48 protein-coding genes (2 of these 48 only partly in view) are annotated in these 57671 nt (G+C 70.9%); 20 read left to right on the top strand and 28 right to left on the bottom strand.

Going from position 1 to position 57671, the window contains the following annotated elements:
- Positions 1-59: the 5' portion of a LysE family translocator gene (locus R3F55_08620; GenBank protein MEZ5667480.1), read on the bottom strand. Its footprint begins 547 nt before the window's first position; only the first 59 of its 606 coding nucleotides appear in the window; its start codon is at positions 57-59; its stop codon lies beyond the left edge, outside the window.
- A gap of 62 nt (positions 60-121) precedes the next feature.
- On the bottom strand, positions 122-1012 hold the full coding sequence (locus R3F55_08615) for a protein-methionine-sulfoxide reductase heme-binding subunit MsrQ (GenBank protein ID MEZ5667479.1): 891 nt from the start codon (positions 1010-1012) through the stop codon (positions 122-124).
- Positions 1013-1345: 333 nt separating this feature from the next.
- Between R3F55_08615 and R3F55_08610 the strand changes: the two genes are divergently transcribed.
- Positions 1346-2008 (top strand): hypothetical protein, encoded by a 663-nt coding sequence (locus R3F55_08610; protein ID MEZ5667478.1) that lies wholly within the window; start codon positions 1346-1348, stop codon positions 2006-2008.
- Between the two features lie 30 nt (positions 2009-2038).
- Here the strand turns inward: R3F55_08610 and R3F55_08605 are convergent, their stop codons facing one another.
- The 6 genes from R3F55_08605 to sfsA form a co-directional block, all read right to left on the bottom strand.
- Positions 2039-2230, bottom strand: coding sequence for a hypothetical protein (locus R3F55_08605; GenBank protein MEZ5667477.1), 192 nt, complete (start codon positions 2228-2230; stop codon positions 2039-2041).
- A 9-nt stretch (positions 2231-2239) separates the two neighbouring features.
- Positions 2240-3244, bottom strand: coding sequence for a dihydroxyacetone kinase subunit DhaK (dhaK, locus tag R3F55_08600; protein MEZ5667476.1), 1005 nt, complete (start codon positions 3242-3244; stop codon positions 2240-2242).
- A 49-nt stretch (positions 3245-3293) separates the two neighbouring features.
- Positions 3294-4211 carry a methylenetetrahydrofolate reductase gene (locus R3F55_08595; GenBank protein MEZ5667475.1) on the bottom strand — a complete coding sequence of 306 codons (918 nt, stop codon included), beginning with the start codon at positions 4209-4211 and terminating at the stop codon, positions 3294-3296.
- Complete coding sequence (gene radC, locus R3F55_08590) at positions 4208-4903, bottom strand: DNA repair protein RadC (protein MEZ5667474.1); 696 nt, start codon at positions 4901-4903, stop codon at positions 4208-4210. The genes R3F55_08595 and radC overlap by 4 nt, the downstream gene beginning before the upstream one ends.
- Before the next feature lie 179 nt (positions 4904-5082).
- Positions 5083-5907, bottom strand: coding sequence for a type I methionyl aminopeptidase (map, locus tag R3F55_08585; GenBank protein MEZ5667473.1), 825 nt, complete (start codon positions 5905-5907; stop codon positions 5083-5085).
- 60 nt (positions 5908-5967) lie between these two features.
- Positions 5968-6681 carry a DNA/RNA nuclease SfsA gene (sfsA, locus tag R3F55_08580; GenBank protein MEZ5667472.1) on the bottom strand — a complete coding sequence of 238 codons (714 nt, stop codon included), beginning with the start codon at positions 6679-6681 and terminating at the stop codon, positions 5968-5970.
- A 198-nt stretch (positions 6682-6879) separates the two neighbouring features.
- Here sfsA and R3F55_08575 point away from each other — a divergent pair, with 198 nt between their 5' ends.
- Together R3F55_08575 and R3F55_08570 are read left to right on the top strand one after the other, a co-directional pair.
- Positions 6880-7497 (top strand): hypothetical protein, encoded by a 618-nt coding sequence (locus R3F55_08575; protein MEZ5667471.1) that lies wholly within the window; start codon positions 6880-6882, stop codon positions 7495-7497.
- Between the two features lie 151 nt (positions 7498-7648).
- The gene (locus tag R3F55_08570) at positions 7649-8527 is read left to right on the top strand and encodes an alpha/beta hydrolase (protein MEZ5667470.1); all 879 of its coding nucleotides are present in this window, start codon (positions 7649-7651) and stop codon (positions 8525-8527) included.
- A 12-nt stretch (positions 8528-8539) separates the two neighbouring features.
- On the opposite strand, the gene R3F55_08565 is transcribed toward R3F55_08570, so the two are convergent.
- Both R3F55_08565 and R3F55_08560 read right to left on the bottom strand, forming a co-directional pair.
- Complete coding sequence (locus tag R3F55_08565) at positions 8540-9007, bottom strand: PAS domain-containing protein (GenBank protein ID MEZ5667469.1); 468 nt, start codon at positions 9005-9007, stop codon at positions 8540-8542.
- A gap of 240 nt (positions 9008-9247) precedes the next feature.
- Positions 9248-9712, bottom strand: coding sequence for a PAS domain-containing protein (locus R3F55_08560; protein ID MEZ5667468.1), 465 nt, complete (start codon positions 9710-9712; stop codon positions 9248-9250).
- A 945-nt stretch (positions 9713-10657) separates the two neighbouring features.
- Between R3F55_08560 and R3F55_08555 the strand changes: the two genes are divergently transcribed.
- From R3F55_08555 to R3F55_08540, 4 genes are all read left to right on the top strand, one after another.
- Positions 10658-11578: an SMP-30/gluconolactonase/LRE family protein gene (locus R3F55_08555; GenBank protein ID MEZ5667467.1), complete on the top strand. Its 921-nt coding sequence runs from the start codon at positions 10658-10660 to the stop codon at positions 11576-11578.
- Between the two features lie 176 nt (positions 11579-11754).
- A complete protein-coding gene (locus tag R3F55_08550; GenBank protein MEZ5667466.1) occupies positions 11755-17658 on the top strand; it encodes a hypothetical protein in 5904 nt (1967 codons plus the stop codon).
- Positions 17659-17743: 85 nt separating this feature from the next.
- Positions 17744-18577, top strand: a complete 834-nt coding sequence (locus R3F55_08545) for a phytanoyl-CoA dioxygenase family protein (protein ID MEZ5667465.1) — start codon at positions 17744-17746, stop codon at positions 18575-18577.
- A 143-nt stretch (positions 18578-18720) separates the two neighbouring features.
- On the top strand, positions 18721-19635 hold the full coding sequence (locus R3F55_08540) for a PhzF family phenazine biosynthesis protein (GenBank protein MEZ5667464.1): 915 nt from the start codon (positions 18721-18723) through the stop codon (positions 19633-19635).
- Positions 19636-19662: 27 nt separating this feature from the next.
- Here the strand turns inward: R3F55_08540 and R3F55_08535 are convergent, their stop codons facing one another.
- The 5 genes from R3F55_08535 to R3F55_08515 all read right to left on the bottom strand — a co-directional run bounded on the left by R3F55_08535 (position 19663) and on the right by R3F55_08515 (position 25392).
- A complete protein-coding gene (locus R3F55_08535) occupies positions 19663-20688 on the bottom strand; it encodes an ABC transporter permease (GenBank protein ID MEZ5667463.1) in 1026 nt (341 codons plus the stop codon).
- Between the two features lie 217 nt (positions 20689-20905).
- A complete protein-coding gene (locus R3F55_08530; GenBank protein ID MEZ5667462.1) occupies positions 20906-21937 on the bottom strand; it encodes a sugar ABC transporter substrate-binding protein in 1032 nt (343 codons plus the stop codon).
- A 49-nt stretch (positions 21938-21986) separates the two neighbouring features.
- Complete coding sequence (locus tag R3F55_08525) at positions 21987-22784, bottom strand: ATP-binding cassette domain-containing protein (protein MEZ5667461.1); 798 nt, start codon at positions 22782-22784, stop codon at positions 21987-21989.
- 93 nt (positions 22785-22877) lie between these two features.
- Positions 22878-23777: a DMT family transporter gene (locus R3F55_08520; GenBank protein ID MEZ5667460.1), complete on the bottom strand. Its 900-nt coding sequence runs from the start codon at positions 23775-23777 to the stop codon at positions 22878-22880.
- Positions 23770-25392, bottom strand: coding sequence for a tetratricopeptide repeat protein (locus R3F55_08515; protein ID MEZ5667459.1), 1623 nt, complete (start codon positions 25390-25392; stop codon positions 23770-23772). The genes R3F55_08520 and R3F55_08515 overlap by 8 nt, the downstream gene beginning before the upstream one ends.
- 174 nt (positions 25393-25566) lie before the next feature.
- On the opposite strand from R3F55_08515, the gene R3F55_08510 reads away from it, so the two are divergent.
- The 4 genes from R3F55_08510 (at position 25567) to R3F55_08495 (ending at position 31399) form a co-directional block, all read left to right on the top strand.
- A complete protein-coding gene (locus R3F55_08510) occupies positions 25567-26619 on the top strand; it encodes a sugar phosphate isomerase/epimerase (GenBank protein ID MEZ5667458.1) in 1053 nt (350 codons plus the stop codon).
- A gap of 12 nt (positions 26620-26631) precedes the next feature.
- Complete coding sequence (locus R3F55_08505; GenBank protein ID MEZ5667457.1) at positions 26632-27795, top strand: Gfo/Idh/MocA family oxidoreductase; 1164 nt, start codon at positions 26632-26634, stop codon at positions 27793-27795.
- Between the two features lie 293 nt (positions 27796-28088).
- On the top strand, positions 28089-29672 hold the full coding sequence (locus tag R3F55_08500) for a calcium-binding protein (protein MEZ5667456.1): 1584 nt from the start codon (positions 28089-28091) through the stop codon (positions 29670-29672).
- Between the two features lie 152 nt (positions 29673-29824).
- Positions 29825-31399, top strand: coding sequence for a calcium-binding protein (locus R3F55_08495; protein MEZ5667455.1), 1575 nt, complete (start codon positions 29825-29827; stop codon positions 31397-31399).
- Between the two features lie 32 nt (positions 31400-31431).
- Here R3F55_08495 and R3F55_08490 read toward each other — a convergent pair whose 3' ends face one another.
- Both R3F55_08490 and R3F55_08485 read right to left on the bottom strand, forming a co-directional pair.
- A complete protein-coding gene (locus tag R3F55_08490) occupies positions 31432-32082 on the bottom strand; it encodes a pentapeptide repeat-containing protein (GenBank protein ID MEZ5667454.1) in 651 nt (216 codons plus the stop codon).
- A 79-nt stretch (positions 32083-32161) separates the two neighbouring features.
- On the bottom strand, positions 32162-33823 hold the full coding sequence (locus R3F55_08485) for an NAD+ synthase (GenBank protein ID MEZ5667453.1): 1662 nt from the start codon (positions 33821-33823) through the stop codon (positions 32162-32164).
- 160 nt (positions 33824-33983) lie between these two features.
- Between R3F55_08485 and R3F55_08480 the strand changes: the two genes are divergently transcribed.
- On the top strand, positions 33984-34832 hold the full coding sequence (locus tag R3F55_08480) for a hypothetical protein (GenBank protein ID MEZ5667452.1): 849 nt from the start codon (positions 33984-33986) through the stop codon (positions 34830-34832).
- Positions 34833-34923: 91 nt separating this feature from the next.
- Here R3F55_08480 and R3F55_08475 read toward each other — a convergent pair whose 3' ends face one another.
- The 4 genes from R3F55_08475 to dctP form a co-directional block, all read right to left on the bottom strand.
- Positions 34924-35697: a nitrilase-related carbon-nitrogen hydrolase gene (locus tag R3F55_08475; protein MEZ5667451.1), complete on the bottom strand. Its 774-nt coding sequence runs from the start codon at positions 35695-35697 to the stop codon at positions 34924-34926.
- Between the two features lie 13 nt (positions 35698-35710).
- Positions 35711-37012, bottom strand: a complete 1302-nt coding sequence (locus tag R3F55_08470) for a TRAP transporter large permease (GenBank protein MEZ5667450.1) — start codon at positions 37010-37012, stop codon at positions 35711-35713.
- 2 nt (positions 37013-37014) lie between these two features.
- Entirely contained in the window at positions 37015-37533 is a 519-nt protein-coding gene (locus R3F55_08465; protein MEZ5667449.1) for a TRAP transporter small permease, read from the bottom strand.
- Between the two features lie 63 nt (positions 37534-37596).
- Positions 37597-38625 carry a TRAP transporter substrate-binding protein DctP gene (gene dctP / locus R3F55_08460; GenBank protein MEZ5667448.1) on the bottom strand — a complete coding sequence of 343 codons (1029 nt, stop codon included), beginning with the start codon at positions 38623-38625 and terminating at the stop codon, positions 37597-37599.
- A gap of 100 nt (positions 38626-38725) precedes the next feature.
- Between dctP and R3F55_08455 the strand changes: the two genes are divergently transcribed.
- The gene (locus R3F55_08455; GenBank protein ID MEZ5667447.1) at positions 38726-39367 is read left to right on the top strand and encodes a TetR/AcrR family transcriptional regulator; all 642 of its coding nucleotides are present in this window, start codon (positions 38726-38728) and stop codon (positions 39365-39367) included.
- A 96-nt stretch (positions 39368-39463) separates the two neighbouring features.
- On the opposite strand, the gene R3F55_08450 is transcribed toward R3F55_08455, so the two are convergent.
- The 6 genes from R3F55_08450 to R3F55_08425 all read right to left on the bottom strand — a co-directional run bounded on the left by R3F55_08450 (position 39464) and on the right by R3F55_08425 (position 47613).
- Positions 39464-41617 carry a hypothetical protein gene (locus R3F55_08450; GenBank protein MEZ5667446.1) on the bottom strand — a complete coding sequence of 718 codons (2154 nt, stop codon included), beginning with the start codon at positions 41615-41617 and terminating at the stop codon, positions 39464-39466.
- A gap of 2 nt (positions 41618-41619) precedes the next feature.
- Positions 41620-42366, bottom strand: coding sequence for a PP2C family serine/threonine-protein phosphatase (locus R3F55_08445; GenBank protein ID MEZ5667445.1), 747 nt, complete (start codon positions 42364-42366; stop codon positions 41620-41622).
- 4 nt (positions 42367-42370) lie between these two features.
- Positions 42371-43048 carry a VWA domain-containing protein gene (locus R3F55_08440; GenBank protein MEZ5667444.1) on the bottom strand — a complete coding sequence of 226 codons (678 nt, stop codon included), beginning with the start codon at positions 43046-43048 and terminating at the stop codon, positions 42371-42373.
- 478 nt (positions 43049-43526) lie between these two features.
- The gene (locus tag R3F55_08435; GenBank protein MEZ5667443.1) at positions 43527-44306 is read right to left on the bottom strand and encodes a nucleoside phosphorylase; all 780 of its coding nucleotides are present in this window, start codon (positions 44304-44306) and stop codon (positions 43527-43529) included.
- Positions 44307-44994: 688 nt separating this feature from the next.
- Positions 44995-46125, bottom strand: coding sequence for a nicotinate phosphoribosyltransferase (locus R3F55_08430; GenBank protein MEZ5667442.1), 1131 nt, complete (start codon positions 46123-46125; stop codon positions 44995-44997).
- A 114-nt stretch (positions 46126-46239) separates the two neighbouring features.
- The gene (locus tag R3F55_08425) at positions 46240-47613 is read right to left on the bottom strand and encodes a 3-deoxy-7-phosphoheptulonate synthase class II (protein ID MEZ5667441.1); all 1374 of its coding nucleotides are present in this window, start codon (positions 47611-47613) and stop codon (positions 46240-46242) included.
- A 683-nt stretch (positions 47614-48296) separates the two neighbouring features.
- Between R3F55_08425 and upp the strand changes: the two genes are divergently transcribed.
- The 5 genes from upp (at position 48297) to R3F55_08400 (ending at position 54041) form a co-directional block, all read left to right on the top strand.
- Complete coding sequence (upp, locus tag R3F55_08420) at positions 48297-48944, top strand: uracil phosphoribosyltransferase (protein ID MEZ5667440.1); 648 nt, start codon at positions 48297-48299, stop codon at positions 48942-48944.
- Entirely contained in the window at positions 48945-50492 is a 1548-nt protein-coding gene (locus R3F55_08415; GenBank protein MEZ5667439.1) for a patatin-like phospholipase family protein, read from the top strand.
- 25 nt (positions 50493-50517) lie between these two features.
- On the top strand, positions 50518-52533 hold the full coding sequence (gene asnB / locus R3F55_08410; GenBank protein MEZ5667438.1) for an asparagine synthase (glutamine-hydrolyzing): 2016 nt from the start codon (positions 50518-50520) through the stop codon (positions 52531-52533).
- On the top strand, positions 52530-52991 hold the full coding sequence (locus R3F55_08405) for an anti-virulence regulator CigR family protein (protein MEZ5667437.1): 462 nt from the start codon (positions 52530-52532) through the stop codon (positions 52989-52991). The genes asnB and R3F55_08405 overlap by 4 nt, the downstream gene beginning before the upstream one ends.
- A 111-nt stretch (positions 52992-53102) precedes the next feature.
- Positions 53103-54041, top strand: a complete 939-nt coding sequence (locus R3F55_08400) for a hypothetical protein (protein ID MEZ5667436.1) — start codon at positions 53103-53105, stop codon at positions 54039-54041.
- 10 nt (positions 54042-54051) lie between these two features.
- Here the strand turns inward: R3F55_08400 and tldD are convergent, their stop codons facing one another.
- Positions 54052-55485: a metalloprotease TldD gene (gene tldD / locus R3F55_08395; protein ID MEZ5667435.1), complete on the bottom strand. Its 1434-nt coding sequence runs from the start codon at positions 55483-55485 to the stop codon at positions 54052-54054.
- Positions 55486-55654: 169 nt separating this feature from the next.
- Between tldD and coxB the strand changes: the two genes are divergently transcribed.
- Together coxB and ctaD are read left to right on the top strand one after the other, a co-directional pair.
- A complete protein-coding gene (coxB, locus tag R3F55_08390) occupies positions 55655-56479 on the top strand; it encodes a cytochrome c oxidase subunit II (protein MEZ5667434.1) in 825 nt (274 codons plus the stop codon).
- Between the two features lie 94 nt (positions 56480-56573).
- Positions 56574-57671, top strand: the 5' portion of a protein-coding gene (gene ctaD, locus R3F55_08385) for a cytochrome c oxidase subunit I (protein ID MEZ5667433.1). The gene runs 528 nt beyond the window's last position; only the first 1098 of its 1626 coding nucleotides appear in the window; it begins with the start codon at positions 56574-56576; its stop codon lies off the right edge, out of view.

Genomic DNA, 57671 nt, shown 5'->3' with positions numbered 1-57671 from the left:
GGGCCGGGAATGGCGACGAGCACGGCGACGGCGGCGACGAAGGCGAGATACAGGGTCAAGGCGGCGAACCTGCCGTGATGCAGCCGGGGACGGCGCAGATTGCCGCGCAGCCGCGGGCCTGTCAGGCCCTATTTCGTCGCGCCGCGCCGATCGCGGGCTCGGCCAGGCGCCGCCGCCGGGCCCGCAGGCCGTTGAGGAGCAGGCGCAGCGGCAGCGGCGCCGCCATCGCCGCCAGCACCGTCCACATCGGGCCGATCCGGAACCGCAGGTCCAGGTTCGCCAGCAGCACGCGGTCGGCCGGCAGGCCGGTCATGGTGGCGTACCAGGCGTATTCGATGGCCGCGGTCGCCAGTGCCGCCAGCACGGCGACGACGACGATCGCGGCCTCGCTCCCGCCCGGCAGCCGCCGCAGGACCGGCAGCCGGTGCAGCATCAGGCCCGCGAACAGGCCGGCGCACAGCACCGGCTCGCCGACGTCGGCGCGCGATTGCAGGAAGAAATGGACCAGGGTCAGGGCGGCCAGCGGGTAGACGGCGGCATGCAATCGCTTCCAGTTGCGGCGCAGCCGGCGGATCGCGGCGTCGAACGATGTGGCCGCGAGGACGCCGAGGCCGAGCAGCGCGACGAAGCCGACGGTCAGGTAGAAGCGGCCGACGATCTCGCCGGCGGCGAGCGCGATGTCGCCGCCCTGGTCGATCAGATAGAGCGCCAGATGGGCGGCGGCATAGCAGAAGGCGGCGACGCCGAGCATCCGGCGGACGGTGGCCAGGGGCGGCCAGGCCAGCAGCCGCCGCAACGGAGTGACCGCCAGCGTGGCGACCAGCAGGTAGACCGCCCAGTCGCCGGCCCGGTGCAGCGCGGCCTCGACCGGGTCGGCGGCCACCGCCTCGCTCGCCAGCCCCCAGCCGATGCGGACACCCGGTGCGGCGACCAGCGCAAAGGCGGCCAGGCGCAACGGGTCGAAGCCGCCGCGGCGGTCGTTCCACGGCAGGTGTCGGCTCAGGCTCTGCAAAGGCGCGGCGATCGGCGTGCCCTTTCCGCGGCTGGTGGGCCCGCAGACTACGCGTAGCGCAGGCGCGGCGGCAGGCCAATCCGGATCACCGCGGTTCACGATCGCGTCCAGGCTTCGGGCAGGAGCGGCGGCAGTGCGATTAGTAAATGTAAGATCAGGAGAACCTTAATGAAAATTCTAACATAGGTTATGCGTCCGAAATTAATGTCGGGACGGTCGGAACCATCGCTGCAATTGTCCGTTCTGCGGCGACGACTTTGTCATCGCGTGCGAAGTCGAACACTTCACGGACCGGAGTCCGTCAAGTCAAATCGTTGCCGAAAGGAGCACGACATGAAACGCCTGTTGGGCACTACCGCCCTTTCCCTGTTGCTGGCCGCGCCGGCCTTCGCCCAGTCCGACTCCGCGGGCTTCTGCGCCGACGGCTGGATCGCCGCCGACACCGACAACAACGGCTATGTCAGCGCCGACGAGCATGCCGCTGCCACCGCCGGCGTCTATTCGGGCTATGACGCCGATGGCGACGGCATGGTCTCGCGCGACGAGTATCTGGGCTGCGTCACCGCCGGCGGCCAGGCCGGCGAGCCGGGCAACGACGACGAGTTCATGGCCGCCGATGCCGACGGCGACGGCATCGTCAGCGTCGACGAATACCGGATGTCGATCTCCACGTCGTACGAGCAGTCCGGTGCGGCCGACATGCCGGCCGACCAGGTCGCGGCGCGCGCGGCCGCCCACTTCCGCCTGTTCGATTCCAACGAAGACGGCAAGATTTCGCGCGAGGAGTGGACCGGCTCGCCGGACGAAACCTCGAACCGCGGGCTGGGCGGGCGCTTCGACATGATGGACACCGACCAGGACGGTCAGGTCACGCGCGCGGAATACGACGCGGCCAGCACCACCGCCTATGAGCGGGCCGGCCAGGCGGCGCGCGACGAGGGCGTCGAGACCGAGAACGGCGTCCCGGTGTTCCCCTACCACTTCTGGATCAACTGATCCGCGGGAACCGATTTGCCGGGCCGGAGCCTATCGGTCCGGCACGCAGATGGCGCGCGAGCTTTCAACTCGCGCGCCATTGGCGCATGTGTCGGTGCAGTTGCCGGCGGCGCGACAGGCCGCCCGCGCCGTGTTCTCCAGCGCGCCGGCAACGACCGAGATGCCGTCGCTGCCGCCGCAGCCGGTCGCGGCGAGAGTCAGACAGAGGGCCAGGACGCGCATCGCGCGGCCTCAGCAGCCCCAGCGCAGGCCGGCGGTGTGCACCGGCGCGTCCCAGAAGCGCGCGATCTCGTCGTCGAGCAGGGTCAGCGTGATCGAGCAGCCGGCCATTTCCAGCGACGTGACGTAGTTGCCGACCAGCGCGCGGCCGATGCCGACGCCGGCCTTGTCCAGCACCCGGCGGGCGGCATCGAACATCAGGTACAGCTCCATCGCCGCGCTGCCGCCGAACCCGTTGACCAGCAGCAGCGCCCGGTCGCCGGTCGCCGGCTTCAGGTCCGCCAGGATGGCGCCGACCATTTCCTCCGCGATCGCGTCGGCGCTGGCCAGCCTGACGCGACGACGGCCCGGCTCGCCGTGGATGCCGACGCCCATCTCCATCTCGTCCTCGCCGATCTGGAAGGTCGGCGTGCCGGCCGCCGGCACGGTGCAACTGGTCAGCGCCACGCCCATCGAGCCGGTGCGCTTGTTGGTCCTGTCGCCGAGCGCCTTGCAGGCGGCGAGGTCGGCGCCGGCTTCCGCCGCCGCCCCGACCACCTTCTCCACCACCAGCGTGCCGGCGACCCCGCGCCGGCCGGTGGTGTAGGTGCTGTCCTCGACGGCGACGTCGTCGTTGGTCAGCACGGTGGCGACCTGGGCGCCGGTGGCGTCCGCCACCATTTCCGCCGCCATGTCGAAGTTCATCACGTCGCCTTCGTAGTTCTTGACGACGAACAGGATGCCGGCGCCGCCGTTCACCGCCTCGGCGGCGGCGACCATCTGGTCGGGGGTCGGCGAGGTGAACACCTGGCCGGGGCAGGCGGCGTCGAGCATGCCCTTGCCGACCAGTCCGCCGTGCAGCGGCTCGTGCCCGCTGCCGCCGCCGGAGATCAGCGCGACCTTGCCCTGCACCGGTGCGTCGGCGCGGCAGACATAGGTCGGGTCGTGGGCGACGCGGACGATGCCGGCATGGGCGGCGGCGAAGCCGTTCAGGCTCTCGGTCAGGATGTCGTCGACGGCGTTGATCAGCTTCTTCATGGCGGCCCTCCCCCGGCGCTTTCGTTGTCGGCGACGGCGAGATTACCGATCAGGCGTCGAGCCGGTCCAGTACCCGCATCACCGCGGCGGTGCCGCCGACCGGGGCCATGATATGCACGCCGGCGACGCCGTCGATCTCGCTGAGCCCGGCGATCAGCTCGGCGCACATCGCCACCCCCTCGCCGGACGGGTCGTCGGACCGGTCGAGCCGGTCGATCCAGGCGTCCGGCACCGAGACGCCGAACAGGTTGTCGTTCATCCAGCGCGCCGAGCGGGCCGAGGCGATCGGCCCGACACCGAGCACGACCTTCAGCCGCTCGGTCAGCCCGGCGTCGACCAGCGCCGCCATGTAGCGGCGGGCGGCGGCCAGCTCGAAGCAGAACTGGGTCTGCACGAAGTCGGCGCCGGCGTCGGCCTTGGCGGCGAGGCCGCCGGGGTGCCAGCCCGGCGGCGGGTCGGTCGGCGTGTCGGCGCAGCCGATCAGCATCGCCGGCGCGGCCGCCAGCGCCCGGCCCGACGGCAGCGTGCCGTCGTCGCGCATGCCGCGCACCGCCGTCATCACCGCGCGGCTGTCGTAGTCCCACACCGGCCTGGCGTCGGGCTGGTCGCCGGTGGCGGGGTCGTCGCCATGCAGCACCAGGATGTTGCGGATGCCGAGCGCGGCGGCGCCGAGGATGTCGGACTGGATGGCGATGCGGTTGCGGTCGCGGCAGGTCATCTGCATCACCGGCTCGGCGCCGGCGCCGCGCACCAGCGCCGCGGCGGCGAGGCTGGCCATCGCGGCACGGGCGCCGGCGCCGTCGGTCAGGTTGATCGCGTCGACCCGCCCGACCAGCGGCCGCACCCGCTCAATCAGATGTTCGGGGTCGGCCGAGGCGGGCGGCGCCACCTCGACCGTCACCGCGAAGCGGCCGGCAGCGAAGGCGTCGGCCAGGGCGTTGCCGGTCGCGGTCGGCGCGCCGGTCATGTCATGTGTCCTTCGCCGCGCAGGCTGACGTGGCCGTCGCGACCGACGATCAGGTGGTCGTGCACCGCCACGCCCATCGCCTGCGCCGCCTTCTGGATGTCGCGGGTCATGGCGATGTCGGCCTGGCTCGGCGTCGGGTCGCCCGACGGGTGGTTGTGGACCAGGATGAGGGCGCTGGCGCCCAGCTCGAGCGCCCGCTTGATCACCTCGCGCGGATAGACCGGCGTGTGGTCGATCGTGCCGCGCTGCTGCACCTCGTCGGCGATCAGGCGATTCTTGCGGTCCAGGAACAGCAGGCGGAACTGCTCGGTCGGTTCGTCCGCCATGGCCCGTCGGCAGTAGTCCACCACCTTGTGCCAGGCGTTCAGCACGTCGCGGTCCTTCAGCTCGTGCCGGCCCAGGCGGATAGCCGCCGCGCGCATGGTGCGCAGCGCCGCAACCACGCCGTCGCTGACGCCGCCGAAGCGCTTCAGCTCGGCGTCCGCGGCGGCGAAGGTGCCGCCGAAGCCGAACCGGTCGACCAGCTGCTTGGCCAGCGGCTTCACATCGCGGCGCGGGATCGCCAGGAACAGGACCAGTTCCATCAGGTCGTAGTCGGACAGCTTCTCGGCATCGCCGCTGCGCAGCCGTTCCTTGGCGCGCTCGCGATGGCCGTGGAAGTGCGGCTTGTCCTGATCGGCAGCCTGGGTCACGGGCGGACTTGGATTGCCTCGGGCGCGCGCATCCCGCCCTGCCTCGTCATTGCGGGCCGCCGCCAGGCAGCGTGGACGTTCGGGGCCGCCTCACCGGCGTCGGTGCGGATGCCCTGGCTTGCCACGTCGCTTCGCTCCTCGCAATGACGGCCAGAGTGGAGCGGCCCGCGGCCCCACGCTCAGCTGTAGGGTGGCTTGTGCAGCCCGGCCGGCGAGGTTGTGAAGATCTCGCAGCCGTCGGCGGTGACGCCGACCGAATGCTCGAACTGCGCCGACAGCGAGCGGTCGCGGGTGACCGCGGTCCAGCCGTCGCCGAGGATCTTCACCTCCTTGCGGCCGGCGTTGATCATCGGCTCGACGGTGAAGAACATGCCCTCGCGCAGTTCCACCCCGGTGCCCGGCACGCCGTAGTGCAGCACGCTGGGCGCGTCGTGAAAGATGCGGCCGAGCCCGTGGCCGCAGAAATCCTCGACCACGGAGAAGCGGGCCGCCTCCGCGAAGCTCTGGATCGCATGGCCGATGTCGCCCAGCCGGGCGCCGGGCCGCACCGCCGCGATGCCGCGCATCATCGCCTCGTAGGTCACGTCGACCAGCCGCTGCGCCTTCACGCTGACGCCGTCGCCGACCGGGAACATGCGGCTGGTGTCGCCATGCCAGCCGTCCAGGATCACGGTCACGTCGATGTTCACCACGTCGCCGTCGCGCAGCACCTTGTCGCCGGGGATGCCGTGGCAGACCACGTGGTTGACCGAGGTGCAGATCGACTTCGGAAAGCCGCGGTAATTCAACGGCGCCGGGATCGCGCCGTGGTCGACGATATAGTCGTGGCACAGTTGATCGAGCCGCTCGGTGGTCACGCCCGCGGCCACGAACGGCGTGACATAGTCCAGCGTCTCCGCCGCGAGCCGGCCGGCGCGGCGCATGGCGGCGAATTCTTCCGGGCCGTGGATCTTGATCCCGACCGGACCCGTTTCGCGGCGCCGCGCTGCTGACTGCCGTCCCATTCCCATGTCCCACATCATCGCATCACCTGGTCCCGCAGCGACCGGTCATCGCTGTCCCGCTTATATGATAACGGGCACGGCGGATGCCACCCGTATCTCTTCGGTGGTGACGGTGCAGCGATAGGCCAGCGCCTCGACCCCGGCGGCGCGGGCGCGGGCGAACGCGGTCGCATAGGCCGGATCGATGTCGCCGGCCAGCGCGAAGCGGTCGCAGTCCTCGCGCTGCACGCAATAGACCATGACCGCGCGGGCGCCGGCCGCCACCATCGCCGCCAGCTCGCCCAGGTGCTTGGCCCCACGGGCGGTAACGCAGTCCGGAAACTCCGCCAGCCCGTCCGCCGCGGCATCGTCGCGGCGCAGGTGGACGTTCTTCACCTCCACATAGCAGGGCGGCCGGCCGTCGGCCTCCAGCAGCAGGTCGATGCGCGAGCCGACGCCATAGGGCACCTCGCGCCGGATGCTGTCGTAGCCGGCAAGCGGGGCGATGACCCCGGCGGCGATCGCCTCGGCGACCAGCGCATTCGGCCGGTTGGTGTTGATGCCGACCAGGCCGCCGCCGACCCGCTCCAGCTCCCAGCCATAGGGCAGCTTGCGCTTCGGGCTCGGCGCCGGCGCCAGCCAGATTTCGCCGCCCGGACGCGCCAGGCCCAGCATCGCACCCGGGTTCGGGCAATGCACTGTGGTCTCGCGGCCGTCGGCGAGGGCGACGTCGGCCAGGAAGCGCTTGTAGCGGCGCAGCAGGCGCGCCGGCACCAGGGCGGTGTCGAAGCGCAACGGCCTAGGCGCGCGGCTGGGCGGGGCGGGACTGCATCCGGCCATCTAGCCGGCCGGCAGCCGCTTCGGTCAACCGCCCAGGCAAGCGGGCGTGACGCCAGTCACCCGCCGCCACGATTCCGCCCCGGATGCGCCCCGTCCTGCCACAGTGCCTTGCCATCTGGGGTGCATCGGCAGACAGACAGGGGAGGCCGTCCAATGCCCAGCATGTCCAAGATCGCTACCTACGCCGCCTGGATCGCCGTCGCCGCGATCGCCGCCGCCGCCCGCCCGGCCGCCGCGGACGAGCTGCAGCGCGACCGCGACGCGGCCGAGATCGCCAGCGCCTTCGGCCAGCAGCGCGAGCCGTTCAACGAGGCCTACAGCTTCGCCGACGAGGACGAGGCGCAGCCCGGCGTCGCCGCCGACGCGCCGACCTTCCCGAACGGCACCGACATCGAGGATCTCGACGAGACCCTGCCGGACCAGGGCGACCGGTTCACCGCGGCCGACGACGATGCGGTGCTGCTGATCGGCACCTGGGCCTGGGAAGGCGCCATCGAGGGCGTGCCGGCCAGCATCCAGACCGCGTTCTACGAGGACGGCACCTATGAGAGCTATGCGGTCACGCCGGTGCTGGAGATGTACGAGGTCGGCTACTGGGCGCTGATCGACGGCACGCTGATGACCGAGGTCTACGACTATGCGCCGCGGGTGATCGACACGCCCTATGGCCCGCAGCCGCTGCAGATCGAACCGACCTACCAGACCTGGCTGAGCTTCGTCGACGAGGACACCGTCGAGACCGAGATCGGCCTGTCCTACCGCATCGACTGACGCCCGCTGTCAGGTTGCGCTGCGGAAGCGCCGCCGGGTCCGCCGGCGGCGCTTTCCGTTTCTGCGCCGCCCCGCCGCTTCCGCCTGCTAGAATGGGTCGACCAGTCGCCGAGCGGCGGTCGATCCGGACGGGCCGCGAGGGAGCACAGCGATGTTCGACGGGTTCGCACGGCGGCGCATCGCGGCGCCGGGGGCGGAGATCAACCTGGTCGTCGGCGGCAGCGGCCCGCCGCTGCTGCTGCTGCACGGCTATCCGCAGACCCTGGCCATCTGGCACGCGGTCGCGCCGAAGCTGGCCGAGCGCTTCACCGTGGTGTGCGCCGACCTGCGCGGCTATGGCGACAGCGGCAAGCCGCCGTCCGGCGAGGCCTATGCGAACTACAGCAAGCGGGCGATGGCGGCGGACCAGGTGGCGGCGATGCAGGCGCTCGGCTTCGACCGCTTCGGGCTGGCCGGGCACGATCGCGGCGGGCGCGTCGGCCACCGGCGGGCCGCCGACCACCCGCAACGGGTTTCGCGGCTGTGCATTATCGACATCGCGCCGACGCTGCACATGTACGAGCGCACCACCGAGGCGTTCGCCCGGGCCTACTGGCACTGGTTCTTCCTGATCCTGCCGCCGCCGGAGCCGGAGCGGATGATCGGCGCCGACCCCGAGGCCTATTGGCGGGCGAAGTGCGGCGCCGACCGGCCCGGCGCCCCGTTCGCGCCGGAGGCGCTGGCGGAGTATCTGCGCTGCTTTCGCGATCCGGCGGCGATCCGGGCCAGCTGCGACGACTATCGCGCCGCCGCCGGCATCGACCTCGCGCACGACCGCGCCGACGTCGCCGCCGGCCGCCGGCTGGCCTGCCCGGTCCACGTGCTGTGGGGCGACGACGGGATCATCGGCCGCTGCTTCGACCCGCTCGCCGCCTGGCGCGAACGGGCCGACCGGGTCAGCGGCCGCGCGCTGCCCGGCGGGCACTATCTGCCGGAGGAACGGCCGGAGCTGGTGACGGCGGCGCTGGCCGCCTTTTTCGGGGATGGCTGAGCGCGGGCCGGCTCAGCAGGCCCAGCTGCCCTTCTTCTCGTAGGCGATGGTGACGAACAGCATGTCGACACGGTCGCCGTCGCTGGACAGCGGCATGATCAGGTCTTCCGCCGAATCGTAGTCGCGGTGCGGGCCGACATAGGCGATGCGGCCGGAGGCGGGCAGGCCGCTGGCCGCCACGTCGGCGAGCGCCTGCCAGAACGCGCTGTCCCTGCCCTGGCCCGGCACCTGGCTCAGCCACTGGCCGGTGCGCGGTTCCCACAGGTGGTGGTCGACATTGGTGCCGATCAGCCGATAGCGGAAGTCGACCGGGTCGTGGGCCACATCGATCAGCACGACATGCGGCAGCAGCTCGGGGATCTCGCAGGGATCGAGGTCGGCGCGGGCCGGCATGGCGCGGCCGCCCCGCTTGGTTTCCCAATAGCGCAGCGCGGTCGCGTTGGTGGGATGGGTGGCGCGGATCGTTGTCATGTTGCTCATTGCGACACCTGCTGATGGGTCCTGACACACATGCATCGGCTGCGTGAGCGAGCCCTGCACCGCGACCGGATCCGACATGCATCCTCGTTTCGAAGTCGGCGCGCGCCCTGCGGGCCTGGAGGGGTGCTGAGGCATCCTGCCTGGGCGGGGCGGCGGGTTGTTGCTCGCCGACGATTCATGATGCCCGGTTCTACGTCGGCCGGCTGTGGCAATGATCACATTGCGGCCGCCGCGTGGCGGTCAGGGACGTTCGTCTTCCTTCTTCAGGAAGGCGACCGCGACGAACAGCATGTTCACCGTCGCGTCGTCGTCCGAAAGCGGCATGATGATGTCCTCGGCCCGCTTGTAGTCGCGGTGCGGGCCGACATAGGGGATGCTGCTCGACATCGGCTCGCGGCTGAGGGCGACCGTCTCCAGCGCGTTCCAGAAGACGCTGCCCCGCGACTGGTGCGCGATGGCGCTGACCCACTGGCCGGTGCGCGGTTCGCTCATGTGATAGTCCAGGTGGGTGCCGACCAGCCGGTAGCGGAAGTCCAGCGGGTTCCAGCGCACGTCGAACAGGATCAGGTTCGGCAGCAGCTTCGGGATCTCGCAGGGGTCGAGGTCGCAGCGCGAGGGCATGGCGCGGCCAGCCCGCTTGCCCTGCCAGTAGCTCGGCGGCGACGTTGATCGGATGCATCGGGTGTTCTTGACCGGATTGTTCATTCTGGTTCGAACGATGCAGTGCGTGCCGGGAGCGCCGGTGCCGCGCTCGTGTGGCCGGTGCCACGAACAGCTGTCCCGCCGCGCCGCTGCTGCGCACGTCACGATACCGCTTCCTCCTTCGCAGTGCGTACGGTCACAGCGGCCCCATTCGCGCCCCGATCCCGCCCGCCTTTCGCCCCGGCCAATACCGGGATCTGAACGAGATCGATTGAACGCCTTCGGCGGTCCGCGACCACCAGAGCGATCGCGCACGGCGCAAGACTAAAGGGAATTTGCACGATGTCGTACAATCATTTGTTCTGGCTGTGCCCTGGTTGCCGACCTGCGGCGGACCTGGGACCGCAATCCGATCGACACGCCGGCCCGTCGCGGCGAGAGTGCCCAGTCGGCGTTCGACCGTCTCGGCGTAGCGCAACGCCGCGTGCCGTACCGGGCACTGGGTAGCTGGCGCTGCCGGCGCAGCGCCCGAGCATGCCGGAGTAATCCACCGCACATCGGGCTGCGCCTTGCGGCGGCAGGCCTGCCCGCGCCGCATTGGCGGCGCCGCACGACTGTGGCCTTGTCGTGCGCGGGCGCTGTGGCAGGAGTGCCGGGCCTGCCCAATGCCCCTGGCCGGGAGCCGCTGGGCTGCAGCGCCGATGCTGACCGCCTGGCGCGATGGCGGCCGGATCGGCCCGGCCTGCCGCGGATCGAGATGCAGGACGCGCTGCGGATGGTCTTCGGCCCCAGCTTCGCCGTGCTGTGCCGCGAACTGGTCGGCGCCGTGCCCTTGCAGGGCCACCGACAGCTTGCCTCGTCTATGAATCGGGTTCATGCCGGCTGGCGTGCCATCACGCCAGCCGGATCGAGCATATGGCGCCCATGCAAGAGGCGCCGCTGGGCTATGCGGAGCCGGGGCGCCAGATCCCTGGCGGCATGGCGCGGCCGAACGGGGGGACCTGATCGTTGTCGCCGGACTTCGTGATCATCGACGACCGCTTCGCCGACCTGTTGCTGAAGGACGCGTGGGTGGAACGCGTGTTCACCGGCTCGATCTGGGCGGAGGGGCCGGTCTATTTCCGCAACGGCGACTACGTGCTGTGGAGCGACATCCCCAACAACCGCATGCTGCGCTGGTCGTCCGCCGACGGCGGCAGCGTGTTCCGCGAGCCGTCGAACTTCACCAACGGCCACACCCTCGATCGCCAGGGCCGGCTGGTGTCGTGCGAGCACGGCGGCAGGCGGGTCAGCCGCACATCGAAGGACGGCACCTACGAGGTGCTGGTCGACCGGTTCGAGGGCCGGCGCCTGAACTCGCCCAACGACGTCGTGGTCAAGTCCGACGGCAGCGTCTGGTTCACCGATCCGTCCTACGGAATCCTGTCCGACTGGGAAGGTTTCGCCGGCGAGATGGAATACGGCGCCTGCTACGTGTTCCGCTTCGACCCGGCGGACGGCAGCCTGTCGGTGATCAGCGACCACTTCGCCAAGCCCAACGGCCTGGCCTTCTCCCCCGACGAGCGCATCCTCTACGTCGCCGACACCGAGGCGTCGCACAACCCGGCCGGCCGGCGCGACATCTGGGCGTTCGACGTCACCGCCGACGGCCGCGGCGTCGAGAACGGCCGGCGCTTCGCGGTGTGCGACAGCGGCCTGTTCGACGGCTTCCGTATCGATGTCGAGGGCAATGTCTGGACCAGCGCCGGCGACGGGGTCCATGTCTACACGCCCGAGCCGGAAGCCAAGAAGATCGGCGCCATCCGCATCCCGGAAAGGGCGGTGGCCAATGTGGTCTTTGGCGGACCCGATGGCAACATATTGTATGTTGCTGCTACTACTTCCCTATATAGAGTAGAACTTGGCGTTGCCGGCATCCAACCTTGCTGATCGGCGGCCGACTCATTAAACATTTTCGGCCCGCTTCATTTTTCTATTTGAATCAAACGCCTGTCCCGCTACGCTGACGCGCTGAGGAATAACCGCGAGCCAACGCACGGAATTCGGTGGTTTCATCGAATACGGGGGCCTGCGCTGGCATTCGCGCCCTTTGGAGCAGATGGCCCATGGCCGATCAGGCGTCGCAACCGTCGGAACTCTCCCACTCCGCCCAGTCGGCGCGACCGTCGCAAACAGTCCAGGACGACGCCTCCGGCCCGCAGATCCGTGTCGCCTACGACGCCAACCGCGACGGCTGGCTGGCCAAGCGCGCCTTGCGGCTCAGCGGCGGCGACGTGCCGTCCGGGCCAACGCTGCCACGGCTGCGTCTCGGCGTCCTCGACGGCGGCTTCTGGTTCGCCACCGCCTGCATGGCCTTCACCACGATCTGGCTGATCGCCTGGGTCATCTACATCGACCGCAACATCGGTTTCGGCAACCTGTTCCTGCTGGAACCGTATGAGCTGGCCGGCATCGGCTCCGCCATCCTGCTGGTGCCGCTGACCGCGTGGCTGGTGGTGGTCTATCTCGCCCGCGGCCGCCGGCTGCAGTTCCAGACCGACCTGATCACGCGCCACCTCGCCGAGCTCGAGCACCCGACCGCGGAGGTCAGTGCCGAGGTCGAGGCGATGGCGCGCACGCTGCGCCTGCAGACCGACGAGTTCCGGGCGGTCAGCGAACGCGCGCTGGAGCTGGCGGAAAAGGCGGCGACGCGGTTCCAGTCGCAGCAGTCGACGATCCAGGGGCTGGCCAACGACATCGAGATGCGCACCCGCGCCGTGCTGCAGTCGCTGCAGCGCCAGGCCGACGAGATGCGCCAGGTCAGCATGATCGCCGCCGACAACGTCCGCACGGTGCAGAGCTTGGTCAACGACCAGTCGGAGGGGCTGAACAACCTGGTGCAGGATGCGATGGCCGGCACCGCCTCGGTCTGCTCAGAGCTCGACGCCCGCGCCGATGCGATGCGCGCGGTGGCCGAGCGGGCCGCCGACCAGGCCGGGATGATCGCGTCGACGTTGGACGAGCACATCGACACGCTGAACCGGGCGATGGCCGACGCGCGCGGCGGCGCCGACCGGATCAGCGGCCTGCTGACGCGCGAGACCGAGATGGTGCGCGCCGAGACCGACGGCATCCTGGCCCAGGCCAAGGCGATCGCCCCGATGCTGCGCAAGAGCGGCCGCTACATGAGCACGGCCGGCAAGTCGGCGCTGGCGCGGTTCGAGGCGCTGACCACCGCCGCCGAGGAGAAGCGGGCCGCGCTGCAGGCGGCCGCGGACGGCTATGCGGCGATCGCCGCGGCCACCGCGCGCGATTCGGACAGCAGCGTCGGCGCGCTGCGCTCGGCGGGCCAGGCGATGCAGGTGCAGACCGTCGCGCTCGGCGAGGCGACCGGACGGGCGGAGCAGCGGGTGCGCCGGCTGTCGGAGCGGCTGGCCGACGACATCGACGCGGTCGGCGCCAAATCGGCGGTCGTCGTCGGCGATATCGAGCGCGCCGGCGCGACGCTGGCCGAACACGCTGCCGCGATGGAGCGCTGCCGCGCTGCGGTCAGCGGGTGGACCGGCGACATGGCGGCTGCGCTCGGCGAGCAGCGCGCCGCCCTGGAGAACACCGCGGCGGTTGCCCGCGACCAGGCGGAACAGACGCAGGCGACGCTAGCAGCGGCGGCCGACGGGCTGTCTGCCAGCGTGGCGCGCGTCGGCGCGACGGTTGCCGAGGGCCGCGGCGCCATCGACGGCCAGACCGCCGCGTTCGACACGGCGGCCGACGCATTGCAGAAGGCTGCGGTCGCCGCCGGCGAGACCATCGGCCAGCGCACCGCCAGCCTGGCCGAGCAGGCGGCGGCCACTCTTGCGCGGATGGAAGCCGCGACGACGGCGTTCGGCGAGGCGGAGGGACGGCTGCACGACGGCACCGCCCGTGGCGTGCAGGACCTGGCCGCGGCGCGCTCTGCCGTGGACGACGGCGCCGCAAGCGGGGCGACGGCGCTGGGCACGGTCGAGAAGGCGCTGGTCGCCGCCGGCACGGCGGGCCGCGCCGAGGTGGAGGCGCTGACCCGCACGGCCGAGACCGCAGAAGCCGCGCTGAAGCAGACCGAAGCCTCGGTCCGCGCCGCGGCGGAGCTGTTCGACAGCCGCACCGGCGCACTGATCGCCCAGCTCAATGCCGGCTGCGAGGCGCTCGACCAGCAGGCCAAGGGGCTGGCCGCGCTGATGCACGAGGGCGAGCGCAGCGCCAAGGCGACCAGCGAGGGCTGGCAGGCGGCGACGCAGGTGATCCTCGATACGGCCGGCGCTGCCGATCGCAAGCTGAAGGACAGCGCTGAATCGCTTGCCGGCGTCGCGGCCGATGCCGGCCAGCGGCTGGCCGAAGCGGACGCGGCGATCGACGAGAGCGCGCGCGCGCTCGCCGGCCAGGCGCAGCGCGCCGGCGACGCCCTCGACCTCGCCGCGGCGAAGGTCGACGAGCAGGGCAGGGCGCTGGCAGCGGCCGCGAGCGAGGCGGAACGCAAGCTGGGGGACAGCGGCCGGGCACTGGATGCGCGCGCCGACGCTCTCGCCGCCCGGGCGGAAGCGCTCGGCCGGTCGCAGGAGGCGCTGGACGCGTCCGCCGAGGCGACCGCGGCCCGCATCGGCACGATGATCGAAGGCCTGCGCCGCGACATCGCCGATGCCGGCGACAGCCTGAACCGGATCGCCGGCGTGGCGGGCGGCGACATGGCGCGGCACGCCTCGGCGCTCGGCGACCATGTCGGCGCCATCGATGCGACGCTGGCGGCGCTGGCCCGGCGCGCGGAAACCGCCACCGCCGCGCAGGGCGAGGCGCTGCACGCCCATGTCGCCGAGACCGAGCGGCGGCTGTCGGCCACCATCGACGTGATTGCCGGCCGGGTCGAGGCGATGGCGGCGGCGCTGAGCGACACCACCGGCCAGGCCGGACGCGCGGTGGCCGAGTCCGCCAACGAGGCCTCCCTGAAGGTCGGTGCGGCCGCACTGAAGATGACCACCGCGCTGGAAACCGCCGACAAGGCCGTCGACGCGCTGACCGGGCGCAGCGAACAGCGGGTGACCGCGCTGGCCAAGGATCTGGCCGCGCACATGGCCGACACGGATCGGGCCGTCGACGAGCTGGCCGGCCGTTCGGAGCAACGGTCGGCGACGCTGTCCGCCAGGCTGACGGCGCATGTGGCCGGCGCCGACAAGGCAGTCGACGACATCGGCGCCGAGGCGACGCGCAAGATGGCGCAGCTGTCCGACCGGCTGCTGGCGCAGGCCGGCGAGGCCGACAGGGCCGTCGACGAACTGGCCGACCGGACCGAACGGCGGACCGCGGCGCTGGCGGCGAAGCTGTCCGCCCAGGCGGCCGAAACCGATCGGGCGGTCGCTGCGCTGATCGCCGAGAGCGAAGGGCGGGTAAGCGCGCTGGGCGAGCGGCTGACGGCCCAGGCCGCCAAGGCCGACGCTGCGCTGCGCACGGCGGGCGAGAATCTGGCGAGCGACATGGACCGGATGCTGTCGGCGACGCGCGACCGGTCCGCCGCCGCGGCGGAGGCCATGCGCCGCGCCGGCGAGGGTGCGGCCGCGCTCGCCGCCGCCGGGCTGGCCGAGGTGGAGACCGGCGGCAAGGCGATGGAAGCGCAGCTTGCCGAGGTGGTCGAGCGGTTGACCGGCCGGATCGCCGCGCTGACGGCGGCCGTGGACGAGTCCGCGACCGCGTCGTCGACGGCGATCGCCGGCAACCTGGAACGCACGCGCGCGGAACTGAAGGCCGCGGTCGAAGGTGCGGCCCGCGAGATAGAGACCGTCGAGGAGGCGATGGCCGGGCTGACCGAGCGCTCAGGGCGCCGGCTCGACGGCGTGATCGACGCGCTGGCCAGGCATTCCGACCAGACCGAGGCCGCGATGCGGACGGCGGCCGAGCAGGCGCACGCCCAGCTGCGCGCTATGGCCGGCGAGACCGAGTCCCGGGTCGGCGCGGCCGCCGGCACCGCCCGCGCGACCATCGGCGAGGCCGAGCGCGCGCTGGCCCAGCTGCACGAGAGCGAGGGCCGCCGCATCGAGGAGACCGGCGGGCGCCTGCGCCGCAGCCTGGACGAGGCGCGCGCCCATGCGTCCGGCGTCGCCGATACCGCGGTCGAGGCGATCGAAAAGGCGATGGCGGCCCTGACCGAACGCAACCGCAAGGCGCTGGAGGCCGCGATGGCCGAGCTGGCGGCGCGTTCCGGCGATGCCGATGCCGCGCTGCGCGAGGCGGCGCAGCAGGCGAACACGCAACTGCGCGAACTGGCCGCCGCGACCCGCACGCAGATCGCCGACACCGCGACGGCGGCGCAGGCGACCATCGGCGAGGCCCGGCGCGCGCTGGGCGACCTGCACGAGACCGAGGCCCGCCGCATCGACGAGGCCCGCGCGAATCTGCGCCGCGGCCTGGACGAGGCGCGGTCGCAGGCCACCGGCGTGGCCGACGCCGCCGTGCACGAGATCGAACGGGCGATGGCGACGCTGCGCGCCCAGGTGGACGACACCGCCCGCGCGGCCGGCTCGGCCGGCGGCGCGGCAGCCGAGGCGGTCGGCCGGTCGGCGCAGGCGCTGCTCGAACAGGTCGCGGCGATCCGCAAGGCCGGCGACCAGGCGCGCGACAGCATCGACAGGGTCGCCGCGACGGTCGACGAGGCCGCGGGCCGGCTCGGCACCGCCGGCGACGGTGCCGCCGATGCGCTGGGCCGGTCGGGCGCGGCGCTGGCGCGTGAGACCGCGGCGGCCACCGAAGCGGCGGCGGCCCTGTCGGCGCGGCTCGAGGAGGCCGCCGGCAAGGTCGCGGCGCAGGTCGCCATGGTCGGCAGCGGGACCGACCGTGCGGCCGACCAGGCCGGCAAGGCCGAGGTGGCGCTGCGCGACCACGCCCGCTCGCTGGCCATGCTGGCGGACGAGTTCCGCGGCCGCATCACCGCGCTGGAAAGCCAGCTGGTCGAGGTGACCCGGCGCGGCGGCGCCCTCACCGACACGCTGGCCGAGCGGATCGACCTTGCCACCGGCCGTCTGATCGCGCGGCAGGAGGAACTGAGCGGCAGCGCGAAGACGGCGCAGGACGGCATCGACAAGGCCGGCGCGGCGGTGGCGTCGCGGGCCAGCGACCTGTCCGGCGTGTTCGTCGCGGCGCGCGAGGCGCTGGAGGCGGCCGGCGAACGGCTGACGAAGGCGGGCGAGGACGCACATCGTGCCGGCGATCGGGTCACCGGCGCGCTCGAACGGGCCGGCACGGCGGCGGAGGCGCAGACCGCGCGCCTTTCCGGCGCCGAGCGGACCGCGACGAAACGGCTGACTGCGCTGGCCGAGGGCCTGGAAAAGCAGGTCGCAGCCATCGCGCGGACCCAGGCCGAGGTCGAGGCGGCGCTGCTGGGCGCGGCCAGCGTCACCGAGCAGCGGCTGGCCGGCCTGCGCGAGGGCCTGTCCGAGACCGCCGGGCGCACCGCAGAGGCCGGACAGGCGTTGGCGGCGCAGCGCGGCGACCTGGCTCGGACCACCGACGAGGTGGTGGCGCGGACCAGCCAGGCCATCGCCAGCTTCCGCACCGAGGCGGACTCGCTGTCGGCGCTGGCGCGCGACACGCGCGCCGCGATCGGCCAACTGCAGGACCTGATCAAGCGGGCCGAGGGCGACAGCCTGATGCGCGACAGCGCCTTCATCATCGAGCGGCTGGAAAGCTCGGCGGTCGACATCGGCCAGGCGCTGAACCCGAACCTGGGCGACGACGTCTGGCAGCGCTACCATCGCGGCGACAAGGGCATCTTCGCGCGCAAGCTGGTGGCCGGCCGCGACGGCAGGCTGTTCACCGACGTCAAGTCGCGCTACGAGCGCGACGGCGAGTTCCGCGACCACGTCTCGCGCTACCTGACCCAGTTCGAATCGCTGATGGCGCAGTCGGTGCGCAGCGGACTCAACGACGTGCTGAGCCCGACCTTCCTCAGCTCCGACGTCGGCCGGCTCTATGTCGTGCTGGCGCGCGCGGTGGGGCGGCTGCCGCACTGAGCCGGACGCCTTTGTCACGGCGGCGGGCGACGGATAGTCTGCGCGCAAGGACCGCCGTGGGCGGCCGCAGCGGGATCGCGATGCCGTGAGACCAGACGCCGACCAGATCGCCCGCTTCCACCGCGACGGCTTCGTCATCCTCGACCGCTTCCTGCCGCCGGATACCGTCGCGGCCGCGGCGGCGCGCTTCGAGCCGCTGTTCCGCGGCGTTTTCGCGACCGGGCTCTATCCGGACGAATGGAACTGGCGCGAGGACCGCGATCCGCCCGACCGCACCCGGCAGATCTGCAACGGCTGGAAGAGCGACCCGGTGGTGGCGTCGGTGGTGCTGAGCGCGGCGGTCGGCGAGCTCTGCGCCCGGCTGGCCGGCTGGCCCGGCGCGCGCATCGGCCAGGACAACGTGCTGTGGAAGCCGCCGGGCGCGCGGGCGCTCGGCTTTCACCAGGACGACAGCTATTGCCTGTGGGTGACGCCGCCCCACTACATGACCTGCTGGATTGCGCTCGACGACACCGCCGCCGCGGGCGGCACCCTGGAGTATGTGCCGGGTTCGCACCGCTGGGGCCGCTCGCCGCCGATCCGCCAGTTCCATGCGCCGGACGACTACCGCGAGGACCTCGCCGCTGCGGCGCGGGCGATCGGCGAGACGCCGCGCTTCGTGCCGGTGGAGGTGCCGGCCGGCGGCTGCGCGGTGCATGCCGGCGCCACCTGGCACGGGTCCGGGCCGAATCGCGGCGACCGGCCGCGCCGCGCGCTGGTCGCGCATTGCCTGTCGTCCGAGGCGCGGTTTCACCCGACCGAGGTCAGCTACATCTACAGCCGCTACCGGCGCCGCGGCAGCCTGGAGATGGACGAGGACTTCTTCCCGATCCTGTGGCGCGCGGACGGCTATCGCACCGCCTGGCTCGACGCGGGCTGAACGCCGTCGACGGCGGCGGGCGCGGCCGGACGGTGGAACCGGCCCGGCCCGCCGGGATTGTTCCCGTCGCGGCGGCGCTTCGGCTGCCGCGCCATTGCCCTTAGAGTGACCGCGCCACTCGCGTCCTCAGCCAGGAGCCGCCCATGCCCTATCCCTATGTCACCGTCGACGTGTTCACCGAGACCGCCTTCGGCGGCAATCCGCTTGCCGTGGTGACCGATGCGCGCGGGCTCGACGCCGACGCGATGCAGCGGATCGCCAGCGAGTTCAACTACTCTGAGACCACCTTCATCCTGCCGCCGGAGGACCCGGCCCACACCGCGCGGGTGCGCATCTTCACGCCGGCGCGCGAGGTGCCGTTCGCCGGCCATCCCAATGTCGGCACCGCGCTTGTGGTGGCATGGGCGGGCAACTGCCTCGGCCGGCCGGTCGGCGACGTGGTCAAGTTCGAGGAAGAGGCCGGGCTGGTGCCGGTGGCGATCGCGCGCGACCGCAACGGCGCGGCCCGGCGCGCCACGCTGACCGCACCGCAGCCGCTGGCGATCGGCGCCGAGGTCGAGCCGTCGATCGTCTCGGCCTGCTGCGGGCTGGCGGTGGAACAGGTCGACTGCACCGCCCACCGTCCGGTCAGCGTCTCGGTCGGCCTGCCGTTCGTGGTCGCGCGGCTGACCGACCGGGCGGCGCTGTCGGCCGCCGCGCCCGACGTCGGCGCCTTCCGCCATTTCGCCGCCGGCATGCCGACGCCCGACCTGCTGGTCTATGTCTACACCGCCGGCGACGGCGGCCGCGTCGACTATCACTGCCGGATGTTCGCGCCGCTGGACAACATCATGGAGGACCCGGCGACCGGCAGCGCAAACGCCGCGTTGGTCGGCCTGCTGACCCAGCTGGACGAGCGCTCGGACTGCGCCGTCGAGTTGCGCATCGCCCAGGGCGAGGACATGGGCCGGCCCAGCCTGCTGCTGGCCGGCGCGCGCAAGGTGTTCGGCAAGGTCGAGGACATCCGCATCGGCGGCGGCGCCGTCGAGATGATGAGCGGGACGCTGCGGGCCGTCTGACGGGCGTGCGCGGCGGCGGTGCGCCGCCTACAGGTAGCGCTTGCGGATCGTCGACTTCAGGCTGTCGAGCAGCACCGCCAGCAGCATCAGGGCGCCGCGGATCACCTGCATGAAATGCGGCTCCAGCCCCATGATGTTGATCGCGGTGTCGATCGACGACAGCAGGATCGCGCCGGCGAACACGCCCGGCAGGCGGCCGACGCCGCCCTGCAGGCTGACGCCGCCGATCACCACCGCGGCGAAGGCCTCGAACAGCATGCCGATGCCCAGGTTGGCGGTGGCGCCGTCGAACCGCGCCACCATCAGCCAGCCGGTGATGGCGGCCAGCACGCCGGAGATGACGAAGCAGATGTACAGCACCCGGGTGACCGGGATGCCGGCGCGGAACGGCGCGGTCGGGTTGCCGCCGACCAGATAGACGTGGCGGCCGAAGCGGGTGCGCGACAGCACGAAATGGAACACGCCGTAGACGATCAGCAAGGTGACGACGAACAGCGGGATCTCGCCGCCGATCCGGGTGACGGCGATGAAACGCAGGTCTTCGGGCACGCCGGTCATCGTGCGCCCGCCGGTCAGCATCAGGCCCAGGCCGCGCAGCGCGATGTACATCGACAGCGTCATGATGAACGCGTTGATACGCAGCCTGATGATGACGAAGCCGTTGATCAGCCCGACGGCGGTGCCGATCGCCATCGCCACCAGCAGCACCACCCAGCCGTCGAGCTGCAGGCCGGACGCCTGGACGTGATCGGCGGCCAGCCAGGTGGCGAACATCGCGGTGAAGGCCATGGTCGATTCGATCGAGAGGTCCATGTGGCCGGCGATGATGCAGAAGCTGAGCCCGACCGCCAGGATGCCGACGAACGTCGAGTGCTGCAGGATGTTCAGGAAGATGCCGAGCTGGAAGAAGTGCTCGATGGTGGCCGAGAACAGCACCAGGATGATGGCCAGGATGAACCAGACCAGGTTGTCGAGCAGGAACATCACCGCCCGGCGCTGGCCTTCCGGCAGGCGCTTCACGACGACGTCTGCGTCCTGGGTCTCGTCGGTCATCTTGCTCGGCTCGCTGGTGTAAAGGCCATGCGATGCGGCGCTGCGGTCGCCGCAACGATCGGCACGGCAGCCCGTGGACGCCGGCCGCATGCGGTGTTGCCCGGGTCATGCGCCCCGGGGACCGGCGCGGTCCGCGGCGGGCGTTGCGCCGCCGGGCCTGCCGTTTCGCACTGCCCCGGACCGCGGCAGAGCGGTCCGGGGCAGCGGGGTCGCGGCGTTACTGGACCGGGGTGACCGGGTCCGTCGGCATGTTCAGGTTGCCCCAGAATGCCGGCCCGTCGACGTTGTCGGCGGTGATGACCGCGCCTGGGATCTTCAGGTTCGGGCCCCACGCCTCGTGGGTGATGGTCGATTCCAGGCCCAGCACGTCATAGGTGCCCTCGGCCGGGGTCTGGCCGCCGATGATCATGTCGGCGAACATCGCCAGCCCGTACATCTGGGCATAGAGCGGCTGCTCCACCTCGGCCTGCTGCCAGCCGTTGCGGATGTTCTTCAGGCCTTCCGGCGCGCCGTTCGAGCACAGCATCGCGATGTCGCCGGGCGCCTTGCCTGCGCCCTCCATCACCGCGATCATCGCCGAGCACAGGTGGGCAGCGTGGCCGAAGATCACGTCGATGTCCGGGTTGACCAGCAGCTGGTCCTCGATGATGTCGGCCGCGTTCGCCGGCTCCCACATCAGCGTCGCCTTGGTGACGATCTCGACGTCGGGATAGCCGGCCATCACCTCCTCGAAGCCGGCCTGGATGTCGAGGGTGTAGTTGTCGCCGGGGTCGCCGAGCACCTGCAGCACCTTGCCGCTGGCCGAGCCGTTGCGCTCCTCGAGCAGCCGCACGACCTCGCCGGCGGCCAGATAGCCCATCTCCACCGTGCCGGCGACCGAGGTCAGGCTGAACTCGGTGGTGCGGATCTGCCGGTCGAAGTTCAGCACCGGGATGCCGGCGGCACGGGCGGCCTCGACGCCCGGCACGATGGCGTCGAAGTCGACCGCGGCCAGCACGATCGCGGCGGGGCTGGTGGCGATCGCGTCCTCGAGCTGGCTGAGCTGGCGGTCGGAGCGGTTGTCGGCGTCGACCGAGACGACCTCGTAGCCGAGCGAGCCGAACATGTGCTCGAACGCCTTCTTCGATTCGGTCTGGAACTCGTCCAGCAGCGTCGGGATCAGGTAGTACACCGTGCCCTTGTCCTGGGCGTGGGCGGTGCCGGCGGCGATCGCGAGCGTCGCGGCGCCCATGAGCCAGGTCCCGGCCATCCAAGTCATTGTCCTGCGCATGATCGGTTCTCCCCTCCTTTTTGGTTGATCAGGCAATGGTACCATAACGGCGCGCCGCCTCGGCGGCGGACTCGCCGGTAATCAGCGCCACGACCTCCTCGTGGCTGGAACTGTGCGCATCGCGCACGCCCGCGACGCGACCCTGGCGCAGCACGACGAAACGGTCGGCGACGGCAAAGGCGTGCAGCACGTTGTGGGTGATCACCACCACGGCCACGCCCTGGCTCTTGACCCGCTCGATCAGCTCCAGCCCGCGATGGGTCTGGCGCACGCCGAGCGCGGCGAACGGCTCGTCGAGCATCACCAGCTTGCCGCCCCAGTGCACGAAGCGGGCCAGCTCGATCGCCTGGCGCTGGCCGCCGGACAGGTGCTCGACGTTGCTGCGCACCGACGGAATGGTGGCGCCGATCTCGGCCATCGCCTGCCGGGTCACCGTCTCCATCTCGCGCTCGCGCAGCACCTGCATGCCCACGACGTTGCTGCACAGCTCGCGGCCCATGAAGAAATTGGCGACGACGTCGACATTTCCGCACAGCGACAGGTCCTGATAGACGGTCTGGATGCCCAGCGCCTTGGCGTCGGCCGGCGTATCGATGTGCACTTCGCGGCCCTCGAAGGTCAGCGTGCCGCTGTCCGGCTGCTGGTTGCCCGCCAGGATCTTGATCAGGGTCGACTTGCCGGCGCCGTTGTCGCCGAGCAGCGCCACCACCTCGCCGGGATAGATCTCGAAGGTGACGTCGGCCAGCGCGACCACCGCGCCGAACCGCTTGGCGATATGGCTGATCCGCAGCAGCGGCTGTCGGGCGGTTGCCTCGGTCGTCGTCATCTCGCTCCAGCCTTGCGTGCGCCTTGCCGGCCGGGCCGGCCGCGAAAACCAATCACGTTGGCGCGCGCCTGTCCAGGGCCGGCGGGCTGCAGCTCAGGCCGGCGGCGCCGCGACCGGGCGGCCGCTGCGGCGCTCGCGGTGGGCGATGTAGACCGACGCGGCGAAGATCACCGCGCCGCCGGCCCAGGCCCACGGGCTCGGCGTGTCGCCGAACCAGACCAGGCCGAGCAGGCTCGCCCAGATCAGCTTCAGGAAGTCGAACGGCATCACCGCGCCGGCCTCCGCCCGGCGGAACGCCTCGGCGAGGCTCAGCTGCGCGACGGTGCCCAGCGCCGTGGTCAGCGCCAGCCAGGCCCACTGCGTCGGCGTCGGCCACTGCCAGAAGAACAGCGCCGGCGCCAGGCTGAGGACCGCCATCATCAGGCCGCTGTAGGCGGTGATGGTGACGCTGTCGACCGTCGCGGTCAGCCGCTTGATCAGCAGCATGGCGCCGGCCCACAGCACCGAGGACGCCAGGGCGAGATAGGGGCCGGGCTCGAACACGGCGATGCTGGGCCGCATCACCACGGCCACGCCGGCGAAGCCGACGACGAGCGCGCCGATGCGCCGGGTGCGCAGCCGCTCGCCGAACAGCAGCCACGCGCCCAGCGTGACGAACAGCGGTGCGGTGAAGTTCAGGGCGGTCACCGTGGTCAGCTCGGTCATGCCCAGAGCGGCGAAGAAGCACAGCATCGCCGCCGTGTTCAGCGCCGCGCGGCCGGCGATCATGCCCATGGCTCGGCCGCGCGGCAGCGCCTTGCCCCGCTGCAGCACCCAGGCGAACAGCACCGCGCCGCCCAGGGCGCTGCGGATGAAGGCGATGATGAACGGGTGCACCGCCTCGACCACGCCGAGGTGGCGCACGCAGGCGTGCATCAGCGAGAAGCTCAGGGTGCTGACGACGATCATCGTCGTCGCCGAGACGCCGCGCAGCGCGACGGCGGCCTCAGCCACGGCCGGCCGGCCGCGGTGCCGCTCCGGCCGCGGCAGCTGCGCCGGCCGGTCCGCTAATCACCGGATCCGCCGGCCGCCTGGCCCCGGCGCGGCCAGGTCGGGCCGTTGGCCTGCCAGCGGCCGATCTGCGCCTGGATGCGCGCCACCCGCGCCGCCTCGCCTTTGCCAGCCAGAAGGCGCTGCAATATTCCAGCAGGGTCACCGCCTCCGGCGGCGTGAGCAGCAGCGCGTCGTCCGCGCGCGCGTCCTCGAGCGCGGCAGGCGCGGCGGTGACGTCGCGCTCCAGCCCGTTGAACGCGATCACGGCCAGGTTGTCCTGGCCCGATTTGAAGAACCCGTAGGCCTGGGCGGCGCGCAGCCGCAGCCGCAGCACCCCGCGCGGGTCGTCGCGGCCGGTCAGCACGTCCAGTTGCGCCCGGGCCAGCCGTACCGCTTCCTCCGGGCGGTCGTCGGCCGCGGCGTGACGCGCCCGCGACAGCGCGATCAGGCCCATCAGCTCGTTGCGCCTCGGGTGGGTGGCGTCGAGCCGCTCGACGATCGCGGCCGCCTCGTCCAGCAGCCGGTCGGCATCGACGGTGGCGCCGACCGACTGGGCCGGGTCGCTGATCCGCGCCATCGCCTCGGCCAGGCCGGGGTCGGTCGGCGGCGCGTCGGCCCACAGCCGCCGGGCCCGGTCGATGCCCAGCACCGCGTCGACCGGCCGGTCCAGCCGGACCAGCGCCGCCGCCAGCCGTGCCGCCGCCAGGGCCTGCGCCTCGGTGTCGGCCTCCTCGCTGGGCGCCGCGCTGCGGATCGCGCGGACCACGCTGTCCGGGTCGCGCAGCGACTGCCAGATCTGCCCGACCAGGTCCCGCGTCTCGGCGGTCGGCCTGGCCGCCGCCACCGGCAGCGCCACGTCGAGCGCGTCCTGGGCCAGCCCCAGCGCCAGCAGCGCCTTGGCGGCGACCATGCCGAGCTGGACCGCCTCGGGGTGCGCGTCGCCCAGCTCGGCGCGCAGCGCCCGCCAGCTTTCGACATAGGTTTCCGCCGCCACCCAGGGCGAGTCGATCAATGCCGCCCATTCCGCGCGGGTCTGGGCCGTCATCGGGTGGTACGGGCCGATGCCCGCCGCCAGCGTGCCGACCGCGGACGCCAGCGTCGTCCGCGCGGCCGATTCGTTGCCGATCTGCAGCAGGTTGCGGCCGAGCGCGACCTGGGCGTTGGCCAGCAGCACCGGCTGCGGCTGGGCCAGCGCCTGCAGCCGCGCCACCACGGCGGCATACAGCGCGCTGGCCGCCAGCGGATCGCCGGCGGCGGCGATTCCGGCGAGACCGAGGTCGGCCTCGATCACGCTGACATGGTCCTCGCCATAGGCGTCCGCGAAGATCGCCCGGGCCTCCTGGTACTGGGCCTCGGCGTCGTCCAGCGCCCCGCGCATGCGGTTGGTGCGCGCCAGCTGCATCAGCAGCAGGCCGGTATGGCCGGCGTCGTCGCCGAACGCCTCGCGGCTGGCGGCGAGCGCGCGCGCGCCCAGCGCGGCGGCCTCGTCGAACCGGCCGGCGTCGAAGGCGGCGGCGAACGCCTCGACCTGGCGGACGATGCGGTCGTCGCCGGCCTGCTGGGCCGGCGCGGGCAAGGCGGCCAGCAGGGCGGCGGCAGAAAGGGCGGCGGCGAGGACAGCCGTACGGGCCCGTCCGACGCGGCGCCGACGGCGAAAAAAGCTGCGGCGCGGGTGGTGCGCCGGCGTGGCGATATGCGCTAGCATCCCCCACCGAAAGCCACGACAAGAACCTTCAGGGAGGGAACTTGCATGAAAACGATCAAGGGGCCAGCCATTTTTCTTGCCCAGTTCGCGGGGGACTCGGCGCCGTTCAACAGCCTGTCGTCGATCGCCGACTGGGTGGCCGGGCTCGGCTACAAGGGCGTCCAGATTCCGAGCTGGGACGCGCGCCTGTTCGACCTGGCCAAGGCGGCCGAGAGCCCGACCTACTGCGACGACATCAAGGGGATGCTGGCCGACAAGGGCCTGCAGATATCCGAGCTGTCGACCCACCTGCAGGGACAGCTGGTCGCCGTGCACCCGGCCTATGACGTCGCATTCGATCAGTTCGCGCCGCCCCAGGTGCACGGCAACCCGCAGGCCCGGCAGGAATGGGCGGTGGACCAGGTCAGGAAGGCGGCGAAGGCCTCCAAGAACCTGGGCCTGAAGGCGCACGCCACCTTCTCCGGCGCGCTGGTCTGGCCCTATTTCTACTCCTGGCCGCCGCGGCCGGCCGGCCTGGTCGAGGCCGGCTTCGACGAGCTGGCCCGCCGCTGGAAGCCGCTGCTCGACGCCTTCGACGAGGTCGGAGTCGACGTCTGCTACGAGGTCCATCCCGGCGAGGACCTGCACGACGGCGCGACGTTCGAGATGTTCCTGGAGCGGGTCGACAACCACCCGCGCTGCAACCTGCTGTACGACCCCAGCCACTTCGTGCTGCAGGCGCTCGACTATCTGGAGTACATCGACCTCTATCACGAGCGGATCAAGATGTTCCACGTCAAGGATGCCGAGTTCCGGCCCAACGGCCGCGTCGGCGCCTATGGCGGCTACCAGTCGTGGGTCAACCGGGCCGGCCGGTTCCGCTCGCTCGGCGACGGCGAGGTCGATTTCGGCGCGATCTTCTCCAAGCTCGCCCAGTACGACTTCGACGGCTGGGCGGTGCTGGAATGGGAATGCTGCCTGAAACATCCGGAGGTCGGCGCGGCCGAGGGGGCGCCGTTCATCGCCGACCACATCATCAAGGTGACCGAGGTCGCGTTCGACGACTTCGCCGCCGGCGCGATCGACCAGCAGGCCAACCGGCGGATGCTGGGCATCTGAGGAGCGCGGGCAATGAGCAACAGACCCAACCGGCGGTTGCGCCTGGGCATGGTCGGCGGCGGCAACGACGCGTTCATCGGTGCGGTCCACCGGCTGGCGGCGCGCATCGACGACCGCTACGAGTTCGTCGCCGGCGCGCTGTCGTCGACGCCGGACAAGGCGATCGAGTCCGGCCACGCCCTCGGCCTGGCCGAGGACCGGATCTATCCGGACTACCAGACCATGGCGCGGTCCGAGGCGGCGCGTCCGGACGGCATCGACGTGGTCTCGATCGTCACGCCGAACCACGTCCACCACGGCCCGGCGGCGGCCTTCCTGGCCGCCGGCATCCACGTCATCTGCGACAAGCCGATGACGACCACCGTCGCCGACGCACTCGACCTGGTGCGGCGGGTGAAGGAGTCCGGGCTGGTCTTCGGCCTGACCCACAACTACACCGGCTATCCGCTGGTGCGGCAGGCGCGCGAGATGGTCGCGGCCGGCGAGCTGGGCGAGATCCGCGTGATCCAGGCCGAATACGCCCAGGGCTGGCTGGCGACCAAGCTGGAGGACACCGGCATGAAGCAGGCGTCGTGGCGCACCGACCCGGCGCGTTCCGGCGCCGGCGGCTGCATCGGCGACATCGGCACCCATGCCTACAACCTGGCCTGCTTCGTCACCGGTCAGGACGCCGAAAGCCTGTCGGCGCAGCTGACCGCCTTCGTGCCGGGCCGCAAGCTCGACGACGACGCCCAGATCATGCTGCGCTATGCCAGCGGTGCGCGCGGCATGCTGTGGTCCAGCCAGGTCGCGGTGGCGGAGGAGAACGGGCTGACGCTGCGCGTCTACGGCACCAAGGGCGGGCTGAAGTGGCGGCAGGAGGTGCCGAACGAGATGGTGTTCATGCCGCTCGGCGGCCGGCCGCAGATCGTGACCCGCGGCGGCGCCGGGCTGGGCGACGCCGCCGGCCACAGCACCCGCGTGCCGCCCGGCCATCCGGAGGGCTACCAGGAGGCGTTCGCCACGCTCTACCGCGACATCGCCGACCGGATCCACGCCCACCTCGGCGGCTGGGAAGCGCCGGCGCACACCGCGCTGGTGCCGACGGTGGAGGACGGCGCCAAGGGCGTGAAGTTCATCGAGGCGGCGGTGGCCTCCAGCAACGCCAACGCGGCCTGGACCTCGCTGGCGTTCTGAGCCGCCGCCGACGGGTCCGGGGCGGCGACGGGCCGTTCCCGGACCGTCGCGTGACCCGATCCTCGGCCCCGGCTGCAGGCGTACCGGCTGCGGCGCCCGGCCCTCGCTCCGTTCAGATTGCACGCACGGCCCGGCGCCCCGGCGCGGCCCGCGGCCAAAAAATGAACATCGCTCAATATGCATGGAATGAACTTCGTTCAGAACGAAAAATCTTTTGAACTTCGGCACGTGCGGTCGCGACCCATGGACCTGAACCGCGCGCCGCGAACCGGCGCCACCATGGAGAAGAACGAATGGCTAGCCGGAACAACTATACGATCAGCAGCGGCCTCGACGAAGGCCTGGCCGTCGTCGCGGCAGGGACCGCGACCCACGGCGGCAGGGGCACCGTCGCCGACCTGCGGGACTTCCCGATCGATCAGTCCGTGGCGGGGCTCGACCTCGCCGTGCTGTCCCAGGACGCCAGCGCCGGACCGGCGCTGCCCGGTTTCGACGAGGGCGCGGCGCCGCTGAACACGATCACCGGCACGTTCGGCGACGACTATCTGGTCGGCAGCCAGTGGGCCGACCGCATCGTCTCCTACCTCGGCCATGACGTGATCTTCGGCCAGGGCGGCGCCGACATCATCATCGCCGGCATGGCGATGGGCGGCCAGTTCGCCGACGAGGACTGGGTCTGGGGCGGCGACGGCGCCGACACGATCTGGACCTTCGACGACGACGACTGGGTCGACGCCGGCACCGGCGACGATTTCGTCTGGGGCGGCGACGGCGACGACACCGTCCACGGCAACAGCGGTGCCGACGTGCTGGCCGGCGAGGCCGGCGCCGACACGGTGACCGGCGGCAGCGGCGACGACATGATCTTCGGCGGCGAAGGCGGCGATTTCCTTTATGGCCAGGGCGACGACGACGTCATGTTCGGCGGTGCCGGTATGGACTACCTCGGCGGCGGCACCGGCAACGACCTGATCTTCGGCGGCGACGGCAAGGACGACATCTATGGCGAGGATGGCGCCGACGTGCTGTCGGGCGGCGCGGCCGACGACGACATCTTCGGCGGCGACGGCGACGACATGATCTCCGGCGACGCCGGCTGGGACACCATCGAGGGCGGCGCCGGCCGCGACATCATCTTCGGCGGCATCAATCCGATGGTGGCCGGCGAAGGCGGCCAGCCCCCGGCAGCCGACGACAGCCCCGACGATATCCGCGGCGGCGCGGGCGACGATTTCATCTTCGGCGAGGGCGGCGACGACCACATTCTCGGCGAAGGCAACTGGGACACCGTCATCGGCGGCGCCGGCGCCGACTTCATCGGCGGGCAGAGCGGGGACGACCTGCTGTTCGGCGGCACCGGCAACGACGAGCTCTACGGTGGCTTCGACAACGACAAGCTGTTCGGCAACGGCAAGGACCTGCTGGCGCCCGACCCCACCGCCTATGACGACCTCGCCTGGGGCACCGACGCCAACGACGACGACTTCCTCGATGGCAACAAGGGCAACGACTTCCTCTATGGCGGGGCCGGCCACGACGACCTGTGGGGCGGCGACGACGCCGACATCCTGGTCGGCGGCGGCGACGGCGACGACCTGCATGGCGGATCGGGAAGCGATGCGTTCATCCGCGGCATGAGCCTCGATCCCGACGGCGAGACGCTGTGGTTCGGCACCGGCTCCGGGTTCGACTACGTGCACGACTACAAGGGCTGGGAAGGCGACACCGCCTGCGGCGACGGCTACGTCCAGCAGGGTGCCGACACCCACGTCACCTACAACGGCGAGACGGTGCTGGTGCTGCTGAACTACGACTCCACCGCCAACGTCGTGAACCTGACCATTCCGGTCGGCATGGCGATGGACGACTTCTTCTGAGCGGCGCGCCGGCGTCCGCGCGTCGTGCCGCATCAAGGTGCGGCGTGCGGGCGCCGGCCGCCTTTTTTTCGCCATCGGTGTGAACCCGGCCGGCGGCGGCCGCGACCCATTGGGCACGGCGGCATGGCACGCACGCGAATGGGAGAACGGCGATGGCGACACGTTCCGGCTATGCGATCGACAGCGGGCTCGATGCGCTGGAGGCGGTCGCGATACCGGCGAGAACGACGCAGCGCGGCCCGGCGCCCGCCTTACGCGAGGCCGCCCTGCAGCCGCCGGTTGCGTCCGGTCTCGACCTGTCCGCTGGCGCCACTGCCGCGGTGCCGCCGCCGCCGCCGGGCGAGGGCGTGCTGAAGCTGCCGCCGAACCTGATCTACGGCACCTTCGGCAACGACATCATCGTCGGCACCAACTGGGCCGACCACATCACCACCTATCTCGGCGACGACGTGGTGTTCGGCCAGGACGGGGCGGACGTCATCGTCGCCGGCATGGCGCTGGGCGGCCAGTTCGACGATGCCGACTGGGTCTGGGCCGGTGCCGGCAACGACACGGTCTGGACCCACGACGACAACGACTTTGTCGACGGCGGCACCGGCGACGACTGGGCCTGGGGCGGCGCCGGCAACGACACGCTGGTCGGCAACGCCGGCGACGACGTGCTGGCCGGCGAGGCCGGCAACGACACGGTCGAGGGCGGCGACGGCGCCGACTGGACCTTCGGCGGCGACGGCAACGACAACGTCTACGGCCAGGCCGGCGACGACACCATGTTCGGCGGCGACGGCCACGACTATCTCGGCGGCGGCACCGGCAACGACATGATCTTCGGCGAGGCCGGCAGCGACGTGATCGCCGGTCACGAAGGCAACGACGCCGCGTTCGGTGGCGCGGGCGGCGACTTCCTCGACGGCGGCGCCGGCAACGACGTGGCCGCCGGCGGCCAGGGCTGGGACACGATCGAAGGCGGCGAGGGCAACGACCAGCTCTACGGCGGGGACTACCCGCTCACGCCCGACGGCGGCCTGCCGGCGGCCGACAGCGGTGCCGACAGCATCGCGGGCGGGATCGGCGACGACATGATCGTCGGCGACGGCGGCAGCGACTATCTCCTCGGCGAGGACGGCGACGACACGGTCATCGGCGGCAGTGGCGAGGACGTCGTCGCCGGCCAGCACGGCGACGATTTCCTGGTCGGCGGGTCGGGCAACGACGAGCTCTACGCCGGCTACGGCAACGACATCGTGCTCGGCCATGGCGTGGAAACCTTCGGCGAGACCGATCCCGACATCTATGACGACTGGCTGTTCGGTGCCGAGGCGGCGGATGACGACTTCTTGGACGGCAACAAGGGCAACGACATCCTGTTCGGCGCCGGCGGCCACGACGACCTGTGGGGCGGCGACGACGACGACATCCTGGTCGGCGGCGGCGATGGCGACGACCTGCACGGCGGCCAGGGCGACGACCTGTTCGTCCGCGGGATGACGCTCGGCCAGGGCAGCCAGATGTTCGATTTCGGCGCCGGCTCCGGCTTCGACTACGTCCACGACTATGACGGGCTGGAGGGCGACGAGGCCGGCGGCACCGGCTTGTTCGTCCAGGGCAGCGACACCCACATCACCTACAACGGCCAGACCGTACTGATCCTGCTCAACTACAACGGCGACCTCTTGCCGGTGCACCTGGTCGACCCGGCCGCCATCGACATCGCCGATTTCCAGTAGGCCGGGCGCGCCGGGCGCGGCCGCCGGCGGACTCAGCAGCCGCCGGCCGAGAAGCCGCCGTTCGGGTCGATCCTGACGCAGAAGCTGAGCTGCGGGATCGCCGACGGCACCAGCGGGAAGCCGGCCGGCACCGCGGTCCGGCGGTCCAGCGCGGTGCGGTCCAGGTTGGCGTTGGTCAGATCGGCGCCGAACAGGTTGGCGCCGGTCAGGTTGGCCCGCTCCAGGTTGGCGCCGACCAGGTTCGCGCCGCCGAGGTCGGCGCCGCTGAGATCGGCCCGCTCCAGGTTGGCGCCGGCCAGATTGGCGCCGCGCAGGTGCGCCCCGCCGGCCTGCACCCGCTCCATGTCGGCGCCGGCGAGCGTGGCGCCCTCGAAGTTGGCGCCGGCCAGGTTGGCCCGTTCCAGGTCCGCGCCGCTGAGGTTGGCATAGGCGAAGTCCTGCCCGGCCAGCTGGCCGCGCGACAGGTCCTGGCCGGCCAGATTGCAGCCGCGGCAGCCCTGCACCACCAGGACGCCGGTCGAGCGGCTGCCGAAGGCATCGTCGAAATCGTCGTCGTCGAAGTCGTGGCGCTGGCCGCCATGGCGGTCGTCGTCGTCGCCGCCGTGACGGCGGTCGTCGTCGGCTTGCGCGGGCAGAGCGAGGGCGAGAAGGACGGACACGAGAATCGGCACTGTGCGCGGCATCGTGCGGCACTCCACAGGTCAGGTCCCGTCCCGCAGCCGGAATCGGTGGCAAATGCGGCAAGATTGCGGCGGAGCCGCCTCAGAGCTGATCGTGGAAGCGGTTGGTGATCGGATAGCGCCGCTCCTTGCCGAAGGCGCGCGAGGTGATCTTCACCCCGGGCGGCGACTGGCGGCGCTTGTATTCCGAGCGGTCGAGCAGGCGCCAGACCCGGTGCACGGTGGCGCGGTCGTGGCCCTCGGCGACCAGGTCGTCGATCGAGCGCTCGTTCTCGACCAGGCCGTCGAGGATGGCGTCGAGCTCGTCATAGGGCGGCAGCGAATCCTGGTCCTTCTGGTCCGGCTTCAGCTCGGCGCTGGGCGGCTTGGTCAGGATCCGCTCCGGCATTACCCGGCCGGCCGGCCCCAGCGCGCCTTCCGGCAGCTGCTGGTTGCGCCAGGCGCTGAGCGCGAACACCTGGGTCTTGTACACGTCCTTCAGCACCGAGAAGCCGCCGCACATGTCGCCGTAGAGGGTGGCGTAGCCGACCGCCATCTCCGACTTGTTGCCGGTGGTCAGCACCATCGGGCCGAACTTGTTCGACAGCGCCATCAGGGTGACGCCGCGGGCGCGGCTCTGGATGTTCTCCTCGGTGATGTCGGCGGCCATGCCGTCGAAGGCCGGCCTCAACATGGCGTCGAACGCCTGCATCGCCGGCTCGATGCTGACGGTGTCGTAGCGGATGCCGAGCAGGGCGGCGGCGGCCGCCGCGTCCTCCAGGCTGTCGCGGCTGGTGTAGGGCGACGGCATCATCACCGCGCGCACCCGCTCGGCGCCGAGCGCGTCGACCGCCACCGCCGCGCTCAGCGCGGAATCGATGCCGCCGGAAAGCCCCAGGATCACGCCGGGGAAGCGGTTCTTGTTCACATAGTCGCGCAGCCCGCAGATCATCGCCTGATAGATCGAGGCCAGCCCCTCGTGCGGCCGCTCCGCCGGCCCGGCGACGCACGACCAGCGGTCGTCGGCGCCGCGCTGCCAGGCGGTGACGGCGACCTGTTCGCGCCAGGTCGCGCACTGGGCTGCCAGGCTGCGGTCGGCGTTCAGCGCGAACGAGCCGCCGTCGAAGGCGATCTCGTCCTGGCCGCCGATCTGGTTGACGTAGAGCAGCGGCAGCCCGGTCTCCGACACGCGAGCGACCACCACGTTCAGCCGCACGTCGTGCTTGCCGATCTGCCAGGGCGAGCCGTTCGGCACCAGCAGCAGCTCGGCACCGGATTCCTCCAGGCACTCGCAGACGTCCTCGGCCCAGATGTCCTCGCAGATCGGCACGCCCAGCCGCACGCCGCGGAAGTTGATCGGCCCCGGCATCGCGCCCTTGGCGAAGGTGCGCTTCTCGTCGAACACGTGGGTGTTGGGCAGCCGCACCTTGGCGCGCCAGGTGACGATCTCGCCCTTGTCGCACAGCACCACGGCGTTGAAGACCTCGCCATAGTCGCCGCGCCACGGCGCGCCGACCAGGATCGCCGGCCCGCCGGCGGCGGTGGCCGCCGCCATCCGCTCCACCCCGCGGCGGACGTGGTCGAGGAACAGCGGCTTCAGCACCAGATCCTCCGGCGGATAGCCGGAGATGTAGAGTTCCGGATACAGGATCAGGTCGGCGTCGGGCACCTGGGCCCGCGCCGCCAGCCCGCGGTCCACGTTGCCGGCCACGTCGCCCATGATCGGGTTGAGCTGGGCGACGGCGATGGTAAGCCTGTCGGTCATGGCAGCCCGGCTCTTAAGGCCGATATGGGGCGACCGCAAGGCGAATTGCGCGGGCGGCGACCGGCGGCGGCGCCGACGCGGTTAATCCGCGGTTTACCATGACCGTGCCACCCTGGCGCCGCGGCCCCTCGGCGGACCGCGCTTCACGGATCGGCAGGCGATGAGCGACGACGTCGACAGCGAAACCGAACAGGACGGCTCCGGCCAGACGTGGTGCCGGCAGGTCGGCGATGCGGCGCTCGACGGCTTCCTCGCCTTCGTCGCCGGCCAGGCCGCCGCCGGGCTGACGATGGACCGGCTGCGTGCGCTCGCCGCCGCGTTCAAGGGCGACCCGGCGATCATGGCCGGGCGCTATGGCGAGCTGTGGCGCGCCGGCGGCTTCTCGCGCCGGGGCGACGACACGCCCGACCGGCGCAGCGCGCCGCTGCAGCGCCTGCTGGTGGAGAAGTTCGAGCACCTGCTGGCCCCGGCCGGCTCCGACCTGAAGACGCTGGCCGACGGCAGCCCGGCGATCCCGCGCGCGGCGATCCCGGGCATCCTGTCGGCGCTGGCGACGATGGCGCCGGGCAACCTGTGGGACCTGGCCCGGCGCCGCTGCGTCGACATCGTCGCCTCCCTGCGCCAGCGTCACGGCGCCGACTTCACCTGGGCGCTGGTCGAGCGCAACCCGGAGGTCGGCCAGCTGGTCGACGACGTGCGCCTGGCGGTGCTGCCCTATTTCGACGATTTCGCCAAGCGGCGGCGCTGGTTCGTCACCGTGGTCGACCGCCACCAGCCCGAGCTCGGCGTGCCCGACGCCGCCGGCGTGCCGATCGGCCATTTCGACCTGCTCGACGACCGCAACTTCGACCGCCTGTTCGCCGGCCTGTTCGCCGACCTGGCCGAGCGGCTGCGCGACCGCGAGGCCCGCGCCCGCCTGTACGACCACTACGGCGCCGCCGCGGTCGCCGCCCTCGAACAGCTGATCGGCCACCTGCCGGGCCTGGACCGGGAGAGCGTGCCGGCCTGAGCGCGCGGTGCGCTCCGCGCGCCCGGCAGCGATGCGCGATCGCCCCTGCCGCGGGAGTTCGTGCCAGCGCGTTGGCGGCGAGGTCCGGCCGTCAGTCCGCGCGTGCACCCAGATCGCGCAGCAAATGCAGCTGGCCCCGGTGGCGATCGACGTGTTCGAGATCGATTGTCGCCTCGAGCACGCACGGCGCATGCCCGGCGCGTGCCACGCAACTGCCGTCCGGCCCGGCAACCAGGCTCAGGCCGCAGAAGGATTCGCACACCGGCGTCGTGGCGTAGTTGCAGTAGGCGACGAAGATGCCGTTCTCGTACGCCCGCGTCGGGATCACCACGTCCGCCACGATACGCCACTTCGGTCCAAGCGCCGTCGGAACGATGACAAGGCGCGCGCCGTCGCGGGCGGCGCGGCGCACATGCTCCGGAAATTCAGCATCGTAGCAGATCAGGATCGCAGTCGGCACGCCGGCGAGCATCGTGACCGGACCGGGCTGGCCGGCGCCGAAACAGGCCCGCTCGTAGTCGTTCGCGCTCGTCTGCTTGCGGTAGTTCAGCAGAACCGCCCCGTCGGGGTCGATGCAGATCGCACTGTTGAAAAGCCCCTCCGCTCCGGCCTCGGCATAGCCGAGGACCACGCCACGCCGATGGTGCGCGGCAAGTGCGCGTACCCGGTCGATCAGCGCGCTGTCCCGACCGACCGCCGCCGCGCGCGCGGTTGCCGCATCGCCATAGCCCGGCCAGAGCAATTCGGGCGTGATCACCAGATCCGCCGGGGTCGCGTTCATGACCGCATCGAGCGCCCGACAGAATGCATCGGCGTCGCGTCCCTCTGGCGCCGCCTGCCAAAGGGCCAGCTTCAGTGTCGTCATGCCGGCGTCTTCGCTAGAAGCCCAGGAGCCGCGGCAGAAACAGAGAGAGTTCCGGCACGAAGGTCACGAGCAGCATGACCGGCAGTGCGACGAACAGGATCAGCCGGAGCGCCGGCGCGACGGCGTGGTGGATCGAAACCTTGCCGATCCGGCAGGCCATGTAGAGGATCGGCGCGACCGGCGGGCTGTTGGCGCCGATGACCACCGAGCAGGCCACGATCGATGCATAGTGGATCGGGTCGACCCCGTGCGACACCATCAGCGGCATCATCAGCGGCGCGATGACCACCGTGACGGACAGGTCGTCCATGATCATCCCGACGAAGATCAGGAAGACGTTCACGAGGATGAGGATCAGGAACGTGTTGTCCGTCACCCGCGTCACCGCCTCGGTCAGGTCCTGCGGCACACCCTCGGCCACCATGATCCGGCCGATCATGAAGGAGAACAGCAGGATCAGGATGATGGTGCCGGTGGTCTCGCCGGCGTCGAGCAGGCTTCGCCGGAATCGCGCGATGGTCAGATCGCGGTAGATGAAGAAGCCGATCAGGATCGCGACGAACAGCGCCACCGCCGCCGCCTCGGTCGGCGTGAATACGCCGCCATAGATGCCGCCGAGGATGATGACCGGCATCATCAGCGCCGGTGACGCGCGCAGCGTGGCCTTCCACCCGTTTTCGGCGCTCTTCTGCCTGCGCAGGGCTTCCAGCCGCTCGCGCGTGTCCTTCAGGATCCGCCGTGTCGTCACCTTGTTGAAGATCAGCAGGCCTGCCATCAGCAGGATTCCTGGAACGATCGTCGCAGCGAACAGCGCCGTGATCGACTGCCGGGTCACCACGCCGAACAGGATCAGCGTGATCGACGGCGGAATGAGGATCCCCAGCAGCGACGACATCCCCAGCAGGGCCGAGCTGTAGCCGCGGGGATAGCCGCGCTCCGCAAGGGGATCGATCATGATCGTACCGATCGAGGCGACCGCCGCCGTTGCCGTCCCCGAAATGGCGCCGAAAATGCCAGAGGTCGCGATCATCGCGCCACCCATGCCGCCCCGGCGGCCGCGCAGCACCAGCGCCATGAAGCGGATGAGCCGTTCGGCCACGCCGCCCGATTGCATCAGGTATCCGGCCAGCACGAACAGCGGAAGGGCGAGCAGGATCACCGAGTCGAGCGAGCGGAAGCCCTGGAGCAAGAGCGTGGTTGTGTTCACGTCATAGGCCCAGACCAGGTACATCAGCACGCCCGCGAACGACCAGGCGACCGGCACGCCGAAGACCATCAGCGCCATCAGCAGCGCGATGCCGACAATCGCTTCCATCCTCAGGCCTCCCCGATCCCGTCCGCCTTCGCCGCGGACAGCGACCTGGCGGCTATGACGAGGTCGCGCAAGGCGTAGATCGCGAACAGCCCTGCGGCGAGCACGAGGGCCGACTGCGGGATCAGAAGCGGCAGGCTGAGTTCTGCCGTCGTTTGCGGTCGGGCGATCGACCAGTCCACCATGTCGCGGGCGAGGTCGACGAAGAACACGCTGAGCACGACCATGATCAGCGAAACCGCAAGGTTGTGGAGCGCCTTGACGCGCGGCGCCTTCAGCGACTGCGAGAGGTAGTCGACCACCAGATGCTCGCGGTTGCGCGCCGCGATCACCGCCCCGCACATGTAGAGCCACATCGCGGACAGCGTCGCGAGATCGAGAATGCCCACCACGGACCAGCCCAGGACGAACCGGGCCAGGACCAGAAACAGGATCAGGGCCGTCACCGCCAGATTGGTGACGATGACCACCAGGCCCATGGCCCACATGATGACGCGATCGATCCGGCGAAAGGCTTCAGTCATCCCGCGGGCTCCCGGAACAGATGGCAGGTCGCCCCGTGGCCCGGAGCGACCCTTCGATTCGGACTACCGAACGTTGGCCCGGATGAGATCCATGATCTCGATGCCAACGTCGGGCTCCATCTGGGCCCACACCTCGCCCCGGACCTTGTCGGCAAGCGCGGCGAGTTGTTCGTCGGTCAGTTCGAAATATTCCATGCCGAACGTGACGGCGAGATCGACGTAATGCTGGTCGGTTGCCCGGGCGTCCTCGAACTGCTTGGCCATCTCCGCGACCGCCGTCTCCTCGATCAGTCGCTGCAACTCGGGCGACAGGCTGTTGTAGCTGTCGAGATTGGCGAGGAGATTGCCGGTGACGAAGGTATGCTTGGTGCGGACGTAATAGTCGAGGACGTCCCGGAAATATTCATAGTCCCAGTAGATCACGTTGCCTGCGTCGCCGTCGACGACGCCGGTCTGGATCGACGTGTAGACTTCGCCCCAGTCGATCGCGGCCGTCTGGTAGCCCATCGACTCGAGGATCTGCGGGAACGGAAACAGAGGGGGCGTCCGGACCTTGATGTTCTGGGCCCCGGCGATGTCGGTGGCATAGGCGCCGCGCGTGGCCACGCCGCTGAAGCCTTCGGGCCATGCGCCGAAGTACTTCAGCCCGATGTCGTTGAACACCGCGTTCAGGACGCCGTTGACCCAACCGCCGGGCTTGTAGGCGTCAAAGGCGTCTTCCCAGGAAGTCACCATGTAGGGCGTGTTCAGGATGCCGATCCGCTTGTCGTACGACGTCGACGGCCACGACAGCATCAGGTCGATTTCGCCGGCGACGAACAGATCGAAGACCTCGAGCTGGCCGCCAAGTTCGTTCTGGTAGAACACGCGAACCGCGATCTCGCCGTTCGAGCCTTCTTCGATGGCGCTGGCCCAGTTGGCGATCGCCTGCCCCGACGGCGAGTCGCGGTCGCCGGAGTCGGTGGCGATCTTCAGTTCGATCTGTGCGAATGCCGGCGCCGCGGCGAGCCCGATCGCGACCGCGGCGGCGCATAGGATCCTTTCCATCAACAGAACCTCCTCGTTGAGACGTGGCCGTTGGCCGACCAACATAACAGTTGTTATCCTCGCTTCCATAACGTGCGTTATGTGCGAAAGTGTGTCAACGGGAATGATGCGGATGCGACGGATGTCGAAGGTTCTGGGGATGCGAATGACGGACCCTGGTCAGGAACAGCGCGGGCTCAGCCGGGAAGACTGGATCGGCGCCGGCCGGCGCGTGCTGATCGAGAAGGGCATCGCCGGCATTCGCTTGCGGGCGCTCTCGGAATCGCTTGGCGCCACGACCGGCGCCTTCTATTGGCAGTACCGCAAGCTGGAGGACCTGCTGGAGGACATCCGGCAGGACTGGGCGCGACGCAACACCGATCCGTTCACCCGCTCGATCGCGGCGGCCGGCCCCAGCGGCATGCGACAGTATCTCGCCTATGTCCGGACCCTGGTGCTCGAGGACGAGTTCAATCCGCGCTACGACAACGCCATTCGGGAGTGGGCCCACAGCGACCCGAGAACGGCGGAGGTTCTGCGGGACATCGAGATCTTCAGGATCGACCAGCTTCGCGCCGTATTCGAAGCGATGGGTTTCGAGGGGCGGTCGGCACTGATCCGGGCCCGGGTCACCTATTTTCACCAGGCCGGCTACAACGCGATGCAGATCACCGAGACGCTGGAACAGCGCCTGCAGAACATTCCCTACTATGCCGAGATCCTGACCGATCGCAGGGATCTGCTGCCGCTGGATTCGGCGGCGGCGGTGCAGGACTTCCTGCTCGACCCGCCCGGCTGGGTGCAGTAGCGCGCCGATCCGCCGGCACCGAACCGACGGCGCCGCCCGACGCCGGTCCGCCGGTGGCCGCGCATCCCCGCCGCCGTGGCGACGACGTCGCGGCCGTCAGGGTCGCGTGCCGCGGCAGCGCGGGCGGCGCGCGCACACCCAGGTCGGACCGTTGCGATCCGGGTTGCGCCGCATCGGGGCCCGGCATTTCGGACAGTCCGGGCTGATGCGCGACCTGCCGCGGCGAGGCTTGATCGGCCCGGCCGCTCCTGCCGGGGCCCGGGACGGCGGGCTCGGCTGGAACCGGGTCACGGTTCTGAGCGAGACGGCCGACTTGGGAACGGTGGCGCCCAGCAGCCGCAGCTCGTTCTCGGCCTGCGTGCGCAGGTCGACCGCGTGCGAAAGCGCGGCATCGCTGTGGGCCATCGCCGGCAGCGCGTCCATGTGAATGCCTGCGCCGCGCATGGTGCTCAGCCCGGCCGCGATGGTGGCGACCAGGGCGGCCTTTTCGTTGGCGAACGCGGTGCGCAGGGCCTGTTCGTCCGCGACATCCTGCGCGTTCGGCCTGGGGTCGTAGCGGAAGCGGGCCTCGTGCCCGCGCCGCCAGTCCATCAGCTTGCCGGCCATCGCTTCGCCGAAGCCCGGAACCTGCAGCACGGCCTCCGCATTCACGTCGGCCGCGGTCTCGATGCCGAACGAGATCAACGTCGCGGTCTTGGCGGGCCCGATGCCCGGAATGGCGGCCTGGCGAATCTCGAACCGGTCGAGATGGGCTCGCAGCTGCCGCGCCTCGCGCGTCGTCTTGTGCTCGGCCAGCGCGTTGGCGAAGTCCGCGTCGAAGGTGCGGTACCTGGCGATCGCGGCCTCGGCATCGGCGTGCGCCGCGATGACGTCCGACAGGCGGATTCGCCGCACGAAGCCGTCGAGCGCATGCTGCAGGTTCTTGTCCGCGGTCTCGAACGCGCGCAGGAACGGCGCCGGGTCGATCCGCCGGTCGACCGCCAGCTTCAGGCCCCAGGCGCCAAGGCCGAGCGTGATGAACCATGCCTCGGGGACGTATCGGAACGCGGCCGCGGCGCCCGCCACCAGCAACAGCCCGGCGATCGTGCGATAGCGCCGCTCGCCCCGTGCTGCCTTCATCGTCTGGCTGCGTTCGCCGCTCGCCGCCGTCGGCGGCGGCAGCAGCTTGGCCAGCGTGGGCAGGCGCACCGCCGACAGCTCGCGGATCGCCCGGCCGACGTCGATCGCGCTCGTCTGCGGCAGCGGCGTCGCCGCCATGTCCGGGAACATGTCGAAGCCGCTGCGCGTCGCCAGCTCGCACCACACGCACCGCGCGGCCGCGCTGGGGTAGTGGTGCGTGCCGACCCTGCCGCACCGGTCGAGGGCGCCTTCCAGCGCGCCCAGTGCGGCCACCCATGCGGCCGCATCCGGACGGGCGGCCGGATCCAGCCCGAACGCGTGCTCGAAGGCGGTCGAGACCGGTTCCGGGAAGGATTCCAGGGTCAGGGCCCCGGGCGGCGGGCTCGTCCTGGTCGCCTTCCGGCGGACGAGGGAATAGGCGAACCGGTTCTGCGCGATCGCCTCGCCGATCGAGGTGTCCGGCCCCTTGTAGACGCCGGCATAGGGATGGCGGCCGGCGAACAGCAGGTGGAAGATGGCCACGGCCAGGCCGAAATTGTCGTGCGCGGCGGTCCGGGCCACCGCGTCCAGCCGGGCGCCGTGCAGTTCCGGCGGCGTGAAGTCCGGCACGCCGACGACGCAGGGGAAGGTCTTGCCGTCGGCCTGGAACTGGAAGCTGTCGGCGTCGATCAGCGCTACCGTGGCGTCCTGCGAGACCAGCACGCCGGAATGGTTGAGATCGCCGATCACGCAGCCGGCCCGGTGTACCGTGCCCACCGCCCGCGCGATGTTCAGCGCGGCGCGGACGACGAAGCGATAATCCGCGCGAACGAAGTGCCGCTGGCGCGACTTCGGGCTGTACAGCTCGTGCATCGGCCGGTAGCCCGAGACCAGCCGCATGACGAAGCCGAGGAAGTTGCCGCTGAGATCGGTCACGATCTTGCCGGGATAGGCGACGAGATCGGTGCCGGCGGCCAGCCCCTGGCCGACCATCGCGCGAATCTTCTCCTCGCGCCCGGCGCGCAGGTCGGCGTTGTAGATCTTGGCCGCGATGCCGGCGCCGTCGGCCAGCGCATAGACCTCGCCCTCGCCGCCCTTGCCGATCAGCTGGCCGATGGCGAAGCGCTGGTCCCCGACGACGATGCGCTGCATGGTCAGGCCGCCGACATCAGCACCAGCGTCTTGTCGTCGTCGGTGCGCGCGCAGACGGACGGCCCGGCCAGATAGCCACGCAGCTTCGCCGACAGTTCGGGCAGCCGGCCGGCGGCGTCCGCCCTGTCGACCGGCCCGATCATCGGGTCGAAGAACCTCCGGTGGGCCCGGCGCCCGGCATGGTCGAGCGCCAGGTCGCCGATCCCGTCGGTGAACAGCGCGAACGCGTCGTGCGCCGGCGGCAGGCGGACGATGTTCAGCCGCGGTGCCGGATCGTCGGTGATGAAGTAGGTGGTGGCCGCATACTCGCCGTTCTCCGGCCAGCAGACGATCTCCCAGTCCGCGTCGCGCCGGCCGACGATGGCGCTGTCGCCGACGTGCAGGGCCAGCGCCCCGCCGGGTGCCACCAGCACGGCGGCCAGGGTGGCCGCGAACTGCCTGGGCGCACAGTCGCGCCGGTCGGCCGCCGCCGCGATGCGGCCGCGCAGGTCGCCGATCCAGCCGGCCAGGGTCTCGTCGTCGGGCAGGCCGTCGTTCGCCGCCACCCACGCGCGGAACGCGGTGTTGAGATGGCGGCACGCAAGCCATGCGCCATGGCTGCCATAGGCGGCGCTGCCCGCCCCGTCGGCGACGACCGCCAGCACGTGGGCCGGCCCGCAGGCCGCGACGGCAAGCGCGTCCTGCAGGCGCAGGCCGGCGCGGATGTGAGCGGTGCCGATCGCCGACGCGGCGGCCCAGCGCCACGCCATCGCGTCAGCCCGCTTCCGCCCAGCCGTCGGGCCCGGTCGGGTTGGCCAGCGCGACCTTGTCGTCCACGTTCGACTGCGACACCGCGCTCAGCGAGCTGGACAGCCAGCGGAACAGCTCGCTGAAGGCCAGGCCTTTCAGCTTCAGCGGCTCGCGCGTCGCGATCTTGGCGAGGATCTCCATGTTCGCGTTCTCGACACCGACGGCATAGAACATGAACTCCTTGCGCGCCTCGCCCTCCTGGACGCGGCGCCGCGCCTCGGACCAGCCGTCGGTCGGCGCGCCGTCGGTGATCAGGAACACCCAGGGCCGGTAGTATTTGATCCCGTTGGCGCGATACTGGTCCTTGCGCTCGCGCAGCAGGTCCAGCCCGGTGACGATGGCCTCGCCCATCGGCGTATTGCCGCCGGCAAGCAGCGGTTCCGGAACGAAGCTGTCGACCGTGGCGTAGTCGTGCTGGATCGTCACCGGCCCGAAGGAGATGACGGCCACCTCGACCCGCTTCGCGGCGAGCGAATCGTTCAGCAGGTCGTTGTGGAACGCCAGCATCCCCTCGTTGAGCTGCGCGATCGGCGCGCCGGCCATGGATTGCGAGGTGTCGAGCAGCAGCACCACCGGGCATCTGTGCTCGGGGTTGCTGGCGAATTCCGCATCGACAAAGGGCTGTTGCTCGAAATCGCTCATCCTGCCGTCGCTCCGTGCCGCATTCCCCCGCGCGATCCGCGCTCGTGCTTGCCCGCGCGATCCGCGCTCGTGCTTGCCCGCGCGATCCGCGCTCGCGCTTCCCCGTGCGATCCGCGCTCGCGCTTCCCCGTGCGATCCGCGCTCGCGCTTCCCCGCGCGATCCGCGCTCCGGGCGGACCGAGGCCGCCGCGACGGCCCCGCGCCGCAATCGTTCCGGTCGTAGCGGATCGCACCCTGCCGATATCGATGGTTGCATCGGATGCGCGCCATGACAAGCCGTTCATGTCCGGGTTGTGACCGCGCCCACCGCGCCGCGTCGCCGGGCCCCGGAACGCGCCGCCGCGGCGGCGCCGGCTCCAACGCCGCCCGGCCGACCGACCGGCTGCCGGCGCCGGCCGCAACCTCGAATGTTCATGAAATGTTTCACGTGAAACGCACCGTGTCAACCGCAGCGAAGCCGCGGGCGGCGCGGCTCGGTTCAGACCAGATCGTCCTTGAGGGCGAGCAGGGCGTCGAGGGCGAAGTGGATCTGCTCGAACCACGCGGTCTCGACCAGGTCCGGCCGGTCGCCGTTGAAGCTGTGCTGGCCGGTGACCAGGTTGCCGATCGCCAGCAGGGTCGCGCCGGCGTGGCAGCCGCGGCAGCTCGCCACCGTCAGGATCGCGGCCACCTCCTGCTCGACGCTGAGCACGCCGATGGCGTTGTAGCGCGCGACGTATTTCTCGATCCGCTGCGAGGCGTAGAAGCCGTCGGTGGTGCGGACGATGCCGGTGTGGACCGTGTTGCCGGCCTTGCGCGCCGCCGCGGCCAGCGCCGCCACCACGCGATAGTCGGCAACCGCCGGGTATTGCTTCGGCGCGTAGTAGCGCGAGGTGCCCTCGTCGCGCACGGCGGCGGTCGGGATCACCACGTCGCCCATGCCGATCCGCTGTTGGATCGCCCCGGTCGCGCCGATCTGGACGAACACCTTGCCGCCCAGGTTGATCAGGTCCTCCATCACGTTGGCGGTGGCGCCGGCGCCGATGCCGGCGGAGCAGACCGTGACCGGTGTGCCGCGATAGGGCCCGGTCAGCGTGGACACCTCCCAGCCGGCATCGGTGCGGAAGGTGACCGCGTCGAGCACGGCGGCGCTGCGGTGGACGTGATCGCGGAAGTTGGTGAGGATCACCAGCGGCGCGATGTCGCCCTTGCGGCAGCCGACGATCGGCGCGACGCCGCCCGGCAGCTCGACATATTTCGGCAGTTTCAGCAGTGCCAAGGCGGGCTCCTTTCATCGTCGGCCTTCGGGTGCCGGCCGCACGTCGCCGGCGGCGCGCGGCGCCTGCCCGCACTTCGGCAGGGCCGCACGCCGCGCCCACGCTACGCCGCGCCGCCGCCGCCGGCCACGAAAGCCTCGCCCCCGCACCGTTCGCGCGCCGATGCCGGCGCGTAACCCGGATGGAGCGGAGCGGAATCCGGGCTACTTGCTGCGTCTCCGCCATTGTTGTCGCACACGCGGATTTAGGTATCGTGTCCCCGTATAAACCCAGCAGTGCCAAGGCGGGCTCCCTTCATCGTCGGCCTTCTGGTGACGGCCAACGAACAGTGCGGACGGACCGCAGCACCAGCTGCGGGTTGTCGATCAGCCAGGCATGATCCGGCGCGCCATGGCAGTGATGGGTTACTCTGTGCGGATGCTACCCTTGCCCGTAGCGTATTGCGCTCACCGTAGCGGTGTTTTGCGCTGAACCCGTTTCTCATGGAAAGGCAATCAGTGCAGCCGGCGATTGCAGGGGGTTCAGCCGCGCGTAGAGCCCGGATGGAGCGTCAGCGCAATCCGGGTCGGCGGTCGGAACACGAACGCAGGCGGCCCCGGATTGCGCTTCGCTGCATCCGGGCTACATTCCGCAAGTTCCGCGAGGTCGCATTGGCAGCAACCCGTTGGCTCAGAGGTGGACCGCCCGCGCCTACCCCCCCGCCTGCTTCCTGAGCAAGAACTCCCGGCCCACCTTGACCCGCTCGACGCCGGCGTATTCGACGATGTCCGCGGTGGCGTAGGTTTCGGACCAGATCTCGGGCAGGTAGGAGCCGGAGCCGATCACGTCGACCGGGACTTGGGCGATGGCCATCACCCGGCACTTGGCCGGGCCGAAGCCGGACGAGGCGACGATCTTGACCTTGTTCCAGCCGGCCTGGTTCAGCTGCTCGCGCATGTGCCAGATCGCGGCGGCGGAGACGCCGGTGCCGATCAGGTGCCGCAGCTCGGACTCGCTGCGATAGCCGCGGATGGCGTCGGGCGCGTTGCGCTCCAGCACCGCGTAGGAGGCCTGGGTGTCGAGGCCTTCGCAGAAGCGGCCGCCGCCGGTGTCGAGCCGCACCGACAGCTTGCCCTCGCGGGCCAGCTCGGGGAAGCGCTCGCACACCGCCAGGCCGTCGCTGACCTCCCTGCCGAAATAGTCGGTCAGCACCACCAGCGCCTCGTCGGGGAAGGTCTCGTGGAACATCTCGGCGGCGCGCACGGTGGAGCCGGCATAGCCGATCAGCGCGTGGGGCATGGTGCCGCGGCCGCGGTCGATGCCGAAGAAATGCGCGGTCTCGTCGTTGGCGTTGCCGGTGAAGCCGACCGCGCCCTGCTTGCGCTTGGCCCGCTCCGAGCCGACGCTGGCGGCATAGGCCATCAGCTCGGCCATCTCGCGCCCGGCGCAGTGGCGCGCGTCCATCGCCATGAAGGCGACATAGGGCAGCTCGGAGCACATGGTGAAGGCGTTGTAGGCGGCGACGCAGGCCGGGCCGATCTTCTGCAGCAGGATGGTCTCGAGGTCGACCAGGTGGAAGAACGGGCCGGTGATGTACATCATCGGCTCGCCGGCGCCGACCCAGCGGCTCTCGGCATAGCGCAGGTCGACCGCGATCTCGACCCCGCGCTGGCGGGTCACCTCGGCCAGCCACTCCAGCGCCAGCCGCGGCGCGGAGACCACCGGGCGGCGCATGAAGATGGCGTAGGTGACCGTCGTGTCGCCATAGCGGCCGATGATCGCCTTGGTGCGGTTGAAATACTGGTCGGTCAGGCGGCCGACCTCCTGCTCGTTGGGAGACATCCGGCCCTCGCTTGACGTGGTGGCGGACATGGTGGGGGTGCCAGTGGCGTTGAACTTCGGCTGCGGCGCCCAACCCGGCAGCGGCTGCGGCGGCGGCCGGGCCGGGCGCCGGGGTCAGGACGCCGCGGCCAGCCGGGCGGCGTTGCGGCTGCGCCGGCGTTCCTCGGCGATGAGGAAGGCCAGCTCCAGCGCCTGGCTGCCGTTCAGCCGCGGGTCGCAATAGGTGTGATAGCGGTCGGCCAGCTGCTCCTCGGTGATCGCCTGGGCGCCGCCGATGCATTCGGTGACGTCGCGGCCGGTCATCTCGAAATGGACGCCGCCGGGGTGGCTGCCCTCGGCGTGGTGGACGGCGAAGAAGCCGCGCACCTCGCTGAGCACCCGGTCGACCGGGCGGGTCTTGTAGCCGGTGGCCGACTTCAGCGTGTTGCCGTGCATCGGGTCGCACGACCACACCACGTGGCGGCCCTCGCGCTGCACCGCGCGGACCAGCGGCGGCAGGCCGGCCTCGATCCTGTCGGCGCCCATCCGGGTGATCAGGGTCAGCCGGCCGGGGATGTTGCCGGGGTTGAGCAGGTCGATCAGGGCGATGAGCTCGTCGCCGGTCATGGTCGGCCCGCATTTCAGCCCGATCGGGTTCTCGACCCCGCGGCAGAACTCGACATGGGCGCCGTCGGGCTGGCGGGTGCGCTCGCCGATCCAGATCATGTGGGCGGAGGTGTCGTACCAGCGGCCGGTCAGGCTGTCCTGCCGGGTCAGCGCCTGCTCATAGGGCAGCAGCAGCGCCTCGTGCGAGGTGAAGAACTCGGCCTCGGAGACCTGCGGCACATGCTCGTCGATGCCGCAGGCGCGCATGAACTCCAGCGCCTCGCCGATCTGCTCGGCCACCTTGGCGAAGCGGGCGCCGGCCGGGCTGTCGGCCAGGAAGTCCAGCGTCCAGCTGTGCACCTGGTGCAGGTCGGCGAAGCCGCCGCGGGTGAAGGCGCGCAGCAGGTTCAGCGTCGCCGCCGACTGGTTGTAGGCCTGGACCATGCGGTCGGGGTCGGGCGTGCGCGACGCGGCGGTGAAGCCGATGTCGTTGACGATATCGCCGCGATAGCTGGGCAGCTCGACGCCGTCGATGGTCTCGGTGTCGGCCGAGCGCGGCTTGGCGAACTGGCCGGCCAGCCGGCCGACCTTCACCACCGGCAGCCCGGTGCCCCACATCAGCACCACGGTCATCTGCAACAGCACCTTCAGGGTGTCGCGGATGTCGTTGGCGCGGAACTCGTGGAAGCTCTCGGCGCAGTCGCCGCCCTGCAGCAGGATCGCGCGGCCCTCGGCGACGTCGGCCAGCCGGTCGGTCAGCGCCCGCGCCTCGCCGGCGAACACCAGCGGCGGGAAGCTCGCCAGCTCGCGCTCCGCATGGTGCAGGGCATCCTGGTCCGGGTAGTTCGGGATCTGGCGCGCGGTGTGCGTGCGCCAGCTGTCCGGGCTCCATTTCGCTGCCATGGCTGCTTTCCCCCTCGCGCCCCTGGTCCGCCGGCCGCGGCTTTCCCAGCGGCGGCGGGCCACGACCTATAGGTAAAGCGCCGGTCCGAATCCAGCGAAACCGTGAAATCGGGCGGCGGCGACCAAGAAGCGGCGGGCCGTTAAGGGTTCGTTAACCCTGTCGCCGCAAAGCTGGGCATGCATTCCCCCAAATGCAGGCGGGAGGGAACGCTTGTTCCCTCCCGCCACCGCCCCCCAGCGGATTGCGATGTCGGTGGGGCGATCGTGTCCCCCGATCGATCGCCTCCCGACCCGCCATACGTGGCGGATCCGTGTCGACATCGCCCGGATATTGGGCCCGAAAGCCCCTTCCGACACAAGAAAGCATTTGTAAGACTTCTAGATACAATTCGATACAAATCCGCCGGTGCTGCGGACGCATTCGGCTGCATTGCATGAGGCATCCGCCTCTAAATTACAGATTCGACACGAAAATCCGGTCCCGGATTGCGAGTGCGACGCGGCCCGGTTGCAGCGCAGCTGCGACATTCGTGCGCAATGATCGGGTTTCGGCGCGCACGGAACGCTTGCGCCGCCCGCCGCTCGCCGGGCCGCCTTTGTCACATTGCGCCGGCCGCGGGATGGCCGCTACTGTCCGCGCCACCCGCCGCCCTCACCGCGACTCAGAACAAGACGGAACGCCGATGGCCGAAACGCTGCACCCGAACTTGCACGTCCTCGATCACCCGCTGATCGCGCACAAGCTCAGCATCATGCGCGACCGCGACACCAGCACCATCAAGTTCCGCGCGCTGCTGAAGGAGATCGCGCTGCTGATGGGCTACGAGGTGACCCGCAACCTGCCGATCGCGACCAAGCGGATCGAGACGCCGCTGGCGGAGATGGACGCGCCGGTGATCGCCGGCAAGAAGCTGGCGGTGGTGCCGATCCTGCGCGCCGGCCTCGGCATGGCGGAAGGGCTGCTCGAGCTGGTGCCGACCGCCCGCGTCGGCCATATCGGCCTCTACCGCGACCCGAAGACCAAGCGGCCGGTCGAGTATCTGGTCAAGCTGCCGGAGGCGGACGGCCGCACCTTCATCCTGGTCGACCCGATGCTGGCGACCGGCTATTCGGCCGCCTATGCCATCGACGTGCTCAACCGCTGGGGGGTCGAGGACGCCAACATCCTGTTCCTCGCCCTGGTTTCCGCGCCGGAGGGCGTGAAGGTGATGGCGGAGACCCACCCGGACGTGGCGGTCTACACCGCCGCGCTGGACAGCCATCTTAACGAAAAGGCGTATATCGTGCCCGGGCTCGGCGACGCGGGCGACAGGCTGTTCGGCACGCGCTAGATGGGTCGGTCCGGCAAGCGGGTCGGGGTCGACCGGCTGCTCCTGCGGCTTGCCGCGCTTGCCGTTTCGGCGGCCGCGGCCGCCTGCGCGACGCCGCCGCGCACGACGCCCCTGACCGGCGATCGCAGCATGGACTATGTCGCGCCGGACGACGGCGATCCCGATCCTGCAACGCTGTTCATCGTCACCGCATCCGGCGGCGGCCAGCGCGCTGCGGCGCTGACCCTCGGCACCCTCCAGGCCCTCGACGAGGTCGTGCTGCCCGGCGGCCGCACCATGCTCGACGAGGTCGACGTGATCTCCTCCGTGTCCGGCGGCAGCGTCACCGCGGCCTACTATGCGCTGCGCGGCCGCGCGGGCTTCGAGACGCTCGAGCAGTCGTTCCTGCGCCAGAGCGGGAATGCCGCGCTGCTCGCCAACGGGCTCGACCCGGTCAATCTGGCCCAGCTGGTCGGCCCCGGCTACACGCGGCTCGACTGGGTGATCGACTATCTGCGCGACGCGCTGTTCGGCGACGCCACCTATGCCGACCTGGCCGGACGGCGTCCCTACCTGATCGTCAACGCCGCCGACATGAGCAAGGGCACGACCTTCGCCTTCACCCAGCCCTGGTTCGACCTGATCTGCGCCGACCTGAGCGCCTTCAGGCTGGCCGACGCGGTCGCCGCCTCCGCGGCGGTGCCGATGGCGTTCGCGCCGCTGGCGGTTCGCGACAACGCGCCCTGTCCGCAACAGGACATCGGCGAAGGCGACGCGCCGACGCTGCCCGCCTGGGCGGGCTGGGTGGCCGACGGTCTCGACTTCGACCGCCACCGCAGCATCGAGCGCCTGCAGCGCGCGCGCACCGCGCTGGCCTACCTGAACCTGGACTGCACCGCCGATGGCGCCTGCAGCCCGCTGCCGGCGGACCGGCGCACGGCATGGATCCACCTGCTCGACGGCGGCATCGTCGACAATCTCGGGCTCAGCGAGCCGCTGCGGCTGATCTCGACCCAGGAGGTGGCGCCGTTCTACCTGCCCGAGATCGTCAGCGGCCGGATCACGCGGATCGTCGTGGTCGTGGTCTCGGCCCGGGTCGAACAGGATTTCGGCATCGACCAGTCCGGCGCCGCGCCGGGGCTGTTCACCATGCTGACCGCGACGATCAGCAGTCCGATCAATGCCGCCTCGCTGAGCCTGGTCAGCCGGCTGAAGGCGATGATCGACCAGGGCGCGGCGGACTACCGCGCGGAGCTGTCGAACAACGGCCGGAGCGTCGAGAAGGACGGCGAGGAACGGACGCCTGCGCTCGCCGTCGGCGCGCCCGATCTCGACCGGTTCGGCCTGGTGATCGACTTCGAGCTGATCGACGGCGCCGCCTGCCGCGACCGGTTCAAGGCGATCCCGACCAGCTGGACAATCGATCCGCGCGAAACCGGGGCGCTGATCCGGATCGCCGGGCCGCTGCTTGCCGCCAACCCCGACTTCGCGCGGCTGGTCGCCGACCTCGGCGGGCACATGCCCGCATACGAGCGCATCGCCGACACCTGCGCGCGACTGGTACACTAATGCTCAAACCGAACGGTGCCGCGCCATGTGCGGTCTGATTGCGGTGTTCGACCGGGGCGGCAGGCCGGTCGAGCCGGCGCTGCTGAGGCGGATGCGCGATGCCATCGTCCATCGCGGTCCCGACGATGCCGGCGACGCGCTGCTCGACGACGGCCAGGTCGGCCTGGCCAGCCGGCGGCTGGCGATCATCGACCTGTCGGTGGCCGGCCACATGCCGATGGCCGCCGACGGCATGACAATCGCCTACAACGGCGAGGTCTATAACTTCGCCGGCCTGCGCGCCGAGCTGGAGCGCGACGGCCACCGGTTCCGCTCCGGCACCGACACCGAGGTGGTGCTGGCCGGGCTGCGCCGCGACGGCACCGCCTTCCTGCGCAAGATGATCGGCATGTTCGCGCTCGCCGCCTGGGACGAACGCGGCGGCGAACTGATCCTCGCCCGCGACCCGGCGGGCAAGAAGCCGCTCTATTACGCCTGGGCCGGCGAACGGCTCTACGTCGCCTCTGAGATCAAGGCGCTGCTGCTGGCGCCGGAGATCGGCCGGGCGATCGACCCGGTGGCGCTGCAGCAGTATCTGGCCCTGCAGTTCGTGATGCCGCCGCGCACGCTGTTCGCCGGCATCGGCAAGCTGGCGCCGGGCGAGGCGATGGTCGTCGGCCGTGCCGGCCCGCCGCGCGTGGAGCGCTACTGGCGCCCGCTCGCCGGCGACACCCCGGTGCCGGCCGACCACGCGGCGGCGGTGGCGCAGGTGCGCACAACGCTGGAATCCGCCGTCGCCGACCGCATGGTCGCCGACGTGCCGATCGGCGCCTATCTCAGCGGCGGGCTCGACAGCTCGCTGGTGGTGGCGATGATGCAGCGGCGCAGCGACCGGCCGGTCGACGCCTTCACCATCACCTATCCGGAGCTGCCCGACCGCGACGAGGCGCCGTTCGCCGAGATCGTCGCCAAGCACTGCGGCGCCCGGCTGCACCGCGTGCCGATGAACCACGTGCAGGCGCGCGACGGCCTGGAGGAATATCCCTATCACGCCGACGAACCGATCGCCGACCCGGCCAGCATCAACGCCTACTGGACCAGCCGGGGCCTGCGCGGCCACGGCGTCGTCGTCGCGCTGGTCGGCGAAGGCGCCGACGAGCTGTTCCTCGGCTATCCCGGCTATTTCCAGTACGGCCGGCTGGCCAGGCTGTGGCGGCTGAACCGCGCGGTGCCGCGGCCGCTGCGTCGGCTGGAGAGCGCGGCGCTGGCCTGGCTGATGGCGCGCACCGGGCGCGGGCGCCACGCCGACGTCGCCCGCCGGCTGGTCGACCTCGACACCCTGTTCCTGACCCACGAGACCGGCTTCGACCTGCCCGAGATGCGCGCGCTGCTGGGCGACGGCCCGGCGCTGGCGGCGCGGCCGCATCCGGCGGCGGTGATCGCCGACCTGCAGGCCGGCTTCGCCGCCGCGGCCGGCGACGACATCCTGAAACTGGTCAGCACCTCGGACCTGCGCTCGCGGGTGGCGGAGAAGCTGTTGATGCGGGTCGACAAGATGTCGATGGCGCATTCGCTGGAGGCGCGCGCGCCGTTCCTCGACCGCCGGGTGGTCGAGCTGGCGCTGGCGCTTCCCGGCGCCATGCTGGGCGTGCCGCACCCGGCGCGGCGCCGGAGACCAAGGGGCTGCTGCGCGCCGTCGCCGGGCCCTATCTGCCGGAGACCATCATCCGCCGCCCGAAGATGGGCTTCCAGCCGCCGATCGCCGAATGGCTGCAGGCCGACCTGGGCGATGCCTTCGCCCATGAGGTCGACACCGGCCCGATCTTCCGCGACGGCATCCTGCGGCCGGACCCCTGCCGAGCGCTGCTGGCGCGGCACCGCCAGGCGGGCGGGCTGCAGGTCAAGCTGTGGAACCTGCTGTCGCTGGCGCTGTGGTACCGCCGCTTCGGGGTCGACGGCGTCGCGGCAGCCTAGGCCGGCGGCCGCATTCCCGCCGCAGTTCGGCCGCAATCCGGCCGCATCGTTCAGGCCCTGCCCGACAGATCGAGGGGTGAAGCGATGAGAGCGATACACGGTTGCGGCGCGGCTGGCCTGGCGCTGGCCCTGGCGGCCGCGGCGGTCCCGGCGTCCGCGCACCACCGGCCGGATCACGCCGGCGGTCCGCCGGGCAGCCATGCCCTCGGCGGCAATCTGTCGGGCGGCAACGGCGTGACATATGGCCCCGGCGGCGCGCTGCTCCACCTCGACAACGTCACCGTCGGCCTGGTCAACGACTGGTTCGCGGCCAATCCGAGCGCATTCCTGCGCTATTCCGCGCTGCCGCCCGGCATCGCGCGCAACCTGGCGCGCGGCAAGGCGCTGCCGCCCGGCATCGCCATGCAGGCGCTGCCGCCGGCGCTGGCCGCCACCCTGCCGCCCGTGCCGGCCGGCTATGGCCGCTTCGTCGTCGGCGAGGACCTGGTGCTGATCGAACTGACCAGCGGGCTGGTCAGCGATCTCGCCCGCATCCTGCTGCCCTGACCCGGGCGCCGCGCGGCGGCATTCACGTCTGCTTGCGGCCGGCTATCGCCGACCGGCCGCAATCGTCTAGACTGCGGCTCGATCGGTCTTCCTGCTGGGGTCGGGGCATCCATGACCGTGCCGGCGGAACAGGAACTGCGGCTGCGCGAGGCACGCGTCGAAGGCGCGGAGCAGGCGCTGGACGCGCTGCGCCAGGCGACGCTGGCGCTGGAACGGCGCGCCGCCGGCTTCGATGCCGAGGTGCGCCGCCTGCAGGACCGCCAGGGCGGCGCGTTGCGCTGGACCGTCGGCGCGATCCTCGGCCTCGGCGGCATCCTCGCCGCCGTCGCGATCGTGCTGATCACCGGCGAGGCGGCGGAGCGGCGCAGCCTGGACGCGCGGCTGACGGCGGAGCTGGCCGGCCTGTCGGCCCGGATCGACTCGATCGACGCCACCCTTGCCCGGCTGGCGGCGCAGGCGTCGGCGACCGAGGCGGCGGCGGAACAGAGCCGCGGCGCGGCCGACGGCCTGGCCGCCCAGTTCGCCGCCCTGCAGCAGCGCATCGACGCGTCCAACCACCGTACCGACATGCTGCTGGGACGGCTCGGCGAGAACATCGACAACATCCGGTCCGATTTCGCCTATCTGGTCGAAGGCGGCGGGGCGCGCACCGGCTTCGCGGGCCAGATCTTCCTGAAGGTGCCCTATCCGTCGCCCGACGCGGACGCGACCGGCTCGTTCATCAGCGATGTCGAGGTCTCGGTGCTCAGCGCCGCCGGCCAGCTGCGCGCCGGCACGCTGCGCATGATCGTGCCGGCGCGCGACGACGCCCCGCGCCAGCGGGTGACCTTCACGCTGAACATGCAGTTCCTGGTCGCGCTCGGCGACCTGGTCGCCGGCACCGGCGCGGCGCGCGAGGACCGCGCCCGCCAGCTGCTGCGCATCGCCGACGTCGAAACGCTGATGACCGCCTTCTACGAGGCCGATGCCTGGACGCAGCTGACGCTGGCCGTCGCCGATTCGCGGCTGACCGATTTCGTCATCGACCAGCGCCCGGTGGTCGGCGAGTAGGCGAACGCGGCTACCGGGCGGTGCCGCCCACGGTCAGGCCCTCGACCAGCATGGTCGGCTGGCCGACGCCGACCGGCACGCCCTGACCCTCCTTGCCGCAGGTGCCGACGCCGGGGTCGAGCGCCATGTCGTTGCCGATCATCGACACCCGGGTCAGCACGTCCGGGCCGTTGCCGATCAGCGTGGCGCCCTTGACCGCGCGGCCGATGCGCCCGCCCTCGATCAGATAGGCCTCCGAGGCGGAGAACACGAACTTGCCGGAGGTGATGTCGACCTGGCCGCCGCCGAAGTTGACCGCGAACAGGCCGCGGTCGACCGATGCGATGATCTCCTGCGGGTCGTGGGCGCCGTTGGCCATAACCGTGTTGGTCATCCGCGGCATCGGCACGTGCGCATAGGACTGGCGCCGGCCGTTGCCCGTCGGCTTCGCGCCCATCAGCCGGGCGTTCTGCCGGTCCTGCATGTAGCCGACCAGGATGCCGTCCTCGATCAGCGTGGTACGGCCGGTCGGGGTGCCCTCGTCGTCGATGGTCAGCGAGCCGCGCCGGTCGGGCAGGGTGCCGTCGTCGACCACGGTCACGCCGGGCGCGGCGACGCGCTGGCCCATCAGCCCGGCGAAGGCGCTGGTCTTCTTGCGGTTGAAGTCGCCCTCCAGCCCGTGGCCGATCGCCTCGTGCAGCAGGATTCCGGGCCAGCCGTTGCCCAGCACCACCTTCATCTCGCCGGCCGGGGCGTCGACCGAGCCGAGGTTGACCAGGGCCTGGCGCAGCGCCTCGTCGACCTGCGCCTGCCAGGTCTCCGGCCGCAGGTAGAGGTCGTATGACACCCGGCCGCCGGCGCCCATGCTGCCGGTTTCCATGCGGTCGCCCTCGCCGACGACGACCGACACGTTGAGCCGCACCAGCGGGCGGACGTCGGCGCCGCGCCAGCCGTCCGCGCGGATGATCTGCACCGCCGACCATTCGCCGCTGAGGCTGGCGATCACCTGGCGCACGCGCTTGTCGCGCGTGCGGGCATAGGCGTCGACCTGCTGCAGCAGCGCCACCTTCTCGTCGAACGGCACCGCCGACAGCGGGTTGTCGTCGGCATAGAGCTGCGCGTTGGTGCCGATCGGGTCGTCGGCCGCCACGCCGCCGTGGCCGGCCAGCACCGCCTGCACCGTGCCGGCGGCGCGCCGGATCGCGGCTTCGTCCAGCGCGCCGGAATGCGCATAGCCGACCGCTTGGCCGGCCACCGCGCGGATGCCGAATCCCTGGGCGGTGTCGAAGCTCGCGCTCTTCAGCTGGCCGTCGTCGAAGACCAGGCTCTCCGACTGGGTGTATTCGAGATAGAGCTCGCCGTCGTCGGCCCGGTTCAGGGCGTCGCCGACGATGCCTTCCACCCGCGCGCGGTCGAGGCCGGCGCGGGTGAAGAACAGCTCGTCGGTGCGGGTCAGATGCGTCATCGGCGCTCTCCTGGCTGTGGGCCTCGCCGCGGCAGGATGCGCTGGCGAACCGGGCCGTTTTTGGACAATATGCCGCATCGGGGCGCGGGCTTTGGCATTATTATAAGCCGCGATCCGGGGTATGGCGAATGCCCAGGCCAATTCCTTTTGCCTATGCGGGAGCGATAGCGTGCTGAAACGGATGCCGGCGGCCCTTGCTGCCATCACGACCACGGTGATCGGCGCCGGCGCGGCCCTGGCGGCGCAGCCGGAGGACTGGGGCATCTACATGCAGGACGCGGCGACTCCGGGCGCCGAGCAGCTGCATTCGTTTCACGAGCTCCTGCTGTGGGTGATCATCTTGATCGCCGTCTTCGTCACGGCGCTGCTCGGCTATGTGATGTGGCGGTTCCGCGCGTCGCGCAATCCGAACCCGTCGCAGACGACTCACAACACGCTGATCGAGGTGGCGTGGACGGTGGTGCCGGTCGTCATCCTGGTGCTGCTCGCGATCCCGTCGTTCAGCCTGCTGTATTTCCTGGACCGCACCGAGAACCCGGAGCTGACGATCAAGGTGACCGGCAACCAGTGGTACTGGTCCTACGAATATCCGGACCAGGGCGGGATCGGATTCCTCAGCAACATGCTGCCGGACGACCAGCTGGCCGAAGGCCAGCCGCGGCTGCTGTCGGTCAACAACCCGCTGGTGGTTCCGGTCGACACCAACGTCCAGCTGCTGATCACGTCGCAGGACGTGCTGCATTCCTTCGCGATGCCGGCATTCGCGGTGAAGATGGACGCGGTCAAGGGCCGGACCAACGAGAGCTGGTTCAACGCGACCGCGGAAGGCGTCTATTACGGCCAGTGCTCGGAACTGTGCGGCAAGGACCACGCCTTCATGCCGATCGAGATCCACGTGGTCAGCCAGGATGCATTCGCCCAGTGGGTCGCCGAGAAGCAGGCGGAGTTGGGGATCGAGTCGGAGCAGCCGACCAGCGTGGCGGCCCTGGACTGAACGCACCGGCGCGGCCGGCTAAGGCGCGACAACGCACAATTCGACGGAACGACCGGCGCAACCAGCGCCATCAGCTAGGACAGAGGGTGACACGATGGCACACGGACATGACGCAGCAGCCGGCGCGCATGATCATCACGACCACAAGCCGTCGTTCTTCGTACGCTGGTTCGCGTCGACCAACCACAAGGACATCGGCACGCTGTACCTGCTGTTCGCGGTCGTCGCCGGGCTGATCGGCGGCGTCTTCTCCATCCTGATGCGGATGGAGCTGCAGGACCCGGGCCTGCAATACGTCGCCGACGGCCAGCAGTGGAACGTCTACATCACCGCCCACGGCCTGATCATGGTGTTCTTCGTGGTCATGCCGGCACTGATCGGCGGGTTCGGCAACTGGTTCGTGCCGCTGATGATCGGCGCGCCGGACATGGCGTTCCCGCGCATGAACAACATCAGCTTCTGGCTGCTGATCCCGTCGTTCGGCCTGCTCGTCGCCTCGGCCTTCGTCGGCGACGGCGCCGGCACCGGCTGGACCATCTATCCGCCGCTGTCCAGTGCCGGGCCCGGCGGCCAGAGCGGCTATTCGGTCGACATGGCGATCTTCTCGCTGCACCTCGCCGGCGCCTCGTCGATCCTGGGCGCGATCAACTTCATCACCACCATCCTGAACATGCGCGCGCCGGGCATGACGCTGCACCGGATGCCGCTGTTCGCCTGGTCGATCCTGGTCACCGCCTTCCTGCTGCTGCTGTCGCTGCCGGTGCTCGGCGGCGCCATCACCATGCTGCTGACCGACCGCAACTTCGGCACCGCCTTCTTCGTGGCCGAGAGCGGCGGCGACCCGATCCTGTTCCAGCACCTGTTCTGGTTCTTCGGGCACCCCGAGGTCTACATCATGATCCTGCCGGCGTTCGGGATCGTCAGCCACATCATCTCCACCTTCTCGCGCAAGCCGATCTTCGGCTATCTCGGCATGGCCTACGCCATGGTGGCGATCGGCTTCGTCGGCTTCATCGTGTGGGCCCACCACATGTACATGGCCGGGCTGGACGTCGACACCCGGGCCTATTTCACCGCGGCGACGATGGTGATCGCGGTGCCGACCGGGGTGAAGATCTTCTCCTGGATCGCCACCATGTGGGGCGGTTCGATCACCTTCTCGACGCCGATGCTGTGGGCGATCGGCTTCATC

The organism is Alphaproteobacteria bacterium (genome assembly GCA_041396705.1).
In the GTDB taxonomy this organism is placed as follows: Bacteria; Pseudomonadota; Alphaproteobacteria; order CALKHQ01; family CALKHQ01; genus CALKHQ01.
This window is presented reverse-complemented; position numbering and strand designations above follow the sequence as displayed.

What these genes read in the sequence shown, in the direction of transcription:
- R3F55_08510 (MEZ5667458.1), top strand. Translation starts at nt 25,567, where the DNA reads ATGAAAACGATCAAGGGGCCAGCCATTTTTCTTGCCCAGTTCGCGGGG.
- R3F55_08570 (MEZ5667470.1), top strand. Translation starts at nt 7,649, where the DNA reads ATGTTCGACGGGTTCGCACGGCGGCGCATCGCGGCGCCGGGGGCGGAG.
- R3F55_08490 (MEZ5667454.1), bottom strand. Translation starts at nt 32,082, where the DNA reads ATGCCGCGCACAGTGCCGATTCTCGTGTCCGTCCTTCTCGCCCTCGCT.
- R3F55_08530 (MEZ5667462.1), bottom strand. Translation starts at nt 21,937, where the DNA reads ATGGCCGGGACCTGGCTCATGGGCGCCGCGACGCTCGCGATCGCCGCC.
- R3F55_08455 (MEZ5667447.1), top strand. Translation starts at nt 38,726, where the DNA reads ATGACGGACCCTGGTCAGGAACAGCGCGGGCTCAGCCGGGAAGACTGG.
- R3F55_08405 (MEZ5667437.1), top strand. Translation starts at nt 52,530, where the DNA reads ATGAGAGCGATACACGGTTGCGGCGCGGCTGGCCTGGCGCTGGCCCTG.
- R3F55_08605 (MEZ5667477.1), bottom strand. Translation starts at nt 2,230, where the DNA reads ATGCGCGTCCTGGCCCTCTGTCTGACTCTCGCCGCGACCGGCTGCGGC.
- R3F55_08400 (MEZ5667436.1), top strand. Translation starts at nt 53,103, where the DNA reads ATGACCGTGCCGGCGGAACAGGAACTGCGGCTGCGCGAGGCACGCGTC.
- R3F55_08595 (MEZ5667475.1), bottom strand. Translation starts at nt 4,211, where the DNA reads ATGACCGGCGCGCCGACCGCGACCGGCAACGCCCTGGCCGACGCCTTC.
- map (MEZ5667473.1), bottom strand. Translation starts at nt 5,907, where the DNA reads ATGGGACGGCAGTCAGCAGCGCGGCGCCGCGAAACGGGTCCGGTCGGG.
- R3F55_08575 (MEZ5667471.1), top strand. Translation starts at nt 6,880, where the DNA reads ATGCCCAGCATGTCCAAGATCGCTACCTACGCCGCCTGGATCGCCGTC.
- R3F55_08500 (MEZ5667456.1), top strand. Translation starts at nt 28,089, where the DNA reads ATGGCTAGCCGGAACAACTATACGATCAGCAGCGGCCTCGACGAAGGC.
- R3F55_08470 (MEZ5667450.1), bottom strand. Translation starts at nt 37,012, where the DNA reads ATGGAAGCGATTGTCGGCATCGCGCTGCTGATGGCGCTGATGGTCTTC.
- upp (MEZ5667440.1), top strand. Translation starts at nt 48,297, where the DNA reads ATGGCCGAAACGCTGCACCCGAACTTGCACGTCCTCGATCACCCGCTG.
- R3F55_08475 (MEZ5667451.1), bottom strand. Translation starts at nt 35,697, where the DNA reads ATGACGACACTGAAGCTGGCCCTTTGGCAGGCGGCGCCAGAGGGACGC.
- R3F55_08505 (MEZ5667457.1), top strand. Translation starts at nt 26,632, where the DNA reads ATGAGCAACAGACCCAACCGGCGGTTGCGCCTGGGCATGGTCGGCGGC.
- R3F55_08550 (MEZ5667466.1), top strand. Translation starts at nt 11,755, where the DNA reads ATGGCCGATCAGGCGTCGCAACCGTCGGAACTCTCCCACTCCGCCCAG.
- R3F55_08540 (MEZ5667464.1), top strand. Translation starts at nt 18,721, where the DNA reads ATGCCCTATCCCTATGTCACCGTCGACGTGTTCACCGAGACCGCCTTC.
- R3F55_08440 (MEZ5667444.1), bottom strand. Translation starts at nt 43,048, where the DNA reads ATGAGCGATTTCGAGCAACAGCCCTTTGTCGATGCGGAATTCGCCAGC.
- asnB (MEZ5667438.1), top strand. Translation starts at nt 50,518, where the DNA reads ATGTGCGGTCTGATTGCGGTGTTCGACCGGGGCGGCAGGCCGGTCGAG.
- R3F55_08430 (MEZ5667442.1), bottom strand. Translation starts at nt 46,125, where the DNA reads ATGTCTCCCAACGAGCAGGAGGTCGGCCGCCTGACCGACCAGTATTTC.
- R3F55_08485 (MEZ5667453.1), bottom strand. Translation starts at nt 33,823, where the DNA reads ATGACCGACAGGCTTACCATCGCCGTCGCCCAGCTCAACCCGATCATG.
- R3F55_08535 (MEZ5667463.1), bottom strand. Translation starts at nt 20,688, where the DNA reads ATGACCGACGAGACCCAGGACGCAGACGTCGTCGTGAAGCGCCTGCCG.
- R3F55_08445 (MEZ5667445.1), bottom strand. Translation starts at nt 42,366, where the DNA reads ATGGCGTGGCGCTGGGCCGCCGCGTCGGCGATCGGCACCGCTCACATC.
- tldD (MEZ5667435.1), bottom strand. Translation starts at nt 55,485, where the DNA reads ATGACGCATCTGACCCGCACCGACGAGCTGTTCTTCACCCGCGCCGGC.
- R3F55_08495 (MEZ5667455.1), top strand. Translation starts at nt 29,825, where the DNA reads ATGGCGACACGTTCCGGCTATGCGATCGACAGCGGGCTCGATGCGCTG.
- R3F55_08415 (MEZ5667439.1), top strand. Translation starts at nt 48,945, where the DNA reads ATGGGTCGGTCCGGCAAGCGGGTCGGGGTCGACCGGCTGCTCCTGCGG.
- dctP (MEZ5667448.1), bottom strand. Translation starts at nt 38,625, where the DNA reads ATGTTGGTCGGCCAACGGCCACGTCTCAACGAGGAGGTTCTGTTGATG.
- R3F55_08610 (MEZ5667478.1), top strand. Translation starts at nt 1,346, where the DNA reads ATGAAACGCCTGTTGGGCACTACCGCCCTTTCCCTGTTGCTGGCCGCG.
- R3F55_08560 (MEZ5667468.1), bottom strand. Translation starts at nt 9,712, where the DNA reads ATGAACAATCCGGTCAAGAACACCCGATGCATCCGATCAACGTCGCCG.
- R3F55_08465 (MEZ5667449.1), bottom strand. Translation starts at nt 37,533, where the DNA reads ATGACTGAAGCCTTTCGCCGGATCGATCGCGTCATCATGTGGGCCATG.
- dhaK (MEZ5667476.1), bottom strand. Translation starts at nt 3,244, where the DNA reads ATGAAGAAGCTGATCAACGCCGTCGACGACATCCTGACCGAGAGCCTG.
- R3F55_08525 (MEZ5667461.1), bottom strand. Translation starts at nt 22,784, where the DNA reads ATGACGACGACCGAGGCAACCGCCCGACAGCCGCTGCTGCGGATCAGC.
- R3F55_08425 (MEZ5667441.1), bottom strand. Translation starts at nt 47,613, where the DNA reads ATGGCAGCGAAATGGAGCCCGGACAGCTGGCGCACGCACACCGCGCGC.
- R3F55_08480 (MEZ5667452.1), top strand. Translation starts at nt 33,984, where the DNA reads ATGAGCGACGACGTCGACAGCGAAACCGAACAGGACGGCTCCGGCCAG.
- R3F55_08450 (MEZ5667446.1), bottom strand. Translation starts at nt 41,617, where the DNA reads ATGCAGCGCATCGTCGTCGGGGACCAGCGCTTCGCCATCGGCCAGCTG.
- R3F55_08565 (MEZ5667469.1), bottom strand. Translation starts at nt 9,007, where the DNA reads ATGAGCAACATGACAACGATCCGCGCCACCCATCCCACCAACGCGACC.